The sequence below is a fragment of the Mesorhizobium sp. CA4 genome, from assembly GCF_020165075.1.
Classification (GTDB): Bacteria; Pseudomonadota; Alphaproteobacteria; order Rhizobiales; family Rhizobiaceae; genus Mesorhizobium.
Genome location: NZ_JAIUHK010000002.1, coordinates 168,872 through 225,400 on the forward strand (window position 1 = coordinate 168,872; position 56,529 = coordinate 225,400).

Sequence of the window (56,529 nt, forward strand, 5' to 3'; positions counted from 1 at the left end):
CGTCGCGACCGCCAAGGGCAAGCTTGCCGGCGAAGTCGGCCTCGGCAACCGCAAGGACATCCGCGATGCCGTCGCTGCCGCCCGTGGGTGCAAGGCCTGGCCGGAAGCGACCGCCTATAACCGCAGCCAGGTGCTTTATTATTTCGCCGAGAATCTGTCGGGCCGCGCCGATGAATTCGCTGCGCGCCTTGTCCAGTTGACCGGCGTGGCGGCGAAGGCCGCGCGCGAAGAGGTTGAGCGGTCGATCGAGCGTTTGTTCCTCTATGCCGGCCTCACCGACAAGTTCGAGGGCCGCGTCCACCAGCCGCCGGCCCGCGTCGTGACGCTCGCCCTGCACGAGCCGGTCGGCGTCGTCGGCATTGTCGCGCCGGACAACCAGCCGCTGCTCAACTTCATTTCGCTGGTCGCGCCGGCGCTTGCCATGGGCAACACCGTCGTCGTCGTCCCTTCGGAGCGTCATCCGCTGCTTGCGACCGACCTATATCAGGTGATCGAATATTCCGACTTGCCCCCCGGCGCCATCAACATCGTCACCGGCCGCAGCGCCGAGCTCGCCGGTGTGCTCGCCAAGCATGACGATGTCGACGGGCTCTGGGTGTTCGCCGATGCCGACATTTGCGCCAAGGCGGAGGCCGATTCCATCGGCAATCTCAAACGGGTCTGGACCGGCAATGGCCGCACGCTCGACTGGGCCTCGAGCGAGGCCGCCGGCGAACCGTTCCTGCGCCGCGCCATTGAGGTCAAGAACGTCTGGGTGCCCTACGGCGACTGAACCTGCGACGGAAAAACGATGTTCGCTTCTGTCGCTTCGGGGTAGTCGCCTGAACCACGACGGTTTCGAGCTTGTGGCGGGATGGCCGACAATTCTTGGAAGTCAGCGCCGCCCCTCATCCCCTGCCGGGACCTTCTCCCCGTATATCGACGGGGAGAAGCAGGCCGGCCGCAATCTCGGCGCCCCTCTTGCAACGCTGATGATTGGCGAAGCCAGAAGGAGAGCGCCCCTCTCCCCGTCACTGTACGGGGAGGATGCCGGCAAGCAGGTGAGGGGCAGCGCCAGCGCCAAAAAAGGGAGGCACGGGGCATATCCGAAATCCGAATCGATTGCCTCTTCCACGCTTGACGCATTGACGCGTGTTCTTTAGCCAGAAAAAACAATTGGCCTGCGGGATGACAGTCAGGCGACAGGCTCGCCTGGCACATTGCATCCCGTCCGGCCGCCGGTAAGAAAGCTCGCGAAACCCGGAGAAAAAACATGGCGGATCTGGCAGGTAAAGTGGTCGTCGTCACCGCGGCGGCGCAAGGCATCGGCCGGGCGAGCGCGCTGGCCTTCGCCAAGGCGGGCGCGACCGTTCACGCCACCGATATCAACGAGCCGCTGCTGGCCGAGTTGGGCAAGACATCAGGCATCAAGACCCGCAAGCTCGATGTGCTGAATGACGCTGCCGTCGCTTCTGCCTTCGCCGAGATCGGCCGCGTCGACGTGCTGTTCAACTGCGCCGGCTTCGTCCATGGGGGCTCCATCCTCGAGATGAAGGACGAGGATCTCGACTTCGCGCTCAACCTCAACGTCCGTTCGATGATCCGCACCATCCGCGCCGTGCTGCCGGGCATGCTGGAGCGCGGCGACGGCTCGATCATCAACATGGCGTCCCTGGCAAGCTCGCAAAAGGGCGTGCCGAACCGCTTCGTCTACGGCCTGACCAAGGCGGCCGTGGTCGGCCTGACCAAAGCGGTCGCCGCCGATTATGTCGCCAAGGGCATTCGCTGCAACACCATCTGCCCCGGCACGGTCGAAAGCCCGTCGCTGCAGGACCGCATGCATGCTCAGGGCGACTATGAGGCGGCGCGCGCCGCCTTCATCGCCCGCCAGCCCATGGGCCGGCTTGGCACGCCGGAGGAAATCGCCGATCTCGCGGTCTACCTTGCCGGCGCCACCTACACGTCGGGGCAGGCCTACAACATCGACGGCGGCTGGTCGATTTGAGGGATCGGAAAGGGCTTGGCAGGGAAATCGGGGTACTGCATCGATCAGCCTGAAAATCCCTTTCGCCAGATCGCCCGATGCGGCGTTCGCGCTTGCCGGGGATCAGATCGATGGCTAGGGTCCGCCCGGCTTTCGCAACGTCCCATCGAAACGAATTTTGCAAAATGGCTTCAGGCCGCACCTAAATGGCTTCAGGCCGCACCTTAGGAGAAGAATGATGAAGTTGTTGCGCTATGGCGAAGCTGGCAGCGAGAAGCCCGGCCTGCTCGATGCGGATGGGGTGATCCGCGACCTTTCGGCTCATGTCGCCGATATCTCCGGCACGGCGCTTCATCCGGCCTCGCTGGAGATGCTCTCGAAGCTCGATCCGAAGTCGCTGCCGGTGGTCCCCGGCAAGCCGCGCCTGGGCGCCTGCGTCGCCGGCACCGGCAAGTTCATCTGCATCGGCCTGAATTATTCCGATCACGCTGCCGAGACCGGCGCCACCGTGCCGCCGGAGCCGATCATCTTCATGAAGGCAAGCTCGGCGATCGTCGGGCCTGATGACGACGTGCTGATCCCGCGCGGTTCGGTCAAGACCGACTGGGAAGTCGAGCTCGGCGTGATCGTCGGCAAGACGGCTAAATATGTCTCGCAGGAGGACGCGCTGGACTATGTCGCCGGCTATTGCGTCGCGCACGACGTCTCCGAGCGCGCCTTCCAGGCCGAGCGCCAGGGCCAGTGGACCAAGGGCAAGTCCTGCGACACCTTCGGCCCGACCGGCCCGTGGCTGGTCACCAAGGACGAGGTCGCCGACCCGCAGAACCTCAAGATGTGGCTGACCGTCAACGGCAAGACGATGCAGAACGGCTCGACCAAGACCATGGTCTATGGCGTCAAGTATCTGGTCTCCTATCTCAGCCAGTTCATGTCGCTGCATCCCGGCGATATCATCTCCACCGGCACCCCGCCCGGCGTCGGCCTCGGCATGAAGCCGCCGGTGTTCCTGAAGCCCGGCGACGTAGTGGAGCTCGGCATCGAAGGGCTCGGCCAGCAGAAGCAGACGTTCAAGGCGGACGAGTAAGCGCAGATTTCCCCTTCTCCCCCTGTGGGAGAAGGTGGCCGCGAAGCGGCCGGATGAGGGGTGTTGCAAGGATCTCCGCGCTGCAGAATTAAGCGCCCGAGGGCCTTCAATTTTGAGGTCTTACTCCGCTGGAGCACCCCTCATCCGTCTCGGCGCTGCGCGCCGATCCACCTTCTCCCACAAGGGGAGAAGGGGAAGCCGGCGCTACCTCAACACCTTCCCATCCGCCCCGAAGCGATACGTCTTCGCCGCATCAGGCGTCGCGTAGAGCGTCGCGCCCGGCTCGGCATTGTAGACGCCGAAGATGCGCACGGTGATCAGTCCCGCCTTCTCGCAGTCGAGATAGAGGTTGGTGTCGGCGCCGAGATGCTCGGCATGCACGACCGTGCCTTTCCAGGCGCCGGACTTTGCGTCGACGGTCAGATGTTCCGGCCGCACCCCCATGGTCTTGGCCGTCTCGCCCAGCCTGGCGCCGTCGATGAAATTCATCTTCGGCGAGCCGATGAAGCCGGCGACGAATTCGTTGGCCGGCGAATTATAAAGCTCCATCGGGCTGCCGATCTGCTCGATGCGGCCGGCATTGAGCACCACGATCTTGTCGGCTAGCGTCATCGCCTCGACCTGGTCGTGGGTGACGTAGATCATCGTCGCCTTCAGCCGCCGGTGCAGCTGCGCGATCTCAAGCCTGGTGTTGACGCGCAGCGCCGCATCGAGGTTCGACAGCGGCTCGTCGAACAGGAACAGTTTCGGTTCGCGCACCACGGCGCGGCCGATGGCGACGCGCTGGCGCTGTCCGCCCGACAACTCCGCCGGCCGGCGCTCGAGATAGGGCTCGAGCGACAGCATGGCGGAAGCGATCTTGATGCGGCGCTCGATCTCGGCCGCCGGCGTGCCGGCCTGCTTCAGGCCCAGCGCCATGTTGTTCTTCACCGTCAGATGCGGGTAGAGCGCATAGGTCTGGAACACCATGGCGATGCCACGCTTCGCCGGCGGCGTGACCGAAACGTCCGCGCCGTCGATCAGCACGCGGCCGGAGGTCGAATCCTCCAGGCCGGCAATCACGCGCAGCAGCGTCGACTTTCCGCAGCCCGACGGGCCGACGAAGACGACGAACTCGCCATCCGTCACCTCGAGGTCGATGCCCTTCAGCACCTCGACCGGCCCGAAAGCCTTCTTCACATTCTCGATCTTCAGCGAGCCCACGGCTTCGTTCCTGTTCTAGAGTTTCACGGCGTTGCTGCTGCGCACGCTCTCGTCGGCGGCGAGGCAGACGGCGAGCGACTTCACGGCATCGTCCATGTGGCGGGTGAGGTCGATGTTTTCGCGGATGGCCTTGAGCAGGAAGGCCTGCTCCAGGTCGCAGAGCTCCTGATGGCCCGGCTCGCCCTCCATCGACAGCAGCTGGTCTTCCTTGGCGAATCTGCCGTCCGGTCCGGTCGCCGCGCTATGCAGGCGGATGGTCGAAGTCTTGGTGTGGGTGTCGATGTCGTCGGACTTCACGCCCTCCTTCATGACGATCGATACGCAGCCCTTGGGCGACATCACGTCCTTCACGAAGAAGGCCGTCTCCGAGATCATCGGCCCCCAGCCCGCCTCGTACCAGCCGACCGAACCGTCCTCGAACAGCACCTGCAGGTGCCCGTAATTGTACATCGAGGGCGCCACCTCGTCCGTCAGCCGTACGCCCATGCCGCGCACCTCGACAGGTTTCGAGTCGGTGATCTGCAGCATCACGTCGAGATAATGCACGCCGCAGTCGACGATCGGCGACGTCGTCTGCATCAGCTGCTTGTGTGTCTCCCAGGTGTGGCCGGAGGATTGCTGGTTGAGGTTCATGCGGAACACATACGGGCCGCTGAGCTTGCGCGCCTCGGCGATCAGCCGCATCCAGGACGGATGGTGGCGCAATATATAGCCGATCACCAGTTTCTTGCCGTTGGCTTTGGCGGCATCGACGACGCGCTGCGCGTCGGCAACCGTCGTCGCCAGCGGCTTTTCGACGAAGACATGGCAGCCTGCCTCGAACGCGCGCACCGCATAGTCGGCGTGGCTGTCGGAATAGGTGGCGATCGCCGCGACGTCCGGCTTCTCGTCGCGCAGCGCGTCATCGAAGGAGCGCCTTATGCCGTAGCCGCCGAGCCCGTCCGGCAGCGGCACGTCGGAGCGGTTGACGAGTGCCGCGATCTCGAAGCCCGGATTGGTATGATAGGCCAGCGCATGGCTGCGGCCCATATTGCCGAGCCCGGCGACGACAACGCGAAGAGGTTGTTGCGAACTCACTTGACGGCTCCCGACGTGATGCCGCGGATCAGCTGCCGCGAGAAGATGACATAGAGGATGAGCACCGGCAGGATCGCCAACGACAGCGCCGCCAGGATCGCGTTCCAGTTGGTGACGAACTGGCCGAGGAAGAGCTGCGCGCCGAGCGTCACCGTCTTGGTCTCTTCCGACGGCGCCAGGATCAGCGGGAACCACAGATCGTTCCAGATCGGGATCATGGTGAAGACCGCGACCGTCGCCATGGACGGGCGTACCAGCGGCAGCACCAGCCGGAAGAAGATCGTGTATTCCGATAGTCCGTCGATGCGTCCCGCATTCTTCAGGTCGTCGGACACCTGTTTCATGAATTCCGACAGGATGAAGATCGCCAGCGGCAGGCCTTGCGCGGTGTAGACCAGGATCAGCGCCGTCAGCGTGTTGACGAGCCCCGTCGCCACCATCAACTGCAGGATGGCGACGGTGCCGAGGCGGATCGGGATCATGATGCCGAGCGCCAGGTAGAGCCCCATCATCGTGTTGCCGCGGAAGCGGTATTCCGACAGCGCGAAGGCGGCCATCGCGCCGAACAGCAGCACGAAGAACAGCGAGGCGACGGTTACGACGAGGCTGTTCTGGAAATAGTGGACGAAGTCGCCCTGGCCGAACACGGTGGTGTAGCCGATCAGGTCGAAGGTCTTCGGTGTCGGCGGCGTCAGCGGCGCGCCGAAAATGCCCGCGCGCGACTTGAACGAATTCATCACCACCAGGATCACGGGAAACAGCGCGATCGCGGTGTAGGTCAAGAGGACCGCATGCGCGCCGAGGGCGCGGGGAAGCGAACGAGTGGCTGTGCTCATGGCGCGCCTCAGAATTGGTAGCGACGCAGGCGCGTCTGCACGAGGAACAGGTAAACGCAGACGCCGGCGAGGATGATCAGGAACATGATCGTGGCGATCGCGGCGCCCATGTTGGGATCGCCGACCTGCAGCTGGAAGCCGAAGAAGGCGCGGTAGAGGAAGGTGCCGAGGATGTCGGTCGAATAGTTCGGCCCGGCGAGCGCCCCTTGCGCGGTGTAGATCAGGTCGAAAGCGTTGAAATTGCCGACGAAGGTCAGGATCGAGATGATGCCGATCGAAGGCAGGATCAGCGGCAGCTTGATCTTCCAGAACTGCGCCATGCCGGTGACGCCGTCGCATTCGGCCGCCTCGATCACCTCGTCGGGGATCGACAGCAGCGCTGCATAGATCAGCATCATCGGGATGCCGACGAACTGCCAGACCGAGACCAGGCTGAGCGCGGTCAGCGCATATTGCTCCTTGCCGAGCCACGGCGTGAAGAAGCTCTTCAATCCGACGAAATCCATCAGATGCGGCGCCACGCCCCAGATCGGCGACAGGATGAGCTTCCAGGCGAAGCCGACGATGACGAAGGACAGGATCGTCGGCACGAAGATCGCCGTGCGGTAGAAGGCGGTGAAGCGCAGCCTGGGGCTGGAAAGAAGCGCCGCGAGCAGGATGCCGATCGGGTTCTGCACCAGCATGTGGATGATGAAGAACCAGACATTGTTGCGCAGCGCATTCCAGAAATTCACCGACCAGTTCGGATCACCGAACAGCGTGCGGAAATTGCCCAGTCCGACAAAGACCTGGGACTGTTCGATGTTCTGGAATAGCGAGAGCTGGAGGGTGCCGAACAGCGGTAGGATCATGAATGCGGTGTAGACCAGCACCGCCGGCGCCAGGAAGACGCCGACATGCCAGCGGATCGGTCTTTTCGCTCGCGTTTCTGCAGCCATAAGTTTGGTAGCCATGAGTTTGGTAGCCATGAGTTCGGTTCCCCGCCGTCTCTGGGTTCCAGTTCAGGTGATGCTAGCTGATGCCTCGATGCACGACCCGCTCGTCCCCTTGGGAGGAACAACAGGGCCAGCGACAGATCGGCTCCGTCTTCCCCGCAAGGTGAGGGTAAGACCGGGAGGCTGCCCCCGACAATCGCCATCTGGAACTGTTCGAATGCCGGCCGGGGCGTGCCCGGCCGGCATCGCAATAGTGCTCTTACTTCGCCGGCTTGTACCAGCTGTCGAGGCCGTCCTGCAGCTTCTTGGCCGCGGCTTCCGGGGTGTCGGTGCCGTTGATCACATTGGCCGATTCAACCCAGGTCTCGTTCTCGAGATTCGGCGTGCCGCGCGACAGTATCTGGTAGGTCGAGCGGATCGTCGACTTGCACTTGCCGCGCCAGGAGACGAATTCCTGCGCCAGCGGGTCTTCCATCTTCACCGGCTCGCTGTTCAGGCTGAAGAAACCCGGCAGCGCATTGGCGTAGATGGTGGCGAAGTCCGGCGAGGCGACCCATTCCAGGAACTTCTTGGCTTCTGCCTGATGCTTCGAGGCCGCGTTCAGGCCCATGCCGATGTCGGTGTGGTCGGAGATGTAGCAGGTGTCGCCGGCCTTCCCGACCGGCGGCGGGAAGGCGCCCATCTTGAACTGCGCCTGGGTGTTGAACAAGCCGATCTCCCACGAACCGGCCGGATAGATGGCGGCGCGGCCGAGCGTGAACAGGTTCTGGCTGTCCGGATAGGTCTGCGCCTCGAAGCCGTCGCCGAGATAAGGCTTCCACTTCGCCAGTTCCTTGAAGGGCTCGACCCACTGCGGATCGGTCAGCTTCTGCTCGCCCTTGATCAGCGCCAGGCGGCCTTCCTCGCCCTTCCAGTAGTTCGGGCCGATATTCTGGTAGCCCATGGTCGCGGCTTCCCAGAGGTCCTTGGTGCCCATCGCCATCGGAATGTAGGTGCCGTCGGCCTTGATCTTGTCGAGCGCCGCGAAGAACTCGTCGCGGGTCTGCGGCACCTTGATGCCGAGCTTGTCGAAGGCGTCCTTGTTGTAGATGAAGCCGTGGATCACCGAAGCCATCGGCACGCAGAAGCTCGACTTGGCGTCGTCGGTCTGCCAGGCGGCCTTGGCGACAGGCGAGAAGTTGTCCATGCCGGGCAGCGAGCTGATATCGGCAAGGTTGCCCTTCTTGAACAGTTCGAGCGACTTGTCGAAGGGACGGCAGGTGATCAGGTCGCCGGCCGATCCGGCGGCGAGCTTGGCGCCCAGCGCCGCATCATACTCGGTCGGGGCCGAAGGCGCGAACACCACCTTGATGCCAGGGTTCTTGGCTTCGAAGGCCGGAATGAGCTTGTCCTTCCAGATGGTCAGGTCGTCGCCGCGCCAGCTTTCGATGTTGAGCGTCACGTCCTCGGCGAGCGCCATCCCGGTCGTGTCGAGGATGCTTGTGCCGAGCAGAAGGGCCGTCAGTAGTTTGGTCTTCATCTTCAGTCTCCCTGTTGACCTTTTTCAGGTTCGGTTTTGAGAACAGGGGCTCAGCGCCCCTTGCTCCCCTCACAAGCCCGTTTCACCCCGATGGAAATGGGAACGAAACAGGCCCTACTTCTTTGTTAGGGCATGATCTTTTCTGAAAAGCGGGTTCCACTTTTCAGGATCTTGCCCCAGCGCGGAAAGCGCCGGTCGAAGCTTCTGGCCGGTTCCTTCCAGTATCTTCTCGGCCGCGTCCGCGTTGGCGGCGCCCGCGGCGAGCAGAATGGCGGTTTTGACGACGCCGCCGCTTTCCTCGAGCAGGCGGGCTGCTTCGTCGCGGCTCTTGCCGCTGATGGCGGCGACCATGCGCACGGCGCGGTCGCGCAGCTTGATGTTGTCGGCGGTGAGATTGACCATGTACCCGTCGTGGACATGGCCGAGATGGATCGCGGTCAGCGTCGACAGCATGTTGAGCGCGATCTTCTGCGCGGTGCCCGCGCCCATGCGCGTCGAGCCGGCGATCAGCTCAGGCGGAGTTTCGAGCAGGATGGCGACGTCGGCCTGCTTGAACAGGACGGCGCCCCGGTTGTTGGCAATGGCGATGGTGGCAGCGCCCCGGCTGCGCGCGTCTTCGAGCGCCCGCACGGCATAGGGCGTGGAACCGCTGGCGGAGATGGCGATCAGGCAGTCGCCCTTGCCGATCGCAGCCGCGGCAACCGCCGCCGCCGCTTCCTCGGTGTCGTCCTCCGGCCCGCCGGCCAGCGTGCGGAAGGCCTCGTCGCCGCCGGCGATCAGGATGGCGATGCGGTCGCGCGCAATGCCGAAGGTGCCGGGCAGTTCCAGCGCGTCGGCCACCGCCATCAGGCCGGAGCTGCCGGCCGCTGCATAGGCGAGCTTGCCGCCGTTCTTCAATTGCTTCGCGATGAGTTCGGCGGCAACGGCAATCGCCGGGATGGCGCCATGGACGGCCTTGCTGGCCTCGATCTGGGCGTTGGCCAGGAATGCCAGAATGGCTTCCGGGGCCTGGACATCCAGCCCCTCGGCATTCTGGTGGAGCGCTTCCGTGCGCGTCTCGGCCATCCATTTTCCTCCAACTGAGCGAACAATACCAAAAAAATACCACTTGTCCACACGCATTAACGAATTTCCAGCTGCGGACTTCACCCGCCGGCAAATTAGCGGGGGAAGTCAATTAAATACGGCTTAAATTTTTTTGAGCCGAAATTAACTCTTGGCTATTGGTATTTTATTGGTATTATCCGGCCCCGAGGAGAAATCGCGTGAAATTCGTGCTTGGCATCGATGGCGGCGGCACCAGCTGCAGGGCGGCCCTTGCGACTGTCGACGGCGCCGTTCTCGGCCGCGCCAAGAGCGGCGCCGCCAACATCCGCACCGACCTCACCGGCGCCCGCGCCAACATCGTCGAAGCGGCGAGGCAGGCTTTCTTGGCCGCGGGCGAGGATCCGGAGATGATCCCGCAAACACCGGCCGTTCTCGGCCTCGCCGGCGCCAATGTCGGCACCTATCGGCAGCAGCTCGAAGCGATCCTGCCCTTCAGCAACAGCCGCGTCGAAACCGACGCCGAGATCGCGCTCGAGGGCGCGGTTGGCTCCGGCGATGGCGCCATGGCCATTCTGGGCACCGGAACCGCCTATATGGCGCGTAAAGAGGGCAAGTCGCGCGCCATCGGCGGCTGGGGTTTCCAGGTCGGCGACCAGGGCAGCGGCGCCCGCATCGGCCGCGACCTGCTGGAACAGACGCTGCTTGCCTATGACGGCATCCGTCCGGCCTCGCCCTTGACCGACGCCATGCTCGCCGTCTTCCGCAACAATCCCGAAGACGTCGTCGAATTCACCACCAACGCCAAGCCCGGCGATTTCGGCGGCTTCGCGCCAAAGGTCTTCGAGCATGCTGAAAAGGGCGATCTCGTCGCCAATTTTATCCTCGCCAAGGCGGTCGCCGATGTCGAGGCTTCGCTCGGCGCGCTCGATCTTGCCGACGACGCGCCGCTCTGCCTGCTCGGCGGTCTGGCGCCGCTTTATGCGCCGCGCCTGTCGGCACGCTATCAGGCGCTGCTCAAAGCCCCGCTCGACGATGCGCTGGGCGGCGCCGTGCAGATGGCCTTGCGCATCTTCGCAAGGGGCTCGGAGCCCGCCCGATGAGCGCCGCCGACCAGATCTTCGCCATGCTGAAAGAATCCTCGCAGAGCGGCGCACCGCTTTATCTGCAGCTCAGGCGCAGCATCGAGGAAGCGGTCAATCGCGGCCTGATTGGTCCGGGCGACGCGCTGCCCTCCGAGCGTGACATCGCCAGCAAGGCCGATATCTCGCGCGTCACCGTGCGCAAGGCGGTGCAGGATCTTGTCAAGGGCGGCATCCTCGTCCAGCGCCACGGCTCGGGCACCTTCGTCGCGCCGCGCATGGAGCGCGTCGAGCAGTCGCTGTCGCGGCTCACCTCTTTTACGGAAGACATGGCACGCCGCGGCATGAATGTGCGTTCGGTCTGGCTCGACCGCGGCCTCTATGCCCCGTCGCCGGATGAGATGATGGTGCTGGGCCTCTCCTCGACCGAGCTGGTGGCGCGCGTCGCGCGCCTGCGCATCGCCAACGACACGCCGCTGGCGATCGAGCGCGCGGCGCTCTCGGCCAGCGTCCTGCCCGATCCCGAAGCGATCGGCTCCTCGCTTTATGCGGCGCTGGGCATGACCGGCAATCGCCCGGTCCGCGCCGTGCAGCGCATCTCGGCCACCAATCTCGGCGACGGCGATGCGCGCCTGCTGGAGGTGCCGGCGGGGGTTGCCGGACTGCAGATCGAGCGCATTTCCTATCTGGCGAGCGGCAAGGTGATCGAGTTCACCCGCTCGGTCTACAGGGGCGACGCCTATGATTTCGTCGCGGAACTCCGGCTGACCGGGCCGGGAGAGGAGATCCGGCCATGAGCGCCAACACCACCCATATGCGGCGCGAGATCGACGAGATCCCTGAAGCCGCTGCTCGCCTTCTCGACGGCTCGGCCTCGGCTTTGGCCGAAGCAGGGCGCGGCCTGCGCGAGCGCGATCCCCACTTCGTCGTCACCGTGGCGCGCGGCTCGTCCGACCATGCCGCGACCTTCATGAAATATGCCGTTGAGCTGACGGCAGGCCTGGCGGTCGCTTCCGTTGGGCCGTCGATCGCGTCGATCTATGGCGCCAAATTGAGACTCCGAGGCTCGGCCTGCCTGGCGATCTCGCAGTCGGGCAAGAGCCCCGACATCATTGCCATGGCCGAAACCGCGCGGGCCGGCGGCGCGCTGACCGTCGCCATCACCAACACGGCCGACTCGCCGCTCGCGCGGATTTCCGACCATGCCATCGACATCATGGCCGGCCCTGAACGCTCCGTCGCGGCCACCAAGACCTTCGTCAACTCGGCCGTCGCCGGCCTCGCCCTGATGGCGCATGCAACCGATGACCAAGCGCTGCTTAAGGCGCTCGCCGGCCTGCCCGGCCATTTCGAGAAGGCGATCGCCTGCGACTGGATGGCGCTTGCCGGCGCTTTGGAGAACCCGCAATCGCTGTTCATCCTCGGCCGCGGGCCGTCCTTCGCGATCGCCAGCGAGGCGGCGCTGAAATTCAAGGAAACCTGCGCCATGCATGCCGAGGCCTACAGTGCCGCCGAGGTCATGCATGGGCCGCTGGCACTGGTCGGGCCGGGTTTCCCGGTCCTGGCGCTTGCCGCGCGCGATGCGTCCGAACCCTCGGTCGCCGAGACGGCTGACGGCCTGACGGCCAAGGGCGCCGCCGCCTTCACCACCTCCGACAAGGCGAAGGCCGCGCGGCTTCTTCCCCATGTCGCCACCGGCCACCCGCTGACCGATCCGCTGCCGCTGATCGTGTCCTTCTACGGCTTCGTCGAAGCTTTCGCGCGCCATCGCGGCCTTGACCCCGACACGCCGCGCAATCTGCGCAAGGTGACGGAAACCATATGAGCGACCGTTTCGCACTCACCGGCGCCCGCATCTTCGACGGCACCGACTGGCATGACAACGCCGCCCTTGTCGTCAAGGGCGAAGTCGTCGAGGCCATCCTACCCGCCGGGGCGGTTCCGTCCGGCGTTTCGACGGTCGAGACCGGCGGCGGCCTGCTGGTGCCCGGTTTCGTCGACATCCAGGTCAATGGCGGCGGCGGTGTGATGCTCAACGACCATCCCGACGTCGCCTCGATCGAGACCATCTGCCGAGCGCATGCGCCTTTCGGCACCACAGCGCTGCTGGTGACGCTGATCACCGACACGCCGGCGATCACCGCCGCCGCGATCGCCGCCGGCGCCGAGGCCGCTCGGGAACAGGTGCCGGGCTTCCTCGGCCTGCATCTGGAAGGTCCGCATCTCTCCATCGCCCGCAAAGGCGCGCATGATCCGGCGCTGATCCGGCCGATGACCGACGCCGACCAGGAGGCGCTGATCGCGGCGCGCAAACAGCTTCCCGTCCTGCTCACCACGATCGCGCCGGAATCGGTCGAGCCGGCCCGCGTCGCGGCGCTCGCCGAAGCCGGCGTCGTCGTCAGCCTCGGCCATAGCGATACCGACTACGCGACGGCCACCGCCTTCGCCGAAGCCGGCGCCACGGTGGTCACGCACCTCTTCAACGCCATGAGCCAGATCGGCAACCGCGAGCCGGGCCTGGCGGGCGCGGCGATCGACACTGGCTTGTACGCCGGCATCATCGCCGACGGCATCCATGTTCATCCGGCGACGATGATCCTTGCGCTGCGCGGCAAGCAGGGGCCGGGCAAGATCGTGCTCGTCACCGACGCCATGGCAACCATCGGCACGGACATGACATCGTTCACGCTGAACGGCCGCACCATCTACCGCAAGGATGGGAGTCTGCGGCTTGCCGACGGCACGCTGGCCGGCGCCGATCTCGACATGATTTCCGCCGTGCGCTACGTCCATCGCGTCGTCGGCCTCGGGCTCGACGAAGCCCTGCGCATGGCCTCGCTCTACCCCGCCGAGGCGATCGGCCAGGCGCACAGGCTCGGCCGCTTCGCCAACGGAACAGCGGCCGACATTGTTGGACTGTCGGAGGGGCTGGGTGTCAGAAACGTCTGGATCGGCGGCGAGAGGGTTTTTGGCGCGTAGGCCCATCCTCTCGTCATACTCGGGCAGGTTCTAACCCGGGACAGACGTCTTCTGACCGTGAAAATTTGAGGCCTGCTGCTTATCGGGCCTTAATGTGTCGGGGTTTTGGGAGTTTCGCGACAAAAGAGATGCGCGGAAAGTAGAAATGCTAAGGCTTACGCACCTTGACCTTTGGTGCGCCGTCTTCTCCGACCTCGATCTTGATGCGTTCATCGCTAGGGACAGGTGGAGGTGCCACACTGGTAATTTTTACATCCTCCAGGCGGTCCTCGGCTAGAAGTTTCTTTCCTCTTGCCGTTTTAAGGCGTTCCAGTTGATCGATTATGATCCCTGACATCTTTGCCTTCCGATGAAAACGAAATTAGGCGAGAGCGCTCACGAAGAGATGTATGTCATCGCGGCATCGTCTGCAAAGCAAACAGTACAACAACCGTGATGATCGGAATAATAGCGCCTAGGCAGTAGAAGAAATAAGCTATCGTTGCCGGCTGTTCCCCGTCCGTTAATGCTCCTTTAAATATCGGCAACGCCATAGGGCGCAACGGTACAGAATTCTGCAACGTTACAAGCGCCTTAGCGTAACGGCATGGATTCTAGGGTCTCCGCGCGTCGCTTCGCTCCTTGCTCCGCCCTAGAATGACGAGGCGATGGGCGTCTTGGCCCATCTCCGAGGCCTGTGGCTCGATAGATTATTAGCCGGCGCTATTTCGCCGCGTAAATATCCTTATAGGCCTCACGCAGCACGTTCTTCTGCACCTTGCCCATTGTGTTGCGCGGCAGCTCGTCGACGAAGATCACCTGCTTCGGATGCTTGTATTTCGCCAGCCGTCCGGCGATGGCGCTGGCAATGTCGGCGGCGCTGATCGCCGAGCCCGGCTTGCGCACCACCACCGCGGTGACGCCCTCGCCGAAATCCGGATGCGCAACGCCGATCACCGCGCTTTCGCTGACGCCGTCCAGCGCGTCGATCTCGCTTTCGATCTCCTTCGGATAGACGTTGTATCCGCCCGAGATGATCAGGTCCTTGCCGCGTCCGACGATGTGGACATAGCCGTCGGCATCGATCAGGCCGAGGTCGCCGGTGATGAAGAAGCCGTCGTCGCGGAACTCGGCCCTGGTCTTGTCGGGCATGCGCCAATAGCCGGCAAAGACGTTCGGGCCCTTCACCTCGATCATGCCAATCTCGCCCTGGGCAAGCGACTTGCCGTTCTCGGGATCGGTGATGCGCAGCGAAACACCCGGCAAGGGGAAGCCGACCGTGCCGGCGCGCCGCTCGCCGTCATAGGGGTTGGACGTGTTCATGTTGGTTTCGGTCATGCCGTAGCGCTCGAGGATGGCGTGGCCGGTGCGCTCGCGCCAGGCCTTGTGCGTCTCGGCCAAGAGCGGCGCCGAGCCGGAGATGAAGACCCGGATCGTCTTCGCCGCCTCGCGTGTCAGGCCGTCCTGCTGCAACAGCCGCACATAGAAGGTCGGCACGCCCATCAGCGCGGTCGCGCGCGGCAAGAGCGAAATGACGCGCGCCGGATCGAATTTCTGCTCGAACAGCATTTTCGCGCCGGCCATCAGGATGACGTTGGTAGCCACGAACAGGCCGTGCGTGTGGAAGATGGGCAGCGCGTGGATCAGCACGTCGTCGGCGCCGAAGCGCCACTGCTCCACCAGCACGCGGGCATTCGAGGCGAGGTTCTCGTGGCTGAGCATCGCACCCTTGGAACGGCCGGTCGTGCCGGAGGTGTAGAGGATCGCGGCAAGATCGTTCGGCCCGCGCGCGACATCGCTGAAATCCGTCGCCTGTCGCGAAGCCTGGCTGGCCAGCGTTCCCTGTCCGTCGCGGCCGAGCGTCAGCACCGTGGCGCCGATCGCCGCGGCAAGCGGTTCGACGCCCGAAAGACGGTCCGGATCGCAAACGATCAGCTTCGGCCTGGCGTCGCGGAAGAAATAGTCGAGCTCGGGCAGTGTGTAGGCGGTGTTGAGCGGCAGGAAGACCGCGCCGGCGCGTAACGTGGCGAGATAGAGCAGCGCCGCCTCCCGGCTCTTCTCGACCTGGACCGCGACGCGGTCGCCGGGCTCGACGCCAGCCTGCGCCAGGGCGTGCGCAAGCTGCGCCGATTTCGCCAGCATGTCGCCATAGGTGATCGAACGGCCGTCATCCGTCTTCATCAGCAGCCGGCCGGGCGCCGGCATGCGGGAACGGAAAGCGCTGAAGAGATGATTGGTCATGAAATGTCCTCACGGCGGACGAAGGCCGAATGGCGCATGCATGCGCTCGCCTGAGCGAATACCAGATTTGACGCCCGGAGCAAAAACTGCGTTGATTCTTCAATCCGCTATTTGCGGCCGCGTTGGGACTTGCCGGCCCTCGGGTCGTAGCCCTGGGCGAGGCGTTCCATGCACATCGCCGCGGTGAGGCGGTAGTGATTGAGAAGCGCCTCGACCGCGCCGTCGGCGTCGCCGTCCAGCGTGCGCTCGGCAATGATGCGGTGCTCACCGAGATCGTCGCGCCCCGTGCCTGGCTCGTTTTGCGCGATCAGGCGGTAGCGCGAGGCCTGATCGGAAAGCTGCTCGCAAAAGCCGATCAGCCAATGCGACCGGCACGCCGCGATCAGCGCGCGATGAAAGGCCCGGTGCAGCTTCTCCCACTCCGGATTGTTGGTTGTCGGGTCATCCGGCAGGCGGCGCTCGGCGCGCGCAAGGCGGTGCAGCGCCAGCACCAGCTGCTCTTCCCACTCGGCGGTGCGGTGGGCAATGGATTCGCGCAGCGCCCGCTCCTCAAGCCAGCAGCGCGTGCGCGTCAATTCTTCCAGTTCCGCGGCGCTGACCGGCATCAGGAAGAAGCCGCGCTGGTCGTGACGGCCGAGCAGGCCCTCGGCGGCCAGGCGGTTGAGTGCCTCGCGCACCGGCGAGGCGCCGGCGCCATAGCGGGAAACGACCCATTCGACACGCAGTTTCGTCTCGGACTCCAGAGCTCCGCGCAACAGGTCGTCGCGCAGTTGCTGGTAGACGGAACTGGCAAGCGTGCTTTTGCCGCCCTTGCTTTGGCCCGGCTCGGTGCTTCCGTTTGTCAATCAAACTCCTGTTGCTTGCCCCTGGTTTGCCAGGGCCCCTCGGCGAAGCAATTCCGTACGTGTATCATACATCCGGGCAATGGCGCCTCAAGCGGAAGATGACGATATTCGACTTTAAGACGAGATGGGTCGTCTATTTATTGAACGAAGTAGAATCTCGATAAAAAGCTGGTATTCCTGCGCCGCTTCACATATTGAACAGTCGTTCAATCTCTGCTCGATTGCGCAACTTACGAGAGAGATCGGACTGCTATGCGTTCAACTTGCGGTCCTGTCGGCTGCGGTGCGAATTGCTTCGATGTTCGCCCTATAGGCTTCGATGCTGCCGCCCTTGAAGACGGCGGCACCCGCCACCAGCACATTGGCGCCGGCCGCGGTCACCAGCGGCGCCGTCTCGGCCGAGACGCCGCCGTCGATCTCGATGTGGATCGGCCGGCTGCCGATCAGCGCCTTCACCCGTTTCACCTTGTCGACGATCGCCGGGATGAAGGCCTGTCCGCCGAAACCGGGATTGACCGTCATGATCAGGATCAGGTCGAGCCGGTCGAGCACATATTCGATCGCCGTTTCCGGCGTTGCCGGGTTGAGCGAGACGCCGGCCCTCTTGCCGAGGCTCTTGATGGTCTGCAACGAGCGGTCGAGATGCGGCCCGGCTTCGGCGTGCACCGTCATGCCGTCGCACCCGGCTTCGGCGAAGGCCGCCAGGTAAGGATCGGCCGGCGCAATCATCAGATGGCAGTCGAAGAAGGCTTTGGTGCGATTGCGGATCGCCTTGATCACCGGCGGGCCGAAGGTGATGTTGGGCACGAAATGGCCGTCCATCACGTCGAGATGGATCCAGTCGGCGCCGGCCGCCACGACGGCCTCGACCTCATCGCCCAGCTTCGAGAAATCCGACGCCAGCACCGATGGCGCGATCAGGGTCTTCTTGCTCATGGCGCAAATTCTCCCGGCGGTCCTGTGCGCGTGGTCGCGCGCCTGTCAGGGCGATTGCCTAGAGCAATTCCAGGAAAAGTGCGAGCGCTTTTGCGTCCGGAATTGCGTGAAAACAAAGACATAGGGCGTTTCATAGTTTCCGTGAAACGGTGAAACGCCCTGGACCATGGTCCGGCCAAGGGGAAGCATGTTTCGACGGACGCATGGGCCCGCCTGCCATAGAGCTTTCTTCGATGTGGAAAAGAAAACCCGCCGGATCGCTCCGGCGGGTCTTGATCTTCAGCCGCAAGACTACGGCTTGAAGTTCTGGATGTTGGCGCCCGCCGGATCCTGCAGCAAGCGGCGTGGCTGGCGCTGCGGCTCCAGTTGCTGCAGCACATTCGGGTTGAGCAGGATGCCGGGGTTGATCTCGATGTCCGGTGGCCTGCGGATCGGGTAGCAATCCGGATACTGGCCGGTCGTTCCGGCCGGGCAGCGCCGCCGGGTGAAGACCGGCTGGCACTGTCCGTCGATGAACTCCGCACCCGGTGCGCATTCCACCGATGCCTTGCGGCAGGCGCCGTCGCGAATTTCGGTCCCGCGCGGGCAGACGCAGTCACCCCGCTTGTTGTGGACCTGGCCGCGGATGGCGCACTGCTCCTGGCTCGGCCTCGGCCGCTGGCAGGCCCTGCCCCGCACCACCAGGCCATCCGGGCAGGCGCAGTTGCCGTTGGGGTCGCGCACCTGGCCGCGGACCGGGCACTGCTTCAACACGATAGGCCGGCAGGCGCCGCCGCGCACCTCCATGCCGCTCGGGCAGACGCAATCGCCATCGGCATTGCGGGACTGGCCGCGGATACGGCACTGGGCGGGCGGCTGCCTGTCAGGCACGCAAGCCTTGGCGGCACGGTCGAGATGCGTGCCTTTCGGGCAGACGCAGCCGTCCGTCGTCAGCACTGCGCCACGGATCGTGCATTTCGGCGGGACGACCTGGCATACGCCGTTCACCAGCTCGCCGCGGCGGCAGACGCAATTGCCGTTCTGGTCGCGGTACTGGCCGGGACGCAGCGTGCATTGCGGCTCCTGCGGCTCTTCGCCCTGGACGCACTTGCCGTTTTCCAGTTCGGTGCCGCGCGGGCAGACGCAGCGTCCGTCCTCGGTGCGGATCTGGCCCTGGAGCAGGACGCAACGCTGCGGCACCGGCAGCGGCAGAAGCTTGCTGCCACCGGACGAGCATTGGCCATCACGGAAGGTGGTGCCTTCCGGGTAGACACAGCGGCCGGCCGAGTTCAGCACCATTCCAAACAAGCACTGGTTCTTCACCTCATGCCTGATGGTGAAGGGATGGCACGCATAGGCCTTGCCGCGATCGCCCTGCACGCCGCTCGGTGCGCGCGACAGCACGTCGCCGCCGCTTTGCACCGGCGTGTTCGGCGAGAGCACGCCGACGCAATTCTGTCCCGTGACCGTGCCCTTGAGATCGGCAAGCCGCCTGTCGTCGGGAAGGGTCACGGTGACATGGTGCTTGCGGCTTTCGCCGGCGCCGAGCGCCAGGTTCGCGATGCAGGACGCCGGCAGCGTCGCCGGCTCCGGCGAGCAGCCGAAGGGCGGGTCGATCGAGGTGATCGGGACGCCTTCCAGCCTGCCGATGCCGTCGATGCCGATCGCATCGCCTATGCGGACCGGGCCGGAGAAGGGATTCGGCCCATCGTTCGTGATGGTGATCTCGAACGAGCAGGGCTCTCCCGACCGGCATTCGGCATCGCCGGTCTTCTCGACGCGGATGGTCGAGCCGCCGCCCTTCGCGCAGGCCTGGCCGATCGGGTAGACGATGTCGTCGCCCGGCGCCGGCCCGTAGGAGCCGCGCGCGCAATTCTCGAACGCGCCATTGCCGTTCACCGTCACGTCGAAGTGCCGGCTGGTTCCGGGCGTCATCACGGTGCCGGGGATCTGGCACGACAGCGTGTTGGCAGGCACCGGTCCGCAAGCCCAGTCCGCACCGTCAGGGGTGACGCTCTGGATTTGTACAGGCGCTCCGCCCGACACCAGCGTCGCGGCATCGTTGACCCGCACCGGTCCGGTCGGGGCCGCGGTGCCGGCATTGGTGACGGTGATGCGGCAGGAAACCGCGGCACCGGCAAGCGAGCCGCCGCAGGTCTTGGTGATGCGCAGGCCGGGTTGGCCGCCATTCGGATGGCGGATGCGCTCGGTGGCGCAGGCCTTGTTGTTGGCGAGGTCGACCTCGCCGGCAATGCCCTTCACCTCGGCACAGTTCTCCACCGTGTCCGGCCGGTAGTTTGCGGGCATCACCGCTCTGACGACGATCGGCGTCGAGGCGCCCGGAGGCAGCGAGATGCCGGCATTGTCGCAGCGGAACTGGCCGGGGCCGTTCGCTCCGCAAGTCCATGGCGGGCTCGGCCCGAAGGTCGACGAGGTCGGCGCGCCGCCGGGGTAGGTATCGATCACCGTCAGCGGCCCGTTATAGGTGCCGGTCCCGTTGTTAATGATGTCGATCACGAAAGTGCAGGCGCCGTCCGGAGTGCAGACCGGGCTGCGGGCGCGCTTCTTCAGGATCAGGTCGACCTTCTTCTCGACCGGCCGATTGCACTGCGGATCGCGATCGCCTCGGCGGCAGATCGGGATCGAGGCGCAGCCGCGGTCGTTCTGCTGGCTGCCGAACAGCGGCTTGCCGCTGGCCTGGTAGTCATAGGCGGCGCAGTTGCGCAGCACGCCGCCCTGCCAGCCGCCCGCCGGCTTGAAGCCGAGCTTGAGGTTGACGGAGGCGCCGGGATTGAGCGTCGTCGCCGGATAGGTGCAGGTCATCGGCGTCGTGCCGGGTACGCAGACCCAGGGCGCGTTCGGCCCGGAGGTCAGCACCGAACCTGCCGGCAGCGTCACCTCGTCGAGCACGATCTTGCCGTTATAGGGCGCGTCGCCGACATTGGTGACGGTGATGGTGAAGTCGCAGCCGCCGGCTATCGTGCAACGCGGCACGTCGGCATGCTTCTCGACCTTGAGGTCCGGCTCCTTGTCCTTCGGCGGGCATCTGAGGTCACGCGGGACGACGATGTCGTTGACCTGCGTGCAGCAGAGCCCCCAGCCTTCCTTCGGCCCGGCATAGGTCTCGATGCCGGTGACGACGAGATGGATGGTCTCGCCCGGCGAAGCGCCGATGATCTTCCAGTTCAGCACGCCGCCGCCGACCGGCACTTTCTGCATGTCGGGAACGATGCTGATGCCGGGCGTGGTCGTCGACACCTGCACCCCTTTGCCGCCCATCTCGGGTCCGACCGGCATATGGTAGATGAAGGCGCCGCCGCCGGGCACGCAGTCGACCGTGCCGTGCTCGACCTTGAAGCATTCTTTGCCGGGAGGCGGAGGCGGCGGGTTGCACTTGGTCAGGTCGATCTTGATCGAGGTCTTCACGCCGGTCAGGAAATCGCCGTCGTCGGGCTTGTCCGGATCCTGCGAGCGGATCGCTGTTGCCGGACCGCCCCTGAAGGCCACCTCGATCTCACCCTGGTTGTCGACCGTCGTCGGCACGGGAAAGGTCGCATGGTCTATCTTGGCGGTGATGCGGAAGGTGATGACGCGTTCGTTCGCAGCACCCGTGCCATCGAGGTTGGCAGCGCTGATGCGGAAGTTGGAAACGCTGGCCGTGTCGTTCGGGCTGGCCGACGTGCCGATTGAAGCAGCGGGCAGCGCTCCGCCGGAGGCGCTGGTGCCGTCGCCGGAGACATCGACGCCGACAATCTGTAGGCCGTGCGGCAGTTGATCCTTGAAATCGAGCCTTGTCGCCTTGAGCAGGGCGGCCACGCTTGGCCGGTCGAAGTCCTGCGGGTCGCCATGGATGCCGAAGCTCAGGACATACTCGACGGAATCGCAGCTTTTCTGGCTGCCTTTCTTGGTGAAGAAGGGGACGATCCGCGCGAGTTCGGCATTGATGCCGCGTGACGCCGGATTGGCGGCCTGTTTGATCGCGGCCGGAGCCTGGTCCTGGGCGAGCGCCGGCAAGGCCGGCATCATGGCGACCGCGACACCGGCCGCCATCAGCCAGCGCGCGCCGCGCCTGGCATATGACAGGGGTTTCACGATCGTCGCCATGACGGTTTTCGAACGGCTCGAGACGGAGCGGGAAAGGGCGAGATTTGTCATCTGTCCCTCCCTCAACGTTCGCAACTGGCGGCTGGCGTTCTGAGCGGCAGCGTCATCTTGCAGCAAGGATAGTAGCCACCCTTGTCCTGGTCGGACTTGCGGTAGAAGCAGAGCCCGACATTGACGGTGTCGCCCGGATCATGGCCGGTGATGTCGACCGTGTAGGGCTTATCCGGGACATGCGACATGGGGGTTGTCACCCCGACGCCGGGCGTCTGGGACTGCGCCTTGATCGAATCGCCGCCGAAGCCGGCATGGTCATGGAGATAGAGTTCGGCCCGCAGCCCGCGCGGCGTGCAGTAATAATGCACGTCCTCGACATCCAGGCAGGCCGGCAGGTTGCCGGGCGGCGGGAAGTCGGGCGGATAGAACGGAGGCAGATAGCCGCCGCCGGGGATTTCCTCGTAATAGCCGGCATGGCCCTCGCAGGGGCGCCAGACCCTGACGTCGCCGACATGGCCCTGGACGTCCGGGTCTTCGAAATAACCGTCGAAATCGACGAACCAGGAGCCGAAAGGCGGCACGTTGGCCGGCTTGACCAGCGTGCTCGGCGTCAGCTGCACGCCATGCACGGCAAGCGGTCCGCCGGCGGCGAGCCGCTCGGCAAGCTCGGGATTGTCGCGCAACTTGTCGCCGGTGTTGACGACGGTGCCGGTGCAGACGGACGTGTCGAGATTGCCTTCGGCGTCATAGCGATATTGTAGGTCGACGCCGCCGGCCGACTGGCGGTTGCCTTGCGGGAAGCCGACGGCATATTCCTGCGGCACCTCGACCCAGGCCGATTCCGTCGCCGGATCGTCAGGCTCCTCGCGCCAGTAGCGGATCAGCTCGCCTTTGCCGGAATCGGCGAAGCGGCTGTAATCGTAGCGGTTCTCGACCGGGCCGCGCTGGGCGAGATACATGAACCCCTTGTTGTCAAAGGCGATGTCGGTGACGGCATAATCCTTGTCGGCCCTGACCGTCAGTTCCCAGCGTGGATCGCCGGCAAAACTTCCGTCGCTCGCAATGCCGACCGACCAGATCTCTGCCTTCTCGCCGACGGAATAGTAGAGCCGCCCGCCGCGATACGCGACAGCCCAGACGCGGCGCGCATCCTGCGTATAGCCCCAGGTCTCCGGGTCTTCGCTATCGAAAGCGGCAGCCTGGATGTCCATCACGGCGCCGTCGTCGGCGACCGGGGCCAGCCCATGCGCCGGGCGCCCGGCAACACCATGATCGAAGCTGTCGATCAGATTGCCCTCGATATCGATGCGGTGAATCAGCCCGGTGTCGAGATCCGATGCGAAGAACTCGCGATGGGTCGGAACGAAGGCGAGGTTGCCGATGCCCGGCCCGCTGTTGGTGTCGATGTCGGCGAATTTGGAGACGGCGCCCGTGATACCGTCGATCTTCCAGATCGTGCCTGGACCGCCGCCACTCTCGGTGCCGAACTGGCCGTCCATGAAGGTGGCGCCCGCCGCGCCGCGGCGCTGCCGTTCCGGACGCCCGTCGCGGTCGGCGTCCGGCGTGACGATCTCGATGCCGTGCAGCGAGGTCGCGGCGGCGTAGAGGTTGGGAACGCCCGACGGCACGCCGTCGCGCACGCCATCGTCATAGGCGAGGCCGAACACCTCGCCGATCTGCCCGGCCGTCACCTCGAAGGGCGGCCGCGTGTTGACGAGTTGGCCGGAGGCCGGCCCGCCGAGATGCGAGACGTCGAAAATGCGCAAGGATGCGCGGGACGTATCGATGAAGGTCTCGTCGACCGGGTCGACGCCGGGCGGCAGACCCTGATCGAAATCGGGAATGGTGGTGCCCGGAAAGCCGGTGACCGCCATCGAGCCGGGATAGATGATCTGGGTTTCCTGCGCCTTCGCCGCGCCGCCGAGCCACAAGCCGGCGGACAGCGCCAAAGCGAGAATTCCGCCGCTTGTTGCGATCGCGCGGCGCAAATGGCCACCGTGGGAACGCAGGAACGAGCCGCGAACGCCAGACATTGCACTCCCCCCGAAGCCGCTGGAAGGGACGTCCGCCTCTACTGCGCCAACCAGGGCAGGGCGCGGCGTTCCGGCACGTTCTTCCCCGATCGTAGTGTCTGTTTTCCTCTTTGCGACGATACGCCGGCTGCTGGGCAGGGTCAACGGAATCAGCCGGAAACCCAGCGCGTCGACCCCTTCCTGAAGGCGGTGATCACGCCGGACTCCCGTTGTTCCCGGAGACCGCGAAGTCTCTGGGTTTCTGGTCATGGCGGCTTTCCTTTCCGGGCCGCGCCATTGCGGCGCCTGGCCGTCAGTCGCCGGCTGGCGGGGAAAGGTTCATGGGCGGAGCGGAAAGCGCTTTCGGCCGTCGGGTGTTACCAGATCCAGTCGCCCCGGCCGAGCGCCGAAACCCCCTCGACGATGCGGGTAAAGCTCGTCCGCGCCCGGCCGACCATGTGCCGGGCCCTGAGGTAGCCATGCACCAGCCCCGGCTCCTCGAACCAGGTTGCATGTCCGCCGGCCGCAACGACACGGTCGCGATAGGCTTCGCCGTCGAACGACAGCGGGTCGCATTCGGCGGTGATCAGCACCGTCGGCGGCAGGTTTGCGAAATCGGCGTCGGCGAGCGGGTAGAGTGTGATGTCGCCGGTCCGGTCCACGCCGCCGGCTCGGAGATGCTTGTAGATGTCGAGGTCGCGCACCGTCAGCATCGGTGCCTCGGCATGGGTCACATAGGAGCCGCGCGATCGGTCGCCGCCTAGGCTAGGATAGATCAGCACCTGGCCGGCAGGCTTCTTGGCGTGACCGCGCGTGGCATGCGCTACCGCCGCGCAGAGATTGCCGCCGGCGCTGTCGCCGCAGAGCACGATCGCGCAGTCATAGGTCTCGGCGGCCCATTCGAAGGCGTCCATGGCGTCGTCGAAGGCCGCCGGATGCTGATGCTCCGGCGCAAGCCGGTAATCGAGCGAAACCACATCGAAGCCGGTGCGGGCGCAAAGCTCTGCGCAGACATCGTCATGGCTGTCCAGCCCGCCAAGGATGAAGCCGCCGCCATGAAGGTAGAGCACCGTCGCGGCGTTGTTCGGGGCGGCGTTGCGGTAGATGCGGATCGAGATGCTGTTGGTTGGCGCGGCAACGGCAGTCGTCTCCGCCGTCACGCCTTGCGGATATCCGGCGAAGAACTCCCGGCACATCCGGTTGTAGACCGCGCGCTGCTCTTCGATCGTGTAGTCGATCGTGTCCGGCGGATAGTAGGAATTGGTCTTCTCGATGAAGGCCCAGGTTTCTGCGTCGATAAGGGTTTTGTAGTCGGTCATCGCGCTCGGACCGACTGGAGAGGTTCAGCCCGGTCACCCCCCTCTGGCCTGCCGGCCATCTCCCCCGCAAGGGGGGAGATTGGCAGCGTCGAGCTCGGCGCCCTTCTTGGAACGTTCGAGATTGGCGGAAGCCTTCGCGACATCCAATCTCCCCCCTTGTGGGGGAGATGCCCGGCAGGGCAGAGGGGGGTGCCTCGCGCCGTCATCGCGATTCTACCGTCCCTTCCAAACCGGCTCGCGCTTCTCCGCGAAAGCCCGGAACCCTTCCATATTGTCTTCCGACCCATAGAGCTTGTCGACCGTCGGCAGCTGCCGGCGCGTCACCTTGTTCATGGCGTCTTGGAACGTCAGCGCCTCGGCCACCCGCGCCGTCTCCTTGATCGCGGCGAAGACCAGCGGCGGGCCGCTGGCGAGCAACCTTGCAATCTCCCATACGCGCTCCTCGAGCTTATCCTTGGGCAACACCTCGTTGACCAGGCCCCAGCGATGCGCCTCGGCGACTTCCATCCAGCGGCCGGTGAACAGAAGGTCCATGGCGATATGGTAGGGGATGCGCTTCGGCAGCTTGATGGTCGCCGCGTCGGCCAGCGTGCCGGCGCGGATCTCGGGCAGTGCGAAGGAGGAATGGTCCGAGGCGTAGATGAGGTCGCAGGACAGCGCCAGCTCGAAGCCGCCGCCCACCGCCATGCCGTTGACGCAGGCGATCACCGGCTTGTTCAGGTCGCGCAACTCCTGCAGTCCCCCGAAGCCGCCGACGCCATAATCGCCGTCCACCGCATCGCCGGCGGCCGCCGCTTTCAGATCCCAGCCGGCGCTGAAGAATTTGTCGCCGGCCGTCTTGACGATGGCGACGCGCAGCTCGGGATCGTCGCGGAACGCCTTGAAGGTCTCGCCCATCAGCCGCGACGTCTTGAGGTCGATGGCATTGGCCTTCGGCCGGTCGAGCGTGACCTCGAGGATCGCGCCTTCGCGGCGGGTGGTGATGACGTCAGCCATTCTTCTTTTCTCCAAGCACAAGCAGCGCATCCGCGATCCAGGCGCCCTTGCCTTTAGCGCAGACGATCAGCGGGTTGATGTCGAGTTCCTCGATCTCGCCCTCGTTCTTCTGCACGAAGTCGGCAATGCCGGCGATGGCGTCGATGGCGGCGTCGACGTCGGCCCTGGGCCGGCCGCGATAGCCTTCGAGGAGAGGATAGAGCTTGAGCCCACGCAATGCCGCCTCGATGTCGTCGCGCGTTGCCGGCAGCATGAGGGTCACGCTGTCGCGCAACAGCTCGACCAGCACGCCGCCGGTACCGAGCGTCATCACCACGCCGAACATCGGGTCGCTGGTGAAGCCGACGATCAGCTCGGCGACGCCGTCGCGCACCATGCGCTCGGCATAGAGCCCGGTGCCGAGCGGCAGCAAATCATGTGCGGCGGCACTGACGGATTCGGCGTCCTTGAGGTTCAGCCTGACAGCGCCGACTTCCGACTTGTGCGTCACGCCGAGCGCCTTCAGCGCCACCGGGAAACCCAAGCTCATCGAGGAAATCACCGCCTCGACCGCATTGGAGGCGCGCTCGCCCTTTGGCACCGGCAGGCCGGCCTTGATGAGCCTTTCCTTGGCCTCGGCCTCGTCCGGCGTCACGCGTTTGGCGTCGGATGCTCCCGCCGCGGTGGTGTCGACCGGCTGCGCCTGCGGCTCGCGCCAGGCCCAGCCGATGAAGGCGGCGGCCTGGGCGGCGTCCATGGCCTCCGAGATGCCGAACAGCGGCACCATGCCGCGCGCCATCAGGCCGGCGGTGTATTCCTCCGGCAGGTTTTCCGGCAGCGAGGAGACGATCGCCCCTTGCGCCTTGTTGGTCTTCAGCGCCGCCTCGAAGGCGCGCAGCGTCGCCCACCAGTCGACGTCGGAACAGCGGTCCGGGCGCGGGAAATCGAGCACCAGCATGTTGAGGTCGAAGCCGCCCGACACCATGGCGGTGAAGGTGGCGGTCATCGCCGGCTCGTTGTTCCAGATGAAGGTGTGGTAGTCGAGCGGATTGGCGACGGCGACCAGCGGTCCGAGCGTCGATTTGACATGCGCGCGGTGCTCGGCCGTCAGCGCCGGGAAATGCACCCAGCGCCCCTCGGCGCTGTCGGCCATCACCGAAGCCTCGCCGCCCGAGCAACTCATCGACGAAAGCTTGTAGCCGGGCAGGGGACCGGTGATGTGCAGCAGCTTCAGCGCCTCGATGAAGGCCGGAATGGAATCGACGCGCGCAATGCCGAGCCGCTTCAGGAACGCGCCGGAGGCGGCGTCCGAGCCGGCCAGCGAAGCGGTGTGCGACACCGTCGCCTGCCGCGCCTGTTCGGAGCGGCCGACCTTCATGGCGATGATCGGCTTCTTCAACTCGCGTACTCGCGCCGCCAGTTTCTCGAAGCCGGCGACCGAATCGAAGGCCTCGATATGCAGGCCGAGCGAGGTGACGCGCTCGTCCTCGATCAGGCCCAGCGCCATTTCGGAGAGGCCGGTCTGCGCCTGGTTGCCGGCGGTCATCAGGAAGGCGATCGGCAGTCCGCGCTTCTGCATCGTCATGTTGATGGCGATGTTGGACGATTGCGTGATGATGGCGACGCCCTTGCCGCCCTCGGCCAGCCTGATCCCGCCATGCTGGTCGGGCCAAAGCAACGCGCCGTCGGCATAGTTGATCAGGCCGTAGCAGTTCGGCCCGATGATCGGCATCTGGCCCGCGGCGGCGACCAGCTCAGCCTGCAGCCGCTCGCCGTCCTCGTCATAGGCTTCGGTCTCGAGGAATCCGGCGGCAAAGCAGACGGCGCCGCCGGCGCCGCGCTCGGCCAGCGCCTTGATCACTTCGATGGTGAGATGCCGGTTGACGCCGACAAAGGCGGCGTCGGGCGCGCCCGGCAGATCGGCGACGGAGCGGTAGGCCTTGCGGCCGGCGACCTCGTCCTTGGTCGGATGCACCGGCCAGATCTCGCCGGCAAAGCCCATCTTGATCGACTGCGCCACGACGGCGGCGGCCTGCGCCCCGCCGAACACGGCGATCGATTTCGGGCGCAGGAGACGTTCGAGTTTATGCATGGCCATCTTTTCGTTTGAGCGCGATCTTGTCCAAGGCCGGGACCCGGCCTTGGCGCATCATGCTCTAAGCTCCGAACGGACGCAGCAGCGCCCGCGAAATAATATGTCGCTGAATCTCCGACGTGCCTTCCCAGATGCGCTCGACGCGGGCGTCGCGCCAGATGCGCTCCAGCGGCAGGTCGTCCATAAGCCCCATGCCGCCATGGATCTGGATGGCCTCGTCTGCGACGAAGGCCAGCATCTCGGTGGCCTTCAGCTTGGCCATCGCCATGTCCTGATCGGTGACGGTGCCCTGATCGTATTTCCAGCCGGCTTCGAAGACCATCAGGTCCGCGGCCTTCAATTCCGTCGCCATGTCCGCGAGCTTGAACGACACGCCCTGGAACTTGCCGATCTGCTGGCCGAACTGCTGGCGCTGTGCTGCATATTCGATGGCGTGCGAGAGCGCGCGCTCGGCGCGGCCGAGGCAGGTGGCGCCGACCTGGAGACGCGTGGCGCCGAGCCAGGAGTTGGCGACGTCGAAGCCCTTATGCACTTCGCCGAGCACCTGGGAAGCCGGCAGCCGGCAATCGTCGAATTCGAGGATCGAATTGGTGTAACCGCGATGCGAGACATTGCGATAGCCGTCGCGCACCGTGAAGCCTTTGGTGCCCTTGTCGACGAAGAAGGCGGTGATCTTCTTGCGCTTGCCGCGCGGCGAATCCTCTTCGCCCGAAGCCATGAACACGATGGCGAAGTCGGCGATGTCGGCATGCGAGATAAAGTGCTTGGTGCCGTTGAGCACCCAGTCCGAGCCGTCCTGCACCGCGGTCGCCTTCATGCCGCGCAGGTCGGAGCCGGCGCCGGGCTCCGTCATCGCCAGGCAGTCCCATTTCTCGCCGCGGATGCAGGGAAAGAGGTATCTCTCGCGCTGTTCCGGCGTTCCGGCGAGCAGGATGTTGGACGGACGCGCCACGCAGGTCCAGTGCAGCGCATAATTGGCGCGGCCAAGCTCCTTCTCATAGAGCAGCCAGTTCACCGTATCGAGGCCGGCGCCGCCGACATCGGCCGGCATGTTGGCGGCATAAAGCCCGGCCCCGATCGCCTTCGCCTTCAATTCGTCGATCAGCTCGCGGCGCAGCTCGCCGGCACGCTCCACCTCGCGCTCATGCGGGTAGAGCTCGTTCTCGACGAAGGCGCGCGTCGTCTCGACGATGAGCTTCTGTTCTTCCGAAAGACCGAAATGCATCGCCTCAGCCCTTCTTCTTGCTCTTCTTCGCCTTATCGGCCTTGGCGGGCTTCCCAGTCTTTGTCGGCTTTTCAGCCTTTGCCGGCTTCGCGGCTTTCTTGGCCGGCTTGGCCTTTGCGGGAGCCGTGGTGGAGGTCTTCTTCGCCGCCAGCTTGGCGAGCTGCCTGGTATAGTCCTTGTGCAGCGCGCCGGCGCCCCAGCCCTTGCCCTTGTTCTGCTTCGACAGCGCTTCCATGATCGCGACCAGATTGTCGTCGCGGATCTTCTCCAGCTCGCGGATCGACAGCCCGTGCGCCTGCTCGTCCGACTGCGTGGCGATCAGGTCGACCAACTCGTCGTTGAACTCGGGCACGTCCATCAGCTTGGTCCACGGCCATTTCAGGCAAGGCCCGAACTGCGCCATGAAATGGCGCATGCCGGCTTCGCCGCCGGCGACGCGATAGACCTGGAACATGCCCATCTGCGCCCAGCGCAGGCCGAAGGAATAGCGCATGATGTCGTCGAGTTCCTCGACGGTGCAGATGCCGTCCTTGACCAGCCACAGCGCTTCGCGCCAGGCGGCTTCGAGCAGGCGGTCGCCGACAAAGGCCTCGATCTCCTTGCGCACCACCACCGGCTTCATGCCGATCGAGGCGTAGAGCTCCTTGGCCACCTCGATCGCCTCGGGGAAGGTCTGCTCGCCGCCGACGATCTCGACCAGCGGCAACAGATAGACCGGGTTGAACGGATGGCCGACCACCAGCCGTTCCGGGTGCTTCTTCATCGCCACCTGCATGTCGGTCGGCTTGATGCCGGAGGTGGACGAGCCGACGATGGCGTTGGCCGGCGCATGCTGGTCGATCTCGGCCAGCACCTTGTGCTTGAGGTCGAGCCGCTCCGGCACGCTTTCCTGGATGAAGTCGGCGTCGGCAACCGCCTCGGCGATGGTCTTGGCGAAGGTGAGCTTGCCTTCCTTGGGCAGGCCGCCGGGCAGCATCTGCTTATAGGCGCGGCGCGCGCCCTTCATCACCTCGCCAACCTTGCGTGACGCTTCCGGATCGGGGTCGAAGATCGACACATCGATGCCATTCAAGAGCAGCCGCGCCACCCAGCCGGCGCCAATGACGCCGCCGCCGATGGCAGCCGCCTTGTTGATGATGCTCATGGTCAGGCTCCGGTTCTCGTCTTGGCTGTTTCGGGATCTGTGAGGGCCACGCGCTCGCCGGTGCGGATCACCGCCGGATCGTAGGCCTTGCGGGCAAACACTTCGAACACGAAGGGCCGGAAGAACTCGACCGGCAGCGTCTCGTAACCGGGGTCGAAGCTCGACTGGTCCCAGCGCTCGCAGAACTGGTCGCAGTCGTCGAAATAGAGGTGGCCGGCGAAGCGGTCGCGGGCATGCCGGTTGCCGCCCAGATGATGCGCGTAATAGAGGCGCTGGAACTCGCCATGCTTTTCCACCACCCAGGTGCATTGCTCGCGCACGAAGGGCTTTAGGATCGTCGCGGCATATTCGTCATGATTGTAAGGCGCGTAGATGTCGCCGATGTCGTGCAGCAGCGCTGAGACGATCCAGTCGGTGTCGGCGCCATCCTTCCAGGCGCGCGTCGCCGCCTGCAGCGAATGGCCGAGCCGGGTGATCTTGTAGCCCGAAAGACCTTCGTCCAGCTGCACGAGCGCGTGGAGCAGCCGGTCGCCGGTCTTGCCGGCGTAGTCGATCTCATGGGCGGTCAGGAATTCATAATCTTCCCTGTCGCCGTCCTTCATCGCGGTGAATTTGACCGTAGCCATGCTTAACTCCCGGTGTCTTGTTTGAGCATGATCTTGTCCGAAAACCGGTACCCACTTTTCGGGATCATGCTTAAGCCGCGGCAGCGATCGGCGCCCGCTTGGTGAGGTTGAGCTTCTTGCGCACTTCTTCCGGTCCGAGGATCCGCGCACCGAGATTGGTGACGATGCTGGCCGCGCGTTCGACGAGCTGCGCGTTTGTCGCCAGCACGCCCTTGTCGAGCCACAGATTGTCCTCCAGGCCGACGCGGACATTGCCGCCGGCAAGCACGGCCGCCGCCGCATAGGCCATCTGGTTGCGGCCGATCGAGAAGGCCGACCAGTTCCAGGTCGAGGGCACGTTGTTGACCATCGCCATGAAGGTGTTGAGGTCGTCCGGCGCGCCCCATGGCACGCCCATGCAGAGCTGCACCAGCGCGTCCGGGTTGAGCACCTTCTCCTCGACCAGCTGCTTGGCGAACCACAGATGGCCGGTATCGAAGGCCTCGATCTCGGGCTTCACGCCCAGCGCCGTCATCATGCCGCCCATGGCGCGCAGCATGCCCGGCGTGTTGGTCATGACATAGTCGGCTTCGGCGAAATTCATCGTGCCGCAGTCCAGCGTGCAGATCTCCGGCAGGCACTGGCGCACATGCTCCATGCGGTTGGAGGCGCCGCCCATGTCAGTGCCCTTCTCGTTGAGCGGCAGCGGCGCTTCCGGCGAGCCGAACACCATGTCGCCACCCATGCCGGCGGTGAGGTTCAGCACCACGTCCACGTTCGCCTCGCGGATGCGCTCGGTCACCTCGCGATAGAGATGCACGTCGCGCCTCGGCTTGCCCGTCTCGGGGTCGCGCACATGGCAATGGACGATCGCCGCACCCGCCTTGGCGGCGTCGATCGCCGAATCGGCGATCTGCTTGGGCGAGCGCGGCACATGCGGGCTGCGGTCCTGCGTGCCGCCGGAGCCGGTCACGGCACAGGTAATGAAGACCTCGCGGTTCATCGCAAGCGGCATCTTGATCCTCCCAGATTCGATCGGCCATGCATGCCACCCAGAAGCGGGAGCCGATAGCGGCACGGCATGCACGGGAATTCACCAAGAATGCCCGACTTGCCGGAAACTGTTTTGCGTTTTACGAAGCTCTCATGATCAAAAGCGAAAAGCCGACCATCTTTCGGCCCGAGCGCGAGACGCTCAAGGTGACGTTCCTCGTGTTCTCGGGATCCTCGATCATGTGCGTGGCCTCGGCGGTCGACCCGCTGCGCGCCGCAAACCGCATCTCGGGCGAGACGCTGTTCGATTTCAAGCTGGTCTCGGTCGCAGGCGAGGCGCCGGTCACGACATGCGGCCTACCTGTGGCTGTGAGCGGCCGCTTCGACGCGGCCGAGGCCACCGACATGCTGGTCGTCGTCGCCGGCTTCGGCACGCAGAACTACGCCACGTCGGCTCTGCTTGCCGGCCTGCGCCGCGCTGCTCGTGCCGCGCGCGCCTGTGGCGGCGTCGAGGCGGGCACCTGGCTGGTGGCGCGCGCCGGCCTGCTCGAGGGCCGCAGCGCTACCACGCATTGGGAAGACATGGAGGATTTCTCCGCCGCTTTCCCCGGCGTCGACGTGCGGCCGGACCGCTACGTCATCGACGGGCCGGTCTTCACCTCCGGCGGCGCCTCGCCGACCTTCGATCTAATGCTGCATCTGGTCCGCACAAGGCTCGGCATGGCCGCCGCGCTCGATGTGGCGAGCGTCTTCATCTACGACCAGGCGCGTGCCGCGACCGACGCGCAGCCGCTGGTCTCGCTCGGCCGGCTCGACGGCTACGATCCTAGGCTTGCCCAGGCGGTCCGGCTGATGGAAGCGCATGTCGACCAGCCGCTCACCATCGACGCCGTGGCCAAACGCGCCGGCGTCACGGCAAGAACGCTGGAAAGCATTTTTCGCAAGTCGATCGGCGAGACGCCGGGCGCCTATTATCTCAGGCTGCGCCTTAGCGCCGCCCGCCGCCTGGTGGTCGATACGCGCATTGCCATGGCCGACATTGCCGGACGTACCGGCTTTTCCTCCGCCGCGGCATTTTCCAGGGCATTTTCAAGAGCTTTCGGCGAGGCGCCGGTCAGGCTGCGGCGTGGTTGAGCATCCAGTCTGTCGCGGCGGCGAGGTCATCCACCACTGCCGTGGGAGCCGGATCGAATCGCGTTTCGTCGCCGGGGCGGTATTTGCCGGTCCGCACGAGCAGCGCCGCGCCAAGCCCGGCGCTGAGCGCGCCGGCGACATCGCTCTCCGCGTCGTCGCCGACCATGACAGCATCGGCCGCAGGGCAGTTCAAATCGGCGAGCGCCGAAAGGAAGAAATCCGGCGACGGCTTGCCGAGCACGACGGGGCTTCGGCCGCTGGCGAATTCGAGGGCCGCAACGAAGGCGCCGGTGTCGAGGCTGAGTTGGCCATCCACATCCTTGAAGGTGCGGTTGGTGGCCAAAGCCACAAAAAATCGGCGCCGGCGGTTAACTCACGGAAAGCACGATTGAGGCTGGCATAGCCGAATGCCTCGCCGGCATCGCCCACGACGACCGCCTTGCTGCTCCCTCCCTCCAGGCCCGAAAACTCTGCTTCGAGATCGGGATGAACGAGCAGATGCGGCTGGCGCCCATGCCTGCGCAACCATTCGATCGCAGCCTGCGCCGGCGTCAGCAATTCTTCATCCGCAACTTTGATGCCCATGGCGGCAAGTTGCGCGACGATCTTGCTGCGCGGTGAGCGTGTCGTGTTGCTGACGAAACGCAGCGGCAAGCCGGCATCGTGCAGACGCTTAACTGCCTTCGCCGCTCCCGCTATCTGGGTGTCGCCATCACAGACGACACCCAGAAGATCCAGGAGCACCACGCGTATCATAGACGCAGGATGGAGAAACAGTCTGCGTTCGTCAAACTGCGGAAGAGTCGGGCCCGGACGAATCGGGGCACGAAAGAATCAGCCGCGGAAGAATCAGGCGGCGTCGCGGCCTTCGCCGACGATGCGCGTGCGCATGCTCTTGGCCAGCGCCGTTTCCAACCGCGCGGCAACCGCGCGGTCCCATTCGTTTGCCTTGCGGCCGCCGTCTTTCGAATGCGGCAACGCCATCAGCCGGTCGATGATCGATCCGGTTTCGCCGGACGAAAGCAGGGCGTCGATTTCGCGTTCATGCTGCATATCGGTTCGCCTCCTTCTTCTTCACCCGCTACAGGAGCCACGTTTATACGAGTTTCGTGACGGCTGTTTGAAGGCAAGAGCGGGGCGATTGAGGGGCGGCTCGGGGCAAAACCTTGTCGTGAAGTTCTGCCCTCGCGCATGCAAATTTTCAGGCTTTCCTCACTCCCCGATTGCTCGGGCGCGGGGCGGCCTGTCGTTCTTTAGACATACCTGTTGACGATGTTCTCCAGCAGTTCCTGCCGGCCGGAGCGCGGCTGCGGCTCGATCTTCTCCTTCACCACGCGCTCGGCGATCTCCTCCAGCGTGCGCTCGCCCGAGAGCATCGCCTTGCCTTCGGCGGTGTTCCAGCCGGCATAGCGCTCGGCGAGCGGGCCGGACAGCGCCTTGTCCTCGATCATCTTGGCCGCCGCCTTGAGGCCGCGCGCGCAGGCATCCATGCCGCCGATATGGCCGATCAGGAGGTCGTCCGGGTCGACTGACTGGCGCCTGAGCTTGGCGTCGAAATTGGTGCCACCGGTCTCGAAGCCGCCGCCCTGCAGCACCTGGTAATAGGCCAGCGCCATTTCCGGCACGTTGTTGGGGAACTGGTCGGTGTCCCAGCCCGACTGGTAGTCGTTGCGGTTCATGTCGATGGAGCCGAAGATACCGAGCGCGTTGGCCAGCGCCAGCTCGTGCTCGAAGGAATGGCCGGCAAGGATCGCGTGGCCCTGCTCGATGTTGAGCTTTACTTCCTTCTCCAGCCCGAAGCGCTTGAGGAAGCCATAGACGGTGGCGACGTCATAGTCGTACTGGTGCTTGGTCGGCTCCTGCGGCTTCGGCTCGATCAGGATCGTGCCGTTGAAGCCGATCTTGTGCTTGTAATCGACGACGAGGCTGAGGAAGCGGCCGGCCTGTTCCTGCTCCCGGGCAAGGTCGGTGTTGAGCAAGGTTTCATAGCCCTCGCGCCCGCCCCACAGCACATAGTTTTCGCCCTTGAGCTTCTTGGTGACGTCGATGCAGCTCTTCACCGTCGCCGCCGCATAGGCGAACACATCGGGATCGGGATTGGTGGCCGCGCCCGACATGAAGCGGCGGTGCGAGAAGAGGTTCGCCGTGCCCCAGAGCAGCTTGACGCCGGTCTCTTCCATTTTGGTTGCGAAATAGTCGGTGATCTCGTCGAGACGCGCGGCGCTCTCCGAAAAATCCTTGCCTTCCGGGCGCACGTCCGCGTCGTGGAAGCAGAAATAGGGCGCGCCGAGCAGCGCGAACATTTCGAAGGCGACGTCGGCCTTGAGCTTGGCCAGTTCCATCGTGTCGACGCCGCCCGGCTTGGCGAACCAAGGGCGGTCGAAGGTCTGGCCGCCGAAGGGGTCGCCGCCTGGCCATGCGAAGGAATGCCAATAGGCGACGGCGAAGCGCAAATGGTCTTCCAGCCGCTTGCCGGCCACCACCTCGTCGGGATTGTAGAACCGGTAGGCCAGCGGATTGGTCGAATCCGGCCCCTCATATTTGATCTTCTTGATGTCGCCGAAAAATCCGCTGCTCATGGTTTCCTTCCTCTCCGGGTGCTTTGCCTGATTACCTCAGGCGTAATTGGTTTCGCTCTTGCGGGGCGCGAAAAGCGTCATGTCGAAACGCTCCAACGAAGGAACATGACAATGACCGACCTCAACACGATCGCCCGTAACTACATCGCCGCTTGGAACGAGAGCGATGTGGCCCGCCGCAAGGCGCTGCTCGACGCGGCCTTCACCAAGGATGTCAGCTATCGCGACCCGGTCATGCAGGGCGACGGCCATGACGGCATGGCGGCACTGATCGACGGCGTCCAGCAGCGCTTCGCCGGCTTCCGATTCTCGCTGAAGGGCGAGCCGGACGGTTTCGCCGACCGCATTCGCTTCTCGTGGAATCTGGGACCTGAGGGCAGCGAGTCCGTCATCGAAGGCACCGACATCGGCGTCATCGAAGATGGTCGCCTGAAGAGCGTCACCGGGTTTTTGGACAAGGTGCCGGCGCAGTGAGGCTAATTTCGGAGCAGCGGTCCGAGGCACCCCCCTCTGCCCTGCCGGGCATCTCCCCCGCAAGGGGGGAGATTGGCAGCTTCGGCGCTGCCGCGCTTTTATCAACGCTGGCGATTGGCGAAGGTCCGCGTGACAGTCAATCTCCCCCCTTGCGGGGGAGATGGCCGGCAGGCCAGAGGGGGGTGTCTCGCGCATACTCACGCAGTAACAGCCCTTATCGCCGGATAGAGCGCACGATAGCGCTGATAGGCATCAGCATAAGCACCATCAAGCCCGACATCCGGCTCGATCGTCGCATCCGTCGCCGGCGCGGTGCAGACGGCAAGCGGATCGGCGCCGGTCGCGGCGATCAACCCCAACCGCGCCGCGCCAAAGGCGGCGCCGAAATCGCCATCGGCCGGGATGTCGACCGGCAGCTGCAGCGCGGTGGCGATCGCCTTCAGCCAATAACGCGAGCGCGAGCCGCCGCCAATCGCGGTCACCCGGCTCAGCGTCGTGCCGGCTGTCTTCAGCGCTTCGAGGCTGTCGCGGAAGGCGAAGGCGACGCCCTCGAGTACGGCCTGCGTCAGCACGGCCCGGCTCGATTGATGCGCGAGGCCTGTGAAGGAGCCGCGGATGGCGGAATCATTGTGCGGCGTGCGCTCGCCCGAGAGATAGGGCAGGAAGGTCACGCCCGTCGGCGCCTTCAGCGTATCGCCGAGTTCGCCGGTCAGGTCGCCGGCGCCTTTGCCGGTGATCTCCGACAGCCAGTTGAGCGAATCGGTGGCCGACAGGATGACGCCCATCTGATGCCAAGTGTTTGGCAGCGCATGGCAGAATGTGTGCACCGCGCTTTCGGGATTGGGCAAATAGGAGGCGTTCGCTGCAAACAGCACGCCCGACGTGCCGAGCGAGACGAAGGCATGGCCGGCGCCGACCGTACCCATGCCGCAGGCCGAGGCCGCATTGTCGCCGGCGCCGCCGGCAATTGGAATTCCCGCCGCGATGCCCCATTTCGACGCTAGCTCGCCGCGCAAGGCGCCGGCCTTGGCCGTGCCTTCGACCAGCGACGGCATGTGCTTCTCATCGAGCGATGTCGCCGCCAGCAATTCGGGCGCCCAGCGACGCTTGCCGACATCGAGCCACGAGGTGCCGGCCGAATCCGACATTTCGGAGATGTGCTCGCCGGTCAGCCAGAGCCGCAGGTAATCCTTGGGCAGCAGCACCTTGGCGACGGCGGCGAAGGTCCCGGCTTCGTGTTCTTTCACCCAGGCAAGCTTCGGCGCGGTGAAACCGGGAAAGACGATGTTGCCGGTGAGCTTGCGGAAGCGCGGATCGGCATCGAGCGCCGCCGCCTCGACATGGCTGCGCGTGTCGTTCCACAGGATGCAGGGGCGCAGCACCTTGTCCGAGGCATCGAGCAGGGTGGCGCCATGCATCTGGCCGGAAAGGCCGATGCCTTTGACCGCGGCAAGCTCCTTCGGTTGCGAAGCCTTGAGCTCGGCAATCGCCGTCTCGCAGGCTTCGATCCAATGCGCCGGATCCTGCTCCGACCAGCCGGGATGCGGCCGCGAGACGTCGAGCGAGCCATGGCCGGAGCCGATGACCTTCTGGCCGTCGTCGATCAGCAGCGCCTTGACGCCCGAAGTGCCCAGGTCGAGGCCGAGATACATGATTTCCTCCCATTGCCATTAATTTTTTCGGATCTCGAAAAAATATGGCTCGGCAGTTTTTAAGACAAGATCCCCTTGGGGTCAATTCTCGGACAAATCGAATGCGCGACGCAAGAACAGCGCCGACAGCGGGCTGTTCGGCCGGGCGAGCCGCCGTTCGGCCGTCAGCGCCCGCGCCAGCGCCGTATCGCCTGCGCGCAACGCGGCCTCGATCAGCGTCAGGTCGATCACGTCGCGCTGCGCATGGCTGCCGCCGAAACGGTGCGCGATCGAGCGGATCGGCCGGATCAGCCGCACGGCCTCGCCGTAACTGCCTTCGCCAAAGGCCTTGATCGCAAGCGTCAGCGGATGGCCGACATCGCGCGTGAAAGCGGCATTGTCGTCGCTGCCGAGCATCGCTTCGCGCTGCGTCTCGATCAGCGTTTTCGCCGGCGCTTCCAGCCCTGCGCCGACAAAGGCCATCATCGCATGCGCGTCGTTGAAGGCATAATTGCCGGCGGCGGCTTTCGGCATCCAGTTGGCGGCGAGCGTCGCCCAACGGTCGCCGACATCGACACCGCCGAGAACGAGGCGCCACAGGATAGCCGAGGCATCGACCATGTTGAGCGCCAATGTCGAGCGGTCGCCATAGATCGGCCCGTCATAGAGCTTGAGCACCTCGTTCGTCTCGCCGAGATCATAATGGAACAGCGCCAGATGCCACCAATTGTGGATCTTGAGGAAGCTGTCCGTCGACCACGCGTCGGGATTGGCCCGCATCCAGGCGATGCCGTCTCGTTGCCGGCTCTGCATTTCCATGACATGGGCGACCGCATGCTGCGCCCAGCCGTCGCGCGGTTCGATCTCGATGGCTTCTCGGCCCAGGGATTCGGCACGGGCGTAATCGCCCATTTCCTCCAGCCCAAAGGCCTGCATGCCGAGGATGGCGTGGTAGCCCGGCATGTCTTTCTGCCAGGCCGGCAGCGCCCGGCCGATGCGGTCGCGCAGCATGCGCGCATTGCCGGTGAAGAAATCGATCTGATGCCCGACCTGCAGCGCCAGCGCATCGCGCGGATTGTCGATCGCGATGTCCTCCAGGATACGGGCGGCTTCATGCCATCGCCCTTCGGCGAGGTTGCCAAGCGCCGCGACATGCGCCGCTTCGCGCGCGGTGGCGGCAAGGGGCAACGCCGCCTGATGGCTCGATCGGGCGACCGCCATCGCATCCCGCTCGGTGGCGAGGCCGAACAGGTAACCCTTGAACACATGCGCCATGACAAACGCGGGGTCATCGGCAATGGCGCGGTCGATGGAGCCGACCGGGTCGCCGATGAAGCATTGCAATTCATGCACGGCGCGGGCGTAGGACGAAAACCCGGCTTCGGTCGTGCCGGAATAGGTAAGACCGAATGCGTCCTTCATAGCGTCAGTTGGCCGACCGCATCGCCACCGTGGCGATGCCGGCGCCGACCAGCAGCGTGCCGCCGGTGCGGTTGAAGATGCGGATCGCCTTCGGGTTGCGCACGATCGCCCGGACCCTGGACGCGACCAGCGCGTAGCCGAAGGCGTTGAGGAAGGCCAGGGTCAGGAAGGTCGTCTCGAAGATCAGCATCTGCGTCCAGAAATCGGCATGCCGGTCGAGGAACTGCGGCAGGAAGGCGACGAAGAAGGTGATGCTCTTCGGGTTCAGCGCCGTCACCAGCCAGGCATGCGCCATCATCCTTGCCGCCGAAACCGCGTCGGTGCGCGGTTCCGCCTTCAGCGCGCCGCCGGCGCGGAACAGTTTAATGCCGAGATAGACGAGATAGCCGGCGCCGATCACCTTGAGCACCGTGAACACCGTGGCCGAAGCCGCGAGCAGCGCGCCGATGCCCAGCATCGACAGCGTCATGGCGGTGAAGTCACCCAGCGCCACGCCGACCGCCATCGGCAGCGCGGTGCGCCAGCCCAGGCCCAGCGCGTAAGAGACGACCAGGAGGATCGTCGGGCCTGGAATGACAAGAAGGATGGAAGAGGCGGCGGCGAAGGCGGCCCAGTTTTCGAAGGACATTTCCCTGCTCCTTGAGCGCAAAGAAAAGGATAAATCCTGGGGTCCTCGGGAATGTAAAGGGGCCGCTGGAAAAATCTTCGGCGCCAAGGCCTCGGGCCCATCGACCGCCGCAACGACGCGTTAGGGTTAAGCCGGCTTCCGGTCTTTCACCCTTTTTCAACCATGACTGACGAAAATGCCTGCCATCCGGCCGGACCGTGCTTCCCGTCGGCAGCGTAGGGTTTGGTGCATGCGCGAGTTGCCGCAAAGTCTGACGCCGCCTCCCAGCGGCGCCGCAATCGATACCGAAATTCAGCTTTCCCGCCGCGCCGTGCTTTCCGGCGCGGGCGCCATCGCGCTGCTCGGCCTGGCCGGCTGCAGCACCACCGACACGCTCGACCTGCCGCAAATGCAGCTCGACAACACCGTCACCGGTTCCGTTCCGCCGATCCGCCCGGCGATCAGCGTCGACAAGAACGTCACCGGCCCCGATGTCATGTACGCCTCGCTCATCGATGGCGGCTTCCAGGTTCCGGCCGTGCCGTGGCAGAAAGTCAAGCCGCAGTTCCGCCGCCAGATCGTCGTCGACAAGACAGGCGAGGCGCCCGGCACCATCGTCGTCCATCTTGAGGAGCGCATGCTCTATCTCGTCCAGCCGGGCGGCGACGCCATCCGCTACGGCGTCGGCATCGGCAAGGACGGCTTCCGCTGGTCGGGCCGCGCCAACATCCAATATGGCCGCGAATGGCCGGTCTGGACGCCGCCGCCGGAGATGGTCCAGCGCAAGCCGGAACTGGTGAAATGGCAGGGCGGCCAGCCCGGCGGCCTCACCAATCCACTCGGGGCGCGGGCGCTCTATATCTACCAGAACGGCAAGGACACCGGCTACCGCATCCACGGCTCGCCCGAATGGTGGAGCATCGGCCAGGCGATGTCGTCGGGCTGCGTGCGCCTGATCAACCAGGATATCATCGACCTCTACAGCCGCGTTTCCAAGAAGAACCCGGTCGTCGTGGTCTGATCTTTCCAGGCGACCTGTCCGGCTGCTTTTTCGAGATCCCGTTTCTTCCGTTGCGCGATGCCGCAAGACAGGCCAAGGTACCTGAAAACCTTCGCTTCAGGAGAAATCGAGCATGGCTGGAACCTTCGTCATCGCGCAGGGCGGCGGCCCGACCGCCGTCATCAACCAGACGGTCGTCGGCGCCACGCTGGAAGTCCGCAAGCGCCATCCCGGCGCCAAGGTGCTGGGCTCGCTCCATGGCGTGCGCGGCATCCGCGACGGCAATTATGTCGATCTCTCCGCCATCCCCGAGGACCGGCTGCGGCTGATCGCCGGCACGCCGAGCGCCGCCCTCGGCTCGACCCGCGACAAGCCGGACGCCGCCTATTGCGAGGTTATCCTAAACGGCCTGAAGAAAGCCGGCGCCGACGCCTTCATCTATATCGGCGGCAACGACACCTCAGGCACGCAGCAGATCCTGACCGATGCCGCCGGCGGCTCGATCGCCTTCGTCCATGCGCCGAAGACCATCGACAACGACCTCGAGGAGAACGACCACACGCCGGGCTTCATCTCGGCGGCCGAATTCGTCGCCGGCGCCTTCCTCTCGGTCGACCTCGATTTCCGCGCCCTGCCCGGCATCTATGTCGGCATCGTCATGGGCCGGCATGCCGGCTTCCTGACCGCTGCCGCGGCCGCCTGGCAACTCGATCCCGACAGCGGCCCGCATCTGGTCTATGTGCCGGAGCGCGCCTTCTCGGCGAAGCGCTTCATCGAGGAAGTGCGCGAAAAGCTGGACCGCCATAAGCGCTGCATCGTCGCTGTCTCGGAGGGCGTCAGCACCGCCGACGGCAAGGCGCTGGTCGAAAGCCTGGTGCCGCCGGACAAGCTGGAGCGCGACCAGCACGGCAATGTCAAATTGTCGGGCAGCGACCTGCCGGCGGCGCTCGAACGGGCCTTGGCCGAAGGCCTGCCCGGCAAACGCGCGCGGGTCGACGCGCTGGGCTACATGCCGCGCGGTTATGTCGGCGCGATCAGCGCCGTGGACGCCAAGGAAGCCTTCGACGCCGGCGCTTTCGCGGTTGCTGTCGCAGGCGAAGGCGGCGGCTCGGTCGCGCTGCAATATGACGGGTCGAAGACGGTGTTGAAGAAGGTGCCGCTGAAGGCGGTGGCCGGCAAGACCCGCCATATGCCCGACGATTTCATGAAGCCGGACGCCAACCAGCTTTCGGACGCCGGCATGGCCTATCTGAAGCGGCTGGTGCCGGAAAAATACAAGGTCGGGAAGCCGTTCGTCTGATGGGCGGCGGCTCGATCCCCGAGCTTGCGGTTGGCGACTGGTTCGGCAAGGCGAAAGTCGATGCCGGCACGACGATGCTGACCGAGCCTTTCGTGCATGATTTCGTGCGCGCCAATATGTGGCATTTGAAGGGCCGTGACGCCGATCTGCTGGTCGATACCGGCATGGGTATCCGCCCGCTGGCGCCTGAGATCGACACGCCGCCCGGCAAGCCGCTGATCGTTGTCGCCACCCACATCCATCTCGACCATGTCGGCTCGCTGCACGAATTCCCGCTGCGTATGGGCCCGAAGATGAGCGCGGCGCAGTTCGACGGCATGAACGATGCCGTTACCTACGCCCACATGTTCCACAATCTCGACGGTGCGGTCTCGAAGCTGCCGGCGCCGGACTGGAAGGCGGCCGACTACCGCATTCCTTCCGCGCCGCTGACCCGCACGCTCGATGAGGGCGATGTCATCGATCTCGGCGACAGGAAATTCCGCGTGCTGCATCTTCCGGGACATTCGCCGGATTCCATCGCGCTGTTCGACGAGGCCGATGGCCTGTTATTTGCCGGCGACGCCATCTATGACGGCGTGCTGATCGACGACCTGCCGGATTCGGACCGCGCCGCCTATTGCCGCACCATGCAGCGCCTGCTCGACCTGCCGGTACGCATCGGCCATGGCGGCCATGGCCCGAGTTTTACCGGCCAGCGGATGCGTGAGATCGCCTCCGCTTATCTGCGCCGGAGAGAGCGGTTCGTAAGCGCTCTCTGAATTAAATCTTCGTAAGGTCATCCAAAGGTCCTGATTCAGGCCATTCCGCACCCTAAATCTTGGTTGTCGATCCGGCCGGCTGCCGTGCAAGGCGAGGCAGGCAATCCCGGTCGCCGACACGCCAACGGATGCGTGCTTCGAGAGCCATCCGGGGCGCCGGATCAACCTCTCGCCCGGACAGAAACGACCATGTCACCCATGAACATTCTTCGCAGACATCGCGTCGCGGCCCTGTTGGGCGCTGCGCTGATCATTTCTCCCGTTATTGGTTCCTTTGCCGAGAGCACGAACAGCGCCGGATTGAGCAACGCCGTCGCCACCACGCAGACTCCCGCCGCCGGCGTCACCGCGCCTAACGGCTCCTTCGCTCCCATCGTTGCCACCACAAAGCCGGCGGTCGTAACAATCACGACAATGATGAGGGGCCGGGCGGATACCATGAGCGAGGGTTCGCCTTTCGATGGCAACTCGCCTTTCGACGAATATTTCCGGCAATTCTTTGGCGACCAGGGCATGCCGATGCCCAAGACGCCGCCTCAGCGGGCACCACGTAGCGAGGCGCTCGGCTCCGGCTTCATCATCAGCGCGGATGGCACAATCGTCACCAACAACCACGTCATCGACGGCGCCACCTCGATCAAGGTGACGCTCGACGACGGCACCGAGCTTCCGGCAAAGCTTGTCGGCCACGACGCCAAGCATGACCTGGCTGTGCTCAAAATCAAGGCAGACAAGCCGCTGCCGACCGTCAAGTGGGGCGATTCCAGCAAGCTGATGACCGGCGACCAGGTGCTGGCGATCGGCAACCCGTTCGGCATCGGCACCACGGTGACCGCCGGCATCGTCTCGGCGCGCGGCCGCGATCTCCACAGCGGGCCGTTCGACGATTTCATCCAGATCGACGCACCGATCAATCACGGCAATTCGGGCGGTCCGCTGGTCGACATCCACGGCAATGTGATCGGCATCAACACCGCCATCTACTCGCCCAATGGCGGCAGCGTCGGCGTCGGCTTCGCCATCCCGTCGGACCAGGCCCAAAAAGTTGTCGCCAAGCTGATGAAGGGCGGCGACATCGAATACGGCTATCTCGGTGTGCAGATCCAGCCGGTCACGCCGGATGTTGCCGGCGCGATCGGCCTCGACCACCCTGCCGGAGCCTTGGTCTCGTCGGTCACGCCGGGCTCGCCTGCGGCCAAGGCGGGCATTGAAGTCGGGGATGTGATCACCGGCTTTGGCGGCCAGGAGATCAAGGATCCCAAGGACCTGTCGCGCGCCGTCGCAGATGTCCCGCCCGGCAGCAAGGAAACGGTCAATGTCTGGCGTAAGGGCAAGGTAGTTCAGGTCTCCGCGGAAGTCGGCCGCAACACCGACGAGGTGCAGACCGCGTCGAATGGCGAAGGCGGCAAGCCGTCGGCGGGCCAGGGCGTTCCGTCGCTCGGCCTCGGGCTGACCGACATCACTCCCGAGATCCGGCAGGAGCTCAACCTTGCCGACAACCAGCACGGCGCCGTGATTGAGCGTGTCAATCCGGACAAGGCGGCTTCGGCAGCGGGCCTCCAGCCGGGGGACGTGATCGTCGGCGTCGACCAGACGCCCGTAAAGAACGCCAGACAGGCGAACCAGGCTATCGCCGAGGCAGCCAAGTCGGGCAAGAAATCGGTGCTGCTGCTTGTCGATCGCGGCGACCAGCAGATATTCGTCGCAGTGCCTTTCGCGGCCGGCTGACCACGTCGTGGCGACCTGCCGGTGCAAGGCGGGTCGCCAAGATTCTTGTTGCCCGTAGAGGTATATTCGAGAACACTCCCCGCATCCTTCCACCGGTGCAAGAGGCGTCTCGATGGTCACGCGCGGCTTTTTTTCCGGACGGCGTCCTCCTTCCGACGCCGACGCGCGCATCCCGCCGGGTCAGTACCTGGAACAGGGTTTCCCGGTTCTCTCGGCCGGGCCGACGCCGCGCGTGCGCACCGAGGATTGGTCCTTCACCTTGAAGCAGGGGCCGCGACCGCTCAAGAAATGGAACTGGGCCGAGTTCAACGCCCTGCCGCAAAGCAAGATGACGCGCGACATTCATTGCGTCACGGCCTGGACCAAGTTCAACACGCCCTGGCAAGGCGTGATGATCGACGACATCCTCGCCGATGCCGGCATCGAGCCGCCGACGGCCTACACGCTGGCGCTGTCCTTCGACGGCTATTCCACCAAATGTGCCGACCAAGGACCTCGTCACCGGCAAGGCGATGGTGGCGCTGCTCTATGAGGGCAAGCCGATCACGCCGGACCATGGCGGGCCGGCGCGGCTTCTGGTGCCGCATCTCTATTTCTGGAAATCGGCCAAATGGGTGAACGGGCTGCAGTTCACCGACCGCTACGAACCGGGCTTTTGGGAACTGCGCGGCTATCACATGTATGGCGACCCCTGGCGCGAGCAGCGCTATTCCAGTGACCCGTGAGGGCGAATTCGTGAGCAGCAATCGATGAGTGCCGAGCCGTTGCCGCAATCGCCCTGGCAGGCAGCCACGATCACCCGCATCGAAAAGCGCACGCCACGCGTCACCAGCTTCTGGTTCCAACCGTCGCGGCCTTTCGCCCATCTGGCCGGACAGCATGTCGACGTCCGGCTGACGGCGCCGGACGGCTATCAGGCGCGCCGATCCTATTCCATAGCTTCGGCGCCCGAAGCAGGTGCCGTCGTCGAGCTCGCGATCGAGCGGCTCGACGACGGCGAGGTCTCGCCCTTCTTCCACGACGTGGCTGCCGTCGGCGACGAGATCGAGCTGCGCGGGCCGCTGGGTGGCCATTTCATCTGGGAGGAGAGCGACGGCGGGCCGATCCTTCTGGTCGGCGGCGGCTCGGGCGTCGTGCCGCTGATGGCAATGGTGCGCCATCGTATGCTGCGCAACGCGGCGGTACCCGTTGTGCTGGTGTTCTCGGCGCGGGTCTGGGACGAGGTGATTTTCCGCGGCGAGCTGATCGGTCTCGACGATCGCCGCGACGGTTTCGATCTGGTGCTGACGCTGACCCGCGAACCGGCGAGGCGGCCGTCCGACTATTCCCGGCGCGTCGACGCCCGCATGATGGTGCAGGCCGTCGAGCGCCTGCCGAAAGCCCCAAAGCTCGCCTATGTCTGCGGCTCGAATGCGTTCGTCTCGGCCGCCGCCGATGCCCTGATCGGCGCCGGCGTTCCGGCGGGGATTATCCGCACCGAGCGCTACGGGATTTGAATTGCCGGTGCGAGCCGTTGAAATTCGATCCACAAGGTAATACCTTACTTGTATCTGGTATTACCGAGAGGGGCGAAGATGGCCACCACCGTTACAGCAAAAGGGCAAGTGACCATTCCCAAACCGGTCCGCGACCTGCTGGGGATCGTTCCGGGAAGTAGGGTTGATTTCAGGCGCGCCGCCGATGGAAGCGTCGTGCTGGCTCGCGTCGACAGAAAGCAGCCGGCGAGCCGCTTTGCCAAATTGCGCGGCCATGCCGGCGAGGGGCTCACGACCGAGGCTATCATGGCGCTTACGCGTGGCGAAGCGTGACGCTCGTGGACACCAACGTTCTGCTCGACGTCGTTACGGACGATCCAAACTGGGCCGATTGGTCGGTTGCTCAGCTTGAGGCGGCGAGCCTCAGTGGACCATTGTTGATCAACGATGCGGTCTACGCCGAGCTCGCCGTTCGCTACGCCCGCATCGAAGATCTTGAGGCGTTTCTTGATGCGGGCGGTCTTGAGATGGCTGCCATGCCAAGAGCGGCTCTTTTTCTTGCCGGAAAGGTATTCACACAGTATCGCAGCTCAGGAGGACAAAAGACTGGCGTGTTGCCGGACTTCTTCATCGGGGCCCATGCTGCGGTCGGCCGCCTCCCACTTCTGACACGCGATGTCGGCCGATACCGGACCTATTTCCCCTCCTTGAAGCTGATCACTCCAGACTCCTGAGCAGCGCTGGGCCGCCCTCGCCGAGCCCTCGACGCCGTACTCAACGCCGGCGTTTCGCCAAGGCTCATCACGGGTTCAGCCTGTCGGAGAGAATTTTGTCGAAACGAGTTGGAAAGGCAGCGCGCCATAGGTGGCGACCGCCTGTTCGTTGTCCCAGACGCGAAATTGTCGTGACGGCCGCGCCTCCGGCACCAGGGTCCGTCCCGCCCGGTCGAGCTCCACCTTGCCGCGAAAGCGCAGCATCCGCTCCCCGCCGGAGCGGCTGATCGTCATCGAGCGCAGCCGGGCCACATGCCGGTCGCCTGCATTGATCTCCATCTCGATGCGCCGCCGAACCGGTGGAACGACGATGCGCAGGATCAGATCGAGCATCATCTCGCAGATTTCGCCTTGCGGTTCATCCAAGGTTTGCGAGCGCACAAAAGATGCCGGCCTTCCGGTTGCCTTCGCCGCCATGGATTTGCCGCGCCACACTATGTCCGAATCGGCCCTTGGAACGGGAGCAGGATGGTTAATAGTATCGAAAAGTGACTATTAGGGGATACTAAAATCGAACTGAACGGTTCGTTTCTGTTGACGGTGCGTGCAGGACGTTGTGAACGCCAGTGCTCAGATACATTTGGTGAGCCAACGGCCGGATCCGAATAACGTGTTGATTAAGCCAGATAAAAATGAAGTCATAGGCATGCTTATGAAAACTTCAAGAGGCGGATTCATGGTCCAGACGGAAAAACTTCGTGATTGGAATCCGGCACTCGGCTCACCCAAATCAGCGCTGTCCGAACGACGCGATTTCATTCCCAAGACACGCCGCTAGACGGACGGAATATAAAGATACTGGAGTAGCAAAAATGAAAAAGATTGTTCTCACTGCCGCAGCCTTTATGGCTATTTCCGGCAGCGCTTTCGCTGGCAGCGACAATTATGGTTCGCAGGCAGCAAATCCACCGGCCACGGTTGATTCGTCGTACACCGCTTCGGTCCACAAGTCCGAACCGGCCGACCAGAAGCCTGTCACCACGGGCGCCGACCACAACCTTTTCGGCAACAACTAACATCCGACCTTGAATCGGCGGCGGGCTAGCCCGCCGCATCGGTCGGATCACAAGATTCAGGAGCACTGAAATGAAGAAGATCGTTCTTGCCACGGCCGCCCTGCTGGCCGTTTCCGGCGCTGCTTTTGCGGGCAGCGACAATTACAACAACAGTGGCGTCAACCAGCCGGCCCCGGCGGTCGATACCGCCCCTACGTCATCGATCGGCACCGACTCGCCCGTCTACAAGTTGCTGAACTCGTCGCGCGACGTGCAGAAGTCGGCGCCTCAGGGTGCGGACCGCGACCACTTCGGCAACCGTTGATAGCCGACTGTGATTTGAAAGAGAGAGCGGCGGGCCAGGCCCGCCGCTCTCTTTTTTTGCCGGGAAAGCCAGCCTGCCGATAAAGCAATTCCAGGAAAAGTGTAAGCGGTTTTCCGTCCGAAATTGCGTGAAAACAAAGAGATAGAGAGTTTCGCCGTTTCGGTAAAACGGTGAAACTCTCTAGCGTCAGGCAGCCTTTGCTTCCTCGCGATGCAGCGTGAAGGAATGGCCGTCGGCGTCAAAGATGTGCAGATCGCCGGCGCCGGCGTTGAGCCGCAGCGTCTCGCCGCGCTTGACGTCGACATTGCCGGGCAGCTTGGCAACCAGCGGCAGGTCGGCGCGGCCGATATCGATGTAGACGAGCTGAACCTCGCCGAGCTGCTCGATATAGTCGACCTTGCCTTCGAACAGAAAGTCCGCGCCTGTGGCAATCGCGAGATCCTCCGGCCGCACGCCGAAGCTGACCGCCGCGCCATTGGCCGAGGCCGGCGTCGCGATCGGCACCGTCGCCTTGCGGCCGCCGACATGGCTGACCACGGTCGGATTGCCGGCTTTCTCGATCTTTGCCGGCAATATGTTCATGGCCGGTGAGCCGATGAACTGGGCGACGAACAGGTTGCCGGGCCGCTTGTAGAGTTCCATCGGCGTGCCGACCTGCTCGATAACGCCTTCCTTCAAGACCACGATGCGGTCCGCCAGCGTCATCGCCTCGACTTGGTCGTGCGTGACGTAGATCATGGTGGTGTTCGGCATCGATTCCTTGAGCTTGGCGATCTCGATGCGGGTGGCGACGCGCAGTGCTGCGTCGAGATTCGACAACGGCTCGTCGAACAGGAACACCTTCGGGTTTCGCACGATGGCACGGCCGATGGCGACGCGCTGGCGCTGGCCGCCCGACATCGCCTTGGGCAGGCGGTCGAGATATTTGGTCAGTTGCAGGATCTCCGCCGCCTGGCGCACGCGCTTGTCGATCTCGGCCTTGCTTTCCTTGCCGATCTTCATCGAGAAGGCCATGTTGTCGTAAACCGTCATATGCGGATAGAGCGCATAGGACTGGAACACCATGGCGATGCCCCGCTTCGACGGCGGCACGTCGTTCACCACCTCGCCGTCGATCTTCAACTCGCCCGACGTGATCTCCTCGAGGCCGGCGATCGACCTCAGCAAGGTCGACTTGCCGCAACCCGACGGCCCGACGAAGACGATGAACTCGCCTGATTTGATATCGAGGTCGATGCCGTGGAGAATGTTGAGGTTGCCGTATGATTTCTTCACCTGGCTGAGCGTGACATCGGCCATGTTTTTCTTCTCCCGTTGATCCCTGTTTTAGAAGTTCAGTCGATGCGTCCGAACCAGGCGCCGTAGCCGCCGAGGCGGACCGGCCCGCTGCCAGTCTGTCCCGAAAAGCCGTGCCCGGGCAAGGGTTGCAGCGCACCTTTGCCGAGATCGACCTCGGAGGGCTTGCTGCCGAGATTGAAGGCGCAGACGACCCGCTCATTGCCCTCGCGGCGCGTGAAGGCGACGGTGTCGCCATCGCTTTCGATAAAGTTGATGTCGCCCTTGGTCAGCGCCGGATGCTGGCGCCGGAAGGCGAGGAAGCGGCGGTAATGTTCGAGCAGCGAGCTTGCCTCGCCCTGCTGCACGTTGACTGCCTGCGACAGGTGCTTGCCCGGCACCGGCAGCCACGGCTTGGCGGTCGAGAAACCGCCATTCTTGGCGGCCGCGTCCCAAACCATCGGCGTGCGGCAGCCGTCGCGACCCTTGAACTCCGGCCAGAACCGGATGCCGTAGGGATCCTGCAGGTCCTCGAACTTCAGCTCCGCCTCGCCAAGGCCGAGCTCTTCGCCTTGATAGATGCAGACCGAGCCGCGCAGCGACATCAAAAGCGCCGAGATCACCTTCAGATAGGCGGTCGGATCCGCCTCGTTGGCGGCCCAGCGCGAGGCAACCCGCATCACGTCATGGTTGGAGAAGGCCCAGCACGACCAGCCGTCGCTGGCGACCGTGCCGAAGGCCTCCAGCACCGCGCGCGCTTTCGCCGCGCTGATCTTCTCCGGCGCCAGGAAGTCGAAGGAATAGCACATATGCACGCGCTTGCCGTCGGCGGTGTAGGCGGCGACCACCTCCAGGCCGCGCTGGGAATCGCCCACCTCGCCGACGGCCGCCTGCGCCGGATATTCGTCGAGAAGCGCGCGGAAGCGCTCCAGGAAGCCGAGGTTCTCCGGCCGGCTCTTGTCGTAGATGTGGTCCTGGTAATTGTAGGGATTGACCGCGGGCGCCGTCTGGTCGTTGCGCTGTTCCGGCGGCAGCGGCGGATTGTCCTCCAGCCCCTGGCTGTGGAAGTAGAAATTGATCGTGTCCAGCCGAAAGCCGTCAACGCCGCGCTCCAGCCAGAAGCGGGTGATGTCGAGCAGCGCGTCCTGAACTTCTGCGTTGTGGAAGTTGAGGTCGGGCTGCTCGGCCAGAAAATTGTGCATGTAATATTGCTGGCGGCTGGTGTCCCACTGCCAGGCCGAGCCGCCGAAGATCGACAGCCAGTTGTTGGGCGGCGTGCCGTCGGGCTTTGCGTCCGCCCACACATACCAGTCGGCTTTCGGATTGTTGCGGCTGGAACGGCTTTCCTTGAACCAGGGGTGGATATCGGCGGTGTGCGACAGCACCTCGTCGATCATCACCTTGAGCCCCAGCCGATGGGCTTCCGTCACCAGCGCGTCGAAATCGGCGAGCGTTCCGAACATCGGGTCGACGTCGCAATAGTCCGACACGTCATAGCCGAAATCCTTCATCGGCGATTTGAAGAAGGGCGAGATCCAGATGGCATCGACGCCGAGCGAAGCGATATAGGGCAGGCGCTGAACAATACCCTTCAGGTCGCCGATGCCGTCGCCGTTGGAGTCCTGATAGGAGCGCGGGTAAATCTGGTAGATCACCGCGCCCCGCCACCAGTCGCGGTCGACGGCCGGGTCTGGCTGCGACGTCGCCTTCAAAGCCGATTGCATGTCTTCAACCTCCTTTCACCGAGCCGGCAAGCAGCCCGCGGACGAAATAGCGCTGCAGCGAGAAGAACACGAACAGCGGCACGATGATGGTGATGAACGCCGATGTGGTCAGGATCTCCCACTTGCCGCCGCGCGAGCCGAGCAGCGCGTTGAGCTTGGCCGTCAGCACGATCTGATCGGGCGCCGTGCCGAGGAAAACCATCGCCACCAGCAGATCGTTCCATACCCACAGGAACTGGAAGATGGCGAAGGAGGCAAGCACAGGGAAGGACAGCGGCAGCACGATCTTGACGAAGATCTCGAAGTCGCTGGCGCCGTCAATGCGTGCCGATTCCATGATCTCGCGCGGCAGGCCGGCGATATAGCTCCTCAGCAGGTAGATGGCGAAGGGCAGGCCGAAGCCGGTATGTGCCAGCCATATGCCGAGATAGGTCTTGGACGGCACGCCGAAGAAGGCGCCGACGCCGTTATAAAGCCTGAGCAGCGGGATCAGCGACATCTGCAGTGGAACCACCAGAAGGCCGATGATCACCGCGATCAGCAGCGGCCGTCCGGGAAAGCGCATCCAGGCCAGTGCGTAGGCTGCGAAGGCTGCGATCAGGATTGGGATGATCGTCGCCGGGATGGTCACCGTCAGCGAGTTCATGAACGAGCGGCCGATGCCTTCGGAAAACAGCACCGAATCGTAGTTGTCCGTGGTGAATTTCGGCGGCGCCGAGGAGGCGAAATAGACGCGCTGGCCGCGGTCGCCCTCGAAGGCCTTCGGCGACGACAGCACGAAGCCGCCGTCGGCATCCATCTGCAGCGTGACGCCGTCATCGAGGTCGGCAACCGATCCCGCCTTGTACTGCGTCGGCGCGGAGGACTTGACGCCGAAGGCGCTGATCTCGCGCTTGGGGCCATCGCCGAAGATATTGCCTTCGATGACGTATTTGCCGTCCTTCTGGGTTTGCGCCGATGCGCCCGGCAGCCGTCCCGCCTCGCTCTGGCTGGAACTGGCGAAGGAGTTCCACCAGCCGGAGGCGACGATCTGGTCCTTGTCGCGCAGCGACGAGACGAGGATGCCGAGGGTAGGAATGGTCCAGATCGCCACGAAGACGAGCACGGCGATATGGACGCCGAAGCGGCCGACAAAGGACTTTCCGGTCTTGGTCGCCATCTCAGTGCCCTCCCGTCTCTTTGTTGGCCTGGCGGATGTTCCAGACCATGATCGGGATGACCGCGATCATGATGATGATGGCGATGGTGGCGCCGCGGCCGAAATCGCCGCCGCCGCGGAACATCCAATCGAACATCAGATTGGCGAGCACCTGTGTATTCCACTGGCCGTTGGTCATGGTCAGCACGATGTCGAACACTTTCAGCACCAGGATGGTGATGGTGGTCCACACCACGGCGATCGTGCCCCAGATTTGCGGCACCATGATCTTCCAGAAGATCTGGAACGGGTTGGCGCCGTCGATCACGGCCGCTTCCAGCGTCTCTTCCGGAATGCCGCGTAGCGCCGACGACAGGATGACCATCGCAAAGCCGGTCTGGATCCAGATCAGGATGATCATCAGGAAGAAATTGTTCCAGAACGGCAGCGATATCCAAACCTGCGGCTGGCCGCCGAAATATTGGATGATGGCGTTGAGCAGGCCGATCTGCACCTGGCCCTCGCCGCGATACTCGTAGATGAATTTCCAGATCACGCTGGCGCCGACGAAGGAGATCGCCAGCGGCAGGAAGATCAGGCTCTTGGCGATGGTGCCCCACCAGATCTTGTCGGTGAGCACGGCGATGATCAGGCCGAGGAAGGTGCAGGCAGCCGGCACCACGGCCAGCCACAGGATGTTGTTGAAGATCGAATTGCGCAAATCATGATCGCTGACCGCCCATTCATAATTGGCGAGCCCGACGAAATTGGTGCCGCCGCGGTCGAAGAAGGAGAGCCAAAGCGTCGCGATCACCGGGTAGATCAGGTAGATGGCTAGGATGATCATCGCCGGCCCGACGAACAGCCAGGGCCGCACCATTCCCTGCCGGCGCAAATTGTCGACGGCGGCGGTGCCCGAGACGCCGCGTGACGGGAAGACGAGATCGAGCAGTTTGTTGGCGCCCCAGAAATAGGCGACACAGCCGCCGACGCCGATGATGATGACGAATATGGCCGAGAAAATCTGAGCCGCCATGGGTCCCTCTCCCTGCGCATGACCGGCCGGCCGAGGCTGGCGATCGGATGCACCGACTTTCGGTTATTCGGAACAATCGAAACGCGAAGGCTTCCGGCGCGGACCGCCGGTCGGACCCGGGCCGTAGCCCGGGTCCAGTAGGAGGATTAGGAAGATTTCAGGATGCTATTTGATGCCGTCCCAGCTTTTCTGGATGTCGGCGGCGACGTCCTGCGCGGACTTGCCGCCCACCAGGTCGACCATGCCGGTCCAGAACGAACCCGCGCCGATCTTGCCCGGCATCAGGTCGGATCCGTCGAACCGGACCGTCGTGGCGCCGACCAGGATCTCGCCCTGCTTCTTCAGCGCGTCGCTGCCATAGGCCTCCTTGTTGGCCGCCTTGAAGGGGGTGACGAAGCTCTTCTGCGCCATCCACAATTCATGCGCGAGCGGCATCTCGAGGAACTTGATGAATTCGCGCGAGGCCTTGGAATCCTTGGTGATCATCACCAGCGTTCCGGCCACTTCCAGCGGCGTGCCCAGTTCCGGCTTGGAGGCGTAAGGCGGGTAGGGGAAGAAGTCGGCGTCCTGGCCGAGCTTCACGTTTTCCGGGAAGAAGGAGGGGATGAACGATGCCTGGTGGTGCATGTAGCACTTGGGCGGCACGGTGAAGAGGCCCTTCGGGCTGTCGCGGAAGTCGGTCGCCGCGACCGCCTTGGCGCCGCCGTCCACCATCTTGTCGTCGGTGGCGATCTTGCCGAAGATGTCGATGGCGTTGACAACGGCCGGGTCGGTGAACGGAATCTCGTTCTTCACCCACTTGTCGTAGACTTCCGGCGGCTGCGTCCTCAGCATGATGTCCTCGACCCAGTCGGTCGCCGGCCAGCCGGTGGCGCCGCCCGAACCCAGCCCGATGCACCAAGGCTTGCCGCCGTCGGCGACGATCTTCTTTTCGAGATCGGCGAGTTCTTCCTGGGTCTTCGGCACCTTGTAGCCGGCTTCGTCGAAATTGTCGGGCGAGTACCAGACGAGCCCCTTCACGTCGATCTTGTAGGGAAAGGCATAGAAGCCCGATTTGCCGTCCTTGCCCGTATACGTGCCGAGCTTGGCCCAGGAGTCGCCGGCGGCGTAATTTTCCTTGATCCAGGCCGCGACGTCGTCGCCCAGCGGGGTCAGCACGCCCTTGGAAGCAAGATCCTGGATGAGGCCCGGCTGCGGCAGGACGGCGATGTTGGGCGGGCTGCCGGCCTGGGTGTCGATGACGATCTGCTGCTCATAATTCTCGGACGAGGAATATTTCACCTCAGCGCCGGTCGCTTCCTGGAAATAGTCGAGAACGGATCGGACAAGCGCCTCGTCCTCGCCGCGCCACGGCCCGAAGATCGTCAGCGTCTCGCCCTTGAGGTCGACCTTCTTGAGGTCGTCGTAATTGGCCCAATGAAATTTCGAATCCTCGCCCGGCTTGAACTTCAGTTCGGCTTGCGCCGGCAGGCTGAGGGTGAGTGCCGCGAATGCCGCACCCAAGAGAAGCATTTTCTTCATCGCAAGTCCTCCCAGTGATCACAAAAAGGACGAAACCTCCATTTCGTCCGCCGACGCCGCGGAACTGTGACTCAGCGAAAGGGCAACCGCAACCTTTCGAAGAGACTTCCAAAGCGCTTTGGCTATTTTGATCTCGCCATTGAATCGCCTTGGAGTCAAGTGGGCGACGTCATTAATCGATTTAAGGAAGAGAAGATTAAGCGAAAAAAGTGCAGCGCAGCATGCTTTTTTGGCGCTGCAGCAGCAATTTTGCTTCAAACGACGCTGTCTGGCCTCTAAGGTCGTCATGCTTGATGATCTCGCCAACAATCGTCAGACCGATTCAAAATTGAAAGCGCTTTGAGGCTGGAGGCCTCCGATGAACCTCAAGCAGCTGTCGCATATGCTGTCGCTCTCGCAGACCACGGTGAGCCGGGCGCTGAACGGCTACCCCGAGGTCAACGAGGAGACCCGGCGCCGGGTTGTGGACGCCGCCAAGCGCCATGGCTACCGACCCAACCCCAGCGCGCGCCGGCTCGCCACCGGCAAGTCGGGAATGATCGGCTATGTGCTGCCGACCGGGGCCGCCGTCGACATCGATCCGCACTTCGTCGAATTCCTCTCCGGCCTCGGCGACTATGCGCGTGCGCACGAGCTCGACCTTGTGCTTTCGCCCGCCGACGCCGACGACGAGGAAACGACCTACCGGCGCATCGTCGCCAACCGCCAGGTCGACGCCGTTTACATCTCCTCGCCGCGTCCGGCCGACAAGCGACTGGCGCTGGTCAACACGCTGGGCATTCCGTTCGTCGTCCATGGCCGCAGCGAGGGTTTCGACTTCGACTATCCCTATCTCGACATCGACAATGAGGGCGCCTTCCACGAAGCGGCGCGCCTGCTGGTCCAGCTTGGCCACCAGCGCCTGGCGCTGATCAACGGCAACGAGCGCGAGACCTTCGCCATCCACCGCGAGCGCGGCATGCGCCGGGCGCTTGCCGCGAGCGGGCTGACGCTCGGCGAGCGCCACATCCGCTCGGTGGCCATGACCGAGGAAAACGGCTACCGCGCCGCCCGCCGCCTGCTCGAGGACGCTGAGCCGCCGACGGCGATCGTCTGCTCCAGTCTGATCATGGCGCTGGGCGTCGTGCGCGCCGTGCGCGATCTCGGCCTCACCATTCCGGGCGACCTCTCGCTGATTGCCCATGACGACGTCTTCCCCTGGCTGCGGCCGGAGAATTTCCCGGTGCCGCTGTCGACGACACGCTCGTCGATCCGCCTCGCAGGCGCCCGCATCGCCGAGCGGCTGGCGGCCCGCATATCGGGGCTGGAAGATGGCGCGCGCGGCGAGGTATGGCCGGTGGATCTGGTTGTGCGCGGGTCGGTGGCGGGGGCGCCGGTATAGCGCCTGATCCAACAACTTCACCGCTGCCGCCTTCCGGGCTACTGTCTTGGGACAACGGTCCGCCTTCGGCTGCTCCTGATGT

Annotated in this window: 51 protein-coding genes and 2 pseudogenes (1 of these 53 running past the window's edge); 21 read left to right on the forward strand and 32 right to left on the reverse strand. The window is 64.4% G+C overall.

The window, feature by feature from the left end:
• From LB528_RS02445 to LB528_RS02455, 3 genes are all read left to right on the forward strand, one after another.
• Positions 1–772 carry the 3' portion of an aldehyde dehydrogenase family protein gene (locus tag LB528_RS02445; RefSeq protein ID WP_224713705.1) on the forward strand. 1,604 nt of this gene lie to the left of the window's left edge, so only the last 772 of its 2,376 coding nucleotides appear in the window; its start codon lies off the left edge, out of view; its stop codon occupies positions 770–772.
• A gap of 480 nt (positions 773–1,252) precedes the next feature.
• Positions 1,253–1,984 (forward strand): SDR family oxidoreductase, encoded by a 732-nt coding sequence (locus LB528_RS02450; protein WP_224713706.1) that lies wholly within the window; start codon positions 1,253–1,255, stop codon positions 1,982–1,984.
• A 217-nt stretch (positions 1,985–2,201) separates the two neighbouring features.
• Positions 2,202–3,047, forward strand: coding sequence for a fumarylacetoacetate hydrolase family protein (locus tag LB528_RS02455; RefSeq protein WP_224713707.1), 846 nt, complete (start codon positions 2,202–2,204; stop codon positions 3,045–3,047).
• A 204-nt stretch (positions 3,048–3,251) separates the two neighbouring features.
• Here the strand turns inward: LB528_RS02455 and LB528_RS02460 are convergent, their stop codons facing one another.
• From LB528_RS02460 to LB528_RS02485, 6 genes are all read right to left on the reverse strand, one after another.
• Positions 3,252–4,250 carry an ABC transporter ATP-binding protein gene (locus tag LB528_RS02460; protein WP_224713708.1) on the reverse strand — a complete coding sequence of 333 codons (999 nt, stop codon included), beginning with the start codon at positions 4,248–4,250 and terminating at the stop codon, positions 3,252–3,254.
• Between the two features lie 15 nt (positions 4,251–4,265).
• Positions 4,266–5,327 (reverse strand): Gfo/Idh/MocA family protein, encoded by a 1,062-nt coding sequence (locus tag LB528_RS02465; RefSeq protein WP_224713709.1) that lies wholly within the window; start codon positions 5,325–5,327, stop codon positions 4,266–4,268.
• Positions 5,324–6,163 (reverse strand): carbohydrate ABC transporter permease, encoded by an 840-nt coding sequence (locus LB528_RS02470; RefSeq protein WP_224511854.1) that lies wholly within the window; start codon positions 6,161–6,163, stop codon positions 5,324–5,326. Before LB528_RS02470 ends, LB528_RS02465 begins: the two co-directional genes overlap by 4 nt.
• Before the next feature lie 8 nt (positions 6,164–6,171).
• Positions 6,172–7,101, reverse strand: coding sequence for a carbohydrate ABC transporter permease (locus LB528_RS02475; RefSeq protein ID WP_224713795.1), 930 nt, complete (start codon positions 7,099–7,101; stop codon positions 6,172–6,174).
• Between the two features lie 256 nt (positions 7,102–7,357).
• A complete protein-coding gene (locus LB528_RS02480) occupies positions 7,358–8,617 on the reverse strand; it encodes an ABC transporter substrate-binding protein (protein WP_224713710.1) in 1,260 nt (419 codons plus the stop codon).
• 114 nt (positions 8,618–8,731) lie between these two features.
• On the reverse strand, positions 8,732–9,682 hold the full coding sequence (locus tag LB528_RS02485) for an N-acetylmuramic acid 6-phosphate etherase (RefSeq protein ID WP_224713711.1): 951 nt from the start codon (positions 9,680–9,682) through the stop codon (positions 8,732–8,734).
• Positions 9,683–9,882: 200 nt separating this feature from the next.
• Here LB528_RS02485 and LB528_RS02490 point away from each other — a divergent pair, with 200 nt between their 5' ends.
• Genes LB528_RS02490 through nagA form a run of 4 tightly spaced genes read left to right on the forward strand, consistent with a single transcriptional unit; the run spans position 9,883 to position 13,722 of the window.
• Positions 9,883–10,764 carry a BadF/BadG/BcrA/BcrD ATPase family protein gene (locus LB528_RS02490; protein WP_224713712.1) on the forward strand — a complete coding sequence of 294 codons (882 nt, stop codon included), beginning with the start codon at positions 9,883–9,885 and terminating at the stop codon, positions 10,762–10,764.
• Positions 10,761–11,540, forward strand: coding sequence for a GntR family transcriptional regulator (locus LB528_RS02495; protein ID WP_224713713.1), 780 nt, complete (start codon positions 10,761–10,763; stop codon positions 11,538–11,540). Before LB528_RS02490 ends, LB528_RS02495 begins: the two co-directional genes overlap by 4 nt.
• Positions 11,537–12,568: an SIS domain-containing protein gene (locus tag LB528_RS02500; RefSeq protein WP_224713714.1), complete on the forward strand. Its 1,032-nt coding sequence runs from the start codon at positions 11,537–11,539 to the stop codon at positions 12,566–12,568. Before LB528_RS02495 ends, LB528_RS02500 begins: the two co-directional genes overlap by 4 nt.
• The gene (nagA, locus tag LB528_RS02505; protein WP_224713715.1) at positions 12,565–13,722 is read left to right on the forward strand and encodes an N-acetylglucosamine-6-phosphate deacetylase; all 1,158 of its coding nucleotides are present in this window, start codon (positions 12,565–12,567) and stop codon (positions 13,720–13,722) included. The genes LB528_RS02500 and nagA overlap by 4 nt, the downstream gene beginning before the upstream one ends.
• 148 nt (positions 13,723–13,870) lie before the next feature.
• Here nagA and LB528_RS02510 read toward each other — a convergent pair whose 3' ends face one another.
• The 13 genes from LB528_RS02510 to LB528_RS02570 all read right to left on the reverse strand — a co-directional run bounded on the left by LB528_RS02510 (position 13,871) and on the right by LB528_RS02570 (position 32,190).
• A complete protein-coding gene (locus LB528_RS02510; RefSeq protein WP_224713716.1) occupies positions 13,871–14,059 on the reverse strand; it encodes a hypothetical protein in 189 nt (62 codons plus the stop codon).
• Positions 14,060–14,424: 365 nt separating this feature from the next.
• The gene (locus LB528_RS02515; RefSeq protein WP_224713717.1) at positions 14,425–15,942 is read right to left on the reverse strand and encodes a malonate--CoA ligase; all 1,518 of its coding nucleotides are present in this window, start codon (positions 15,940–15,942) and stop codon (positions 14,425–14,427) included.
• A gap of 107 nt (positions 15,943–16,049) precedes the next feature.
• Positions 16,050–16,787 (reverse strand): GntR family transcriptional regulator, encoded by a 738-nt coding sequence (locus tag LB528_RS02520; RefSeq protein WP_224713718.1) that lies wholly within the window; start codon positions 16,785–16,787, stop codon positions 16,050–16,052.
• 258 nt (positions 16,788–17,045) lie between these two features.
• Positions 17,046–17,723, reverse strand: a complete 678-nt coding sequence (rpe, locus tag LB528_RS02525; protein ID WP_224713719.1) for a ribulose-phosphate 3-epimerase — start codon at positions 17,721–17,723, stop codon at positions 17,046–17,048.
• A gap of 291 nt (positions 17,724–18,014) precedes the next feature.
• The gene (locus LB528_RS02530) at positions 18,015–21,857 is read right to left on the reverse strand and encodes a DUF11 domain-containing protein (protein WP_224713720.1); all 3,843 of its coding nucleotides are present in this window, start codon (positions 21,855–21,857) and stop codon (positions 18,015–18,017) included.
• An 11-nt stretch (positions 21,858–21,868) separates the two neighbouring features.
• Positions 21,869–23,833, reverse strand: coding sequence for a hypothetical protein (locus LB528_RS02535; protein ID WP_224713721.1), 1,965 nt, complete (start codon positions 23,831–23,833; stop codon positions 21,869–21,871).
• A gap of 356 nt (positions 23,834–24,189) precedes the next feature.
• Positions 24,190–25,131 carry an alpha/beta hydrolase gene (locus tag LB528_RS02540; RefSeq protein WP_224713722.1) on the reverse strand — a complete coding sequence of 314 codons (942 nt, stop codon included), beginning with the start codon at positions 25,129–25,131 and terminating at the stop codon, positions 24,190–24,192.
• Between the two features lie 213 nt (positions 25,132–25,344).
• A complete protein-coding gene (locus LB528_RS02545) occupies positions 25,345–26,127 on the reverse strand; it encodes a carnitinyl-CoA dehydratase (protein WP_224713723.1) in 783 nt (260 codons plus the stop codon).
• Positions 26,120–28,198, reverse strand: a complete 2,079-nt coding sequence (locus tag LB528_RS02550) for an acetate--CoA ligase family protein (RefSeq protein WP_224713724.1) — start codon at positions 28,196–28,198, stop codon at positions 26,120–26,122. The genes LB528_RS02545 and LB528_RS02550 overlap by 8 nt, the downstream gene beginning before the upstream one ends.
• Before the next feature lie 64 nt (positions 28,199–28,262).
• Entirely contained in the window at positions 28,263–29,426 is a 1,164-nt protein-coding gene (locus LB528_RS02555) for an acyl-CoA dehydrogenase family protein (RefSeq protein WP_224713725.1), read from the reverse strand.
• Positions 29,427–29,430: 4 nt separating this feature from the next.
• Complete coding sequence (locus LB528_RS02560) at positions 29,431–30,570, reverse strand: carnitine 3-dehydrogenase (protein ID WP_224511815.1); 1,140 nt, start codon at positions 30,568–30,570, stop codon at positions 29,431–29,433.
• Positions 30,571–30,572: 2 nt separating this feature from the next.
• Entirely contained in the window at positions 30,573–31,196 is a 624-nt protein-coding gene (locus LB528_RS02565; protein ID WP_224713726.1) for an HD domain-containing protein, read from the reverse strand.
• 70 nt (positions 31,197–31,266) lie between these two features.
• On the reverse strand, positions 31,267–32,190 hold the full coding sequence (locus LB528_RS02570) for a 3-keto-5-aminohexanoate cleavage protein (RefSeq protein WP_224713727.1): 924 nt from the start codon (positions 32,188–32,190) through the stop codon (positions 31,267–31,269).
• A 131-nt stretch (positions 32,191–32,321) separates the two neighbouring features.
• Between LB528_RS02570 and LB528_RS02575 the strand changes: the two genes are divergently transcribed.
• Positions 32,322–33,302, forward strand: coding sequence for a GlxA family transcriptional regulator (locus tag LB528_RS02575; RefSeq protein ID WP_224713728.1), 981 nt, complete (start codon positions 32,322–32,324; stop codon positions 33,300–33,302).
• Here LB528_RS02575 and LB528_RS30365 read toward each other — a convergent pair.
• The 4 genes and pseudogenes from LB528_RS30365 to xylA form a co-directional block, all read right to left on the reverse strand.
• Positions 33,283–33,645 (reverse strand): HAD-IA family hydrolase, encoded by a 363-nt coding sequence (locus LB528_RS30365; protein WP_318012264.1) that lies wholly within the window; start codon positions 33,643–33,645, stop codon positions 33,283–33,285. The two genes, LB528_RS02575 and LB528_RS30365, sit on opposite strands and share 20 nt — an antisense overlap.
• A gap of 185 nt (positions 33,646–33,830) precedes the next feature.
• Positions 33,831–34,058: pseudogene (locus tag LB528_RS30370) on the reverse strand (TIGR01458 family HAD-type hydrolase); the annotation flags it as partial.
• Positions 34,059–34,151: 93 nt separating this feature from the next.
• Positions 34,152–34,355 (reverse strand): hypothetical protein, encoded by a 204-nt coding sequence (locus LB528_RS02585; RefSeq protein ID WP_224713729.1) that lies wholly within the window; start codon positions 34,353–34,355, stop codon positions 34,152–34,154.
• Between the two features lie 200 nt (positions 34,356–34,555).
• Positions 34,556–35,881 carry a xylose isomerase gene (gene xylA / locus LB528_RS02590; protein WP_224713730.1) on the reverse strand — a complete coding sequence of 442 codons (1,326 nt, stop codon included), beginning with the start codon at positions 35,879–35,881 and terminating at the stop codon, positions 34,556–34,558.
• Positions 35,882–35,992: 111 nt separating this feature from the next.
• On the opposite strand from xylA, the gene LB528_RS02595 reads away from it, so the two are divergent.
• On the forward strand, positions 35,993–36,355 hold the full coding sequence (locus LB528_RS02595) for a nuclear transport factor 2 family protein (RefSeq protein ID WP_224511808.1): 363 nt from the start codon (positions 35,993–35,995) through the stop codon (positions 36,353–36,355).
• A 197-nt stretch (positions 36,356–36,552) separates the two neighbouring features.
• Here the strand turns inward: LB528_RS02595 and xylB are convergent, their stop codons facing one another.
• The 3 genes from xylB to LB528_RS02610 form a co-directional block, all read right to left on the reverse strand.
• Entirely contained in the window at positions 36,553–38,007 is a 1,455-nt protein-coding gene (gene xylB / locus LB528_RS02600) for a xylulokinase (protein ID WP_224713731.1), read from the reverse strand.
• An 81-nt stretch (positions 38,008–38,088) separates the two neighbouring features.
• Positions 38,089–39,408, reverse strand: coding sequence for a tetratricopeptide repeat protein (locus LB528_RS02605; RefSeq protein ID WP_224713732.1), 1,320 nt, complete (start codon positions 39,406–39,408; stop codon positions 38,089–38,091).
• A 4-nt stretch (positions 39,409–39,412) separates the two neighbouring features.
• Positions 39,413–40,036 (reverse strand): LysE family translocator, encoded by a 624-nt coding sequence (locus LB528_RS02610; RefSeq protein ID WP_224713733.1) that lies wholly within the window; start codon positions 40,034–40,036, stop codon positions 39,413–39,415.
• A 229-nt stretch (positions 40,037–40,265) separates the two neighbouring features.
• Between LB528_RS02610 and LB528_RS02615 the strand changes: the two genes are divergently transcribed.
• From LB528_RS02615 to LB528_RS02650, 8 genes and pseudogenes are all read left to right on the forward strand, one after another.
• A complete protein-coding gene (locus LB528_RS02615; protein ID WP_224713734.1) occupies positions 40,266–41,036 on the forward strand; it encodes a L,D-transpeptidase in 771 nt (256 codons plus the stop codon).
• 112 nt (positions 41,037–41,148) lie between these two features.
• Positions 41,149–42,315, forward strand: coding sequence for a diphosphate--fructose-6-phosphate 1-phosphotransferase (locus tag LB528_RS02620; RefSeq protein ID WP_224713735.1), 1,167 nt, complete (start codon positions 41,149–41,151; stop codon positions 42,313–42,315).
• Positions 42,315–43,076 carry an MBL fold metallo-hydrolase gene (locus LB528_RS02625; protein WP_224713736.1) on the forward strand — a complete coding sequence of 254 codons (762 nt, stop codon included), beginning with the start codon at positions 42,315–42,317 and terminating at the stop codon, positions 43,074–43,076. The genes LB528_RS02620 and LB528_RS02625 overlap by 1 nt, the downstream gene beginning before the upstream one ends.
• 189 nt (positions 43,077–43,265) lie before the next feature.
• The gene (locus LB528_RS02630) at positions 43,266–44,804 is read left to right on the forward strand and encodes a DegQ family serine endoprotease (protein ID WP_224713737.1); all 1,539 of its coding nucleotides are present in this window, start codon (positions 43,266–43,268) and stop codon (positions 44,802–44,804) included.
• Between the two features lie 112 nt (positions 44,805–44,916).
• Positions 44,917–45,529, forward strand: a pseudogene (locus LB528_RS02635) (sulfite oxidase-like oxidoreductase).
• 24 nt (positions 45,530–45,553) lie between these two features.
• Positions 45,554–46,300, forward strand: a complete 747-nt coding sequence (locus tag LB528_RS02640) for a ferredoxin reductase (RefSeq protein WP_224713738.1) — start codon at positions 45,554–45,556, stop codon at positions 46,298–46,300.
• Positions 46,301–46,378: 78 nt separating this feature from the next.
• Positions 46,379–46,612, forward strand: a complete 234-nt coding sequence (locus LB528_RS02645) for an AbrB/MazE/SpoVT family DNA-binding domain-containing protein (RefSeq protein ID WP_224511799.1) — start codon at positions 46,379–46,381, stop codon at positions 46,610–46,612.
• The gene (locus tag LB528_RS02650) at positions 46,609–47,013 is read left to right on the forward strand and encodes a type II toxin-antitoxin system VapC family toxin (RefSeq protein ID WP_224511798.1); all 405 of its coding nucleotides are present in this window, start codon (positions 46,609–46,611) and stop codon (positions 47,011–47,013) included. The genes LB528_RS02645 and LB528_RS02650 overlap by 4 nt, the downstream gene beginning before the upstream one ends.
• Before the next feature lie 75 nt (positions 47,014–47,088).
• On the opposite strand, the gene LB528_RS02655 is transcribed toward LB528_RS02650, so the two are convergent.
• On the reverse strand, positions 47,089–47,388 hold the full coding sequence (locus tag LB528_RS02655) for a hypothetical protein (protein WP_224511797.1): 300 nt from the start codon (positions 47,386–47,388) through the stop codon (positions 47,089–47,091).
• 476 nt (positions 47,389–47,864) lie between these two features.
• Here LB528_RS02655 and LB528_RS02660 point away from each other — a divergent pair, with 476 nt between their 5' ends.
• A complete protein-coding gene (locus LB528_RS02660) occupies positions 47,865–48,068 on the forward strand; it encodes a DUF680 domain-containing protein (protein ID WP_224713739.1) in 204 nt (67 codons plus the stop codon).
• A 70-nt stretch (positions 48,069–48,138) separates the two neighbouring features.
• Positions 48,139–48,372: a DUF680 domain-containing protein gene (locus tag LB528_RS02665; protein WP_140844674.1), complete on the forward strand. Its 234-nt coding sequence runs from the start codon at positions 48,139–48,141 to the stop codon at positions 48,370–48,372.
• A 186-nt stretch (positions 48,373–48,558) separates the two neighbouring features.
• Here the strand turns inward: LB528_RS02665 and LB528_RS02670 are convergent, their stop codons facing one another.
• The 5 genes from LB528_RS02670 to LB528_RS02690 form a co-directional block, all read right to left on the reverse strand.
• Complete coding sequence (locus LB528_RS02670; protein ID WP_224713740.1) at positions 48,559–49,671, reverse strand: ABC transporter ATP-binding protein; 1,113 nt, start codon at positions 49,669–49,671, stop codon at positions 48,559–48,561.
• 35 nt (positions 49,672–49,706) lie between these two features.
• A complete protein-coding gene (locus tag LB528_RS02675) occupies positions 49,707–51,371 on the reverse strand; it encodes an alpha-glucosidase (RefSeq protein WP_224713741.1) in 1,665 nt (554 codons plus the stop codon).
• A gap of 4 nt (positions 51,372–51,375) precedes the next feature.
• The gene (locus LB528_RS02680) at positions 51,376–52,530 is read right to left on the reverse strand and encodes a carbohydrate ABC transporter permease (protein ID WP_224713742.1); all 1,155 of its coding nucleotides are present in this window, start codon (positions 52,528–52,530) and stop codon (positions 51,376–51,378) included.
• A 1-nt stretch (position 52,531) separates the two neighbouring features.
• Positions 52,532–53,545 carry a carbohydrate ABC transporter permease gene (locus LB528_RS02685; RefSeq protein WP_095768190.1) on the reverse strand — a complete coding sequence of 338 codons (1,014 nt, stop codon included), beginning with the start codon at positions 53,543–53,545 and terminating at the stop codon, positions 52,532–52,534.
• A gap of 165 nt (positions 53,546–53,710) precedes the next feature.
• Positions 53,711–55,066: an ABC transporter substrate-binding protein gene (locus LB528_RS02690; RefSeq protein WP_095768191.1), complete on the reverse strand. Its 1,356-nt coding sequence runs from the start codon at positions 55,064–55,066 to the stop codon at positions 53,711–53,713.
• A gap of 118 nt (positions 55,067–55,184) precedes the next feature.
• Here LB528_RS02690 and LB528_RS02695 point away from each other — a divergent pair, with 118 nt between their 5' ends.
• Positions 55,185–55,409, forward strand: a complete 225-nt coding sequence (locus LB528_RS02695) for a hypothetical protein (RefSeq protein ID WP_224713743.1) — start codon at positions 55,185–55,187, stop codon at positions 55,407–55,409.
• 15 nt (positions 55,410–55,424) lie between these two features.
• Positions 55,425–56,447: a substrate-binding domain-containing protein gene (locus LB528_RS02700; RefSeq protein WP_224713744.1), complete on the forward strand. Its 1,023-nt coding sequence runs from the start codon at positions 55,425–55,427 to the stop codon at positions 56,445–56,447.
• Positions 56,448–56,529 lie beyond the last annotated feature (82 nt).

What these genes read in the sequence shown, in the direction of transcription:
- LB528_RS02605 (WP_224713732.1), bottom strand. Translation starts at nt 39,408, where the DNA reads ATGAAGGACGCATTCGGTCTTACCTATTCCGGCACGACCGAAGCCGGG.
- LB528_RS02555 (WP_224713725.1), bottom strand. Translation starts at nt 29,426, where the DNA reads ATGCATTTCGGTCTTTCGGAAGAACAGAAGCTCATCGTCGAGACGACG.
- LB528_RS02655 (WP_224511797.1), bottom strand. Translation starts at nt 47,388, where the DNA reads ATGATGCTCGATCTGATCCTGCGCATCGTCGTTCCACCGGTTCGGCGG.
- LB528_RS02450 (WP_224713706.1), top strand. Translation starts at nt 1,253, where the DNA reads ATGGCGGATCTGGCAGGTAAAGTGGTCGTCGTCACCGCGGCGGCGCAA.
- LB528_RS02475 (WP_224713795.1), bottom strand. Translation starts at nt 7,101, where the DNA reads ATGGCTGCAGAAACGCGAGCGAAAAGACCGATCCGCTGGCATGTCGGC.
- nagA (WP_224713715.1), top strand. Translation starts at nt 12,565, where the DNA reads ATGAGCGACCGTTTCGCACTCACCGGCGCCCGCATCTTCGACGGCACC.
- LB528_RS02660 (WP_224713739.1), top strand. Translation starts at nt 47,865, where the DNA reads ATGAAAAAGATTGTTCTCACTGCCGCAGCCTTTATGGCTATTTCCGGC.
- LB528_RS02565 (WP_224713726.1), bottom strand. Translation starts at nt 31,196, where the DNA reads ATGGCTACGGTCAAATTCACCGCGATGAAGGACGGCGACAGGGAAGAT.
- LB528_RS02495 (WP_224713713.1), top strand. Translation starts at nt 10,761, where the DNA reads ATGAGCGCCGCCGACCAGATCTTCGCCATGCTGAAAGAATCCTCGCAG.
- LB528_RS02675 (WP_224713741.1), bottom strand. Translation starts at nt 51,371, where the DNA reads ATGCAATCGGCTTTGAAGGCGACGTCGCAGCCAGACCCGGCCGTCGAC.
- LB528_RS02670 (WP_224713740.1), bottom strand. Translation starts at nt 49,671, where the DNA reads ATGGCCGATGTCACGCTCAGCCAGGTGAAGAAATCATACGGCAACCTC.
- LB528_RS02500 (WP_224713714.1), top strand. Translation starts at nt 11,537, where the DNA reads ATGAGCGCCAACACCACCCATATGCGGCGCGAGATCGACGAGATCCCT.
- LB528_RS02595 (WP_224511808.1), top strand. Translation starts at nt 35,993, where the DNA reads ATGACCGACCTCAACACGATCGCCCGTAACTACATCGCCGCTTGGAAC.
- LB528_RS02575 (WP_224713728.1), top strand. Translation starts at nt 32,322, where the DNA reads ATGATCAAAAGCGAAAAGCCGACCATCTTTCGGCCCGAGCGCGAGACG.
- LB528_RS02550 (WP_224713724.1), bottom strand. Translation starts at nt 28,198, where the DNA reads ATGCATAAACTCGAACGTCTCCTGCGCCCGAAATCGATCGCCGTGTTC.
- LB528_RS02620 (WP_224713735.1), top strand. Translation starts at nt 41,149, where the DNA reads ATGGCTGGAACCTTCGTCATCGCGCAGGGCGGCGGCCCGACCGCCGTC.
- LB528_RS02680 (WP_224713742.1), bottom strand. Translation starts at nt 52,530, where the DNA reads ATGGCGACCAAGACCGGAAAGTCCTTTGTCGGCCGCTTCGGCGTCCAT.
- LB528_RS02480 (WP_224713710.1), bottom strand. Translation starts at nt 8,617, where the DNA reads ATGAAGACCAAACTACTGACGGCCCTTCTGCTCGGCACAAGCATCCTC.
- LB528_RS02630 (WP_224713737.1), top strand. Translation starts at nt 43,266, where the DNA reads ATGTCACCCATGAACATTCTTCGCAGACATCGCGTCGCGGCCCTGTTG.
- LB528_RS02640 (WP_224713738.1), top strand. Translation starts at nt 45,554, where the DNA reads ATGAGTGCCGAGCCGTTGCCGCAATCGCCCTGGCAGGCAGCCACGATC.
- LB528_RS02610 (WP_224713733.1), bottom strand. Translation starts at nt 40,036, where the DNA reads ATGTCCTTCGAAAACTGGGCCGCCTTCGCCGCCGCCTCTTCCATCCTT.
- LB528_RS02585 (WP_224713729.1), bottom strand. Translation starts at nt 34,355, where the DNA reads ATGCAGCATGAACGCGAAATCGACGCCCTGCTTTCGTCCGGCGAAACC.
- LB528_RS02685 (WP_095768190.1), bottom strand. Translation starts at nt 53,545, where the DNA reads ATGGCGGCTCAGATTTTCTCGGCCATATTCGTCATCATCATCGGCGTC.
- LB528_RS02690 (WP_095768191.1), bottom strand. Translation starts at nt 55,066, where the DNA reads ATGAAGAAAATGCTTCTCTTGGGTGCGGCATTCGCGGCACTCACCCTC.
- LB528_RS02530 (WP_224713720.1), bottom strand. Translation starts at nt 21,857, where the DNA reads ATGACAAATCTCGCCCTTTCCCGCTCCGTCTCGAGCCGTTCGAAAACC.
- LB528_RS02535 (WP_224713721.1), bottom strand. Translation starts at nt 23,833, where the DNA reads ATGTCTGGCGTTCGCGGCTCGTTCCTGCGTTCCCACGGTGGCCATTTG.
- LB528_RS02560 (WP_224511815.1), bottom strand. Translation starts at nt 30,570, where the DNA reads ATGAGCATCATCAACAAGGCGGCTGCCATCGGCGGCGGCGTCATTGGC.
- LB528_RS02545 (WP_224713723.1), bottom strand. Translation starts at nt 26,127, where the DNA reads ATGGCTGACGTCATCACCACCCGCCGCGAAGGCGCGATCCTCGAGGTC.
- LB528_RS02665 (WP_140844674.1), top strand. Translation starts at nt 48,139, where the DNA reads ATGAAGAAGATCGTTCTTGCCACGGCCGCCCTGCTGGCCGTTTCCGGC.
- LB528_RS02645 (WP_224511799.1), top strand. Translation starts at nt 46,379, where the DNA reads ATGGCCACCACCGTTACAGCAAAAGGGCAAGTGACCATTCCCAAACCG.
- LB528_RS02515 (WP_224713717.1), bottom strand. Translation starts at nt 15,942, where the DNA reads ATGACCAATCATCTCTTCAGCGCTTTCCGTTCCCGCATGCCGGCGCCC.
- LB528_RS02455 (WP_224713707.1), top strand. Translation starts at nt 2,202, where the DNA reads ATGAAGTTGTTGCGCTATGGCGAAGCTGGCAGCGAGAAGCCCGGCCTG.
- LB528_RS02625 (WP_224713736.1), top strand. Translation starts at nt 42,315, where the DNA reads ATGGGCGGCGGCTCGATCCCCGAGCTTGCGGTTGGCGACTGGTTCGGC.
- xylB (WP_224713731.1), bottom strand. Translation starts at nt 38,007, where the DNA reads ATGTATCTCGGCCTCGACCTGGGCACTTCGGGCGTCAAGGCGCTGCTG.
- LB528_RS02470 (WP_224511854.1), bottom strand. Translation starts at nt 6,163, where the DNA reads ATGAGCACAGCCACTCGTTCGCTTCCCCGCGCCCTCGGCGCGCATGCG.
- LB528_RS02700 (WP_224713744.1), top strand. Translation starts at nt 55,425, where the DNA reads ATGAACCTCAAGCAGCTGTCGCATATGCTGTCGCTCTCGCAGACCACG.
- rpe (WP_224713719.1), bottom strand. Translation starts at nt 17,723, where the DNA reads ATGAGCAAGAAGACCCTGATCGCGCCATCGGTGCTGGCGTCGGATTTC.
- LB528_RS02570 (WP_224713727.1), bottom strand. Translation starts at nt 32,190, where the DNA reads ATGCCGCTTGCGATGAACCGCGAGGTCTTCATTACCTGTGCCGTGACC.
- xylA (WP_224713730.1), bottom strand. Translation starts at nt 35,881, where the DNA reads ATGAGCAGCGGATTTTTCGGCGACATCAAGAAGATCAAATATGAGGGG.
- LB528_RS02540 (WP_224713722.1), bottom strand. Translation starts at nt 25,131, where the DNA reads ATGACCGACTACAAAACCCTTATCGACGCAGAAACCTGGGCCTTCATC.
- LB528_RS02485 (WP_224713711.1), bottom strand. Translation starts at nt 9,682, where the DNA reads ATGGCCGAGACGCGCACGGAAGCGCTCCACCAGAATGCCGAGGGGCTG.
- LB528_RS02615 (WP_224713734.1), top strand. Translation starts at nt 40,266, where the DNA reads ATGCGCGAGTTGCCGCAAAGTCTGACGCCGCCTCCCAGCGGCGCCGCA.
- LB528_RS02510 (WP_224713716.1), bottom strand. Translation starts at nt 14,059, where the DNA reads ATGTCAGGGATCATAATCGATCAACTGGAACGCCTTAAAACGGCAAGA.